Below are 57671 nucleotides of genomic sequence, written 5' to 3' on the forward strand. Positions count from 1 at the left end.
GGGGGGGGGTTGCATGTATTAGGCGTTTTCTTTGCCCTGCTGCGCCCAGAAGGCGTCCAGTCCATTGCGAACCTTCTCGACGTCCTCGTCGGTGCCGAGGAGCTCGAAACGGTAGAGCTCCGGTACTCCGCATTTGCGGGAGATTACAGGACCAGCGATGCAGTAATGCTCCCCAAAGTTGGTATTCCCACTGGTGATTACTCCCCTGATTAGGGCACGGTTTTCTGGGATGTTGAGGAACTGGATCACCTGCTTGGGTACGGCCCCATTGAGCGCTCCGCCGCCATAGGAAGGCAGCAGAAGAACGTAGGGGGCGTTGACTCGGATCATGCCTTCGAGCCTGGGTCTCAAGGGGATGCGCAGTGCGGGGCGTTCCAGGCGTTGAATGAAGCGGTGGGTGTTTTCGGAAGCGCTGGAAAAGTACAGAAGATCTGGGGTTTCTTCTTCTGCTCCAGGTGTGGACGTCGAAGTCATGGCCCCATAATACATGCCGACGTAACAAAAAGATACCACGCGACCAAGTTGTAACTACGGTGCGTCGAACTTATGCTTGTGTCGTGGAGATACCCCGTCGAAGGGGAGCACTTCGTTCAATCCTCACCCGGGGATTGCGGCACTCTGGAGTGGGGTTTCTACCGCATTTTCAGTGCCAGCACCGCCGAAAAAGAAGGTGAAACTAATGAGAGAACATCCATCTGTACAACGCCACGGTTCCTGGATTGAGAGCATCGCCGTCACAGAACTTCTTCACGACGGCAATCACGCTGAGGCCAAGGAGTTGATTGATAGCTCTGCCTCTCCCGATGAGGTGGTGGGAGATGTTCTGCATTTGTTCTCTCTCTTTTTAAGGCTGCAGAGTGGGGCTCACCCCGAGGAAGTTTCCAGCTTCTTCGAGGCCAGCATGGCTGTTGGTCCGCCACCGATCTTCGGTACCCGCCCCCGCCTGACCTAAGATCCCCGCGCGGTAGTTAGTTCCTGGTTGGGCGCAACACCCAAATTGCCCCCAGAGCGTCTTCGCCGAGGGGAAAGCTTTTTTTACCCGTCACCTGGACCAACACTGAGCCGCTAAAGGGGGCGCCCTGATCCCAGCTGACCTGCATTCCCACCCCCAGGTCCTGGGACTCAAAGAACCGCAGCAGTTCCGAGTTATCGTCGGCAATCCGCACCACCTGGCCCAGCTCGCCCGGAGCTAAGGCGGTCAACGGGGTGGCGTCCGGCATCGCGACCTGACCATCGGCGGAAGGAATCGGATCCCCGTGCGGATCGGTAGCTGGATTGCCCAGCACGTCAGCGAGGCGTTCCACCAGGAAATCGGAGACCGCGTGCTCGAGGTTCTCCGCCTCCGCGTGGACCTGATCCCAGCGGTAACCGAGCGTGTTGAACAGGAAGGTTTCCAGCAGGCGGTGGCGTCGCACCATTGTGAGAGCGACCCGGCGCCCCACGTCGGTGAGGGTAACCTCCCCGTAGGGGGCATGATCCACGAATCCCTGCTCGCGGAGCTTCTTGATTGCATCCGAGGCCGTGGACAGGCGCACCCCGACTTGGGAGGACAGGGCTTTGGCGGTCACGGGGTTCGCACTCCACTCCCGGAGATTCCAAATAGCTTTCAGATAGTCCTGGCTGCTCGTGGAGAGTGAGGCGATGATGGAGGCAAGTGCCTCCGGGTTTAGCGACTGGTTCTGAGTGAAGGGGTCAGCCTGATCAGGAAGGGGATTTTCGGCCTTCTGGCCTGCAGTATTCTCCGGGCGCATGGCCCTTAAGCCTAGCAGCCTGGTTCCCACTTAGCCGACGCCCACGAGGCCACCGCCGCCCAGGGCATAGCCCGCGAAAGCCACCGTGTCGAGGAGCCCATGGGCGATGACGAGAGGCCAGACCCGGCCGGTGCGGCGGAAATACTCGATGAAGACCAGCCCCATCACCGCATTACCCAGGCCCGCGGATAGGCCCTGATAGAGGTGGTAGCTGGCCCGCAGCAGGGCCGAGGCCGCGAAGATCGCGGGCCAGCGCACGTTCAGCTGCCGCAGCCGGGTTGCCAGCCAGGCGACGACGATCAGCTCCTCGGCCACCCCATTGGCCCAGGCGTTGAGCAGCAGGGAGGGCAGCGTCCACCAGTGCTCGCCCAACCCGGAGGGCACCACGACCTTTGAGGCGCCCAGGTGCACCGCCAGCGCATAGAACGCCAGGCCCGGCAGTCCGATGAGTGCGGCCAGCCCCGCCCCGTGGGGCCAATCCTTGGCGCGGATCCGCAGGCGCAGGCCAGCTCGGGACGTCAGGTGTTCAGCCGACTGGGGCGGCAGATGCCGCAACAGCAGGAAGGCCGCCAGCCCGCCCCACGCCAGGAGTACGCCGGAGGTGATCAGCTGAAAAGCCGGATCGAGCCACGCCAGGTGGGACTGGGATTGGTTGAGCAGGGCCTCCTGCTCATTGAGAGGGGTCGGGTCCGTGAGCGCCTCGACCAGCCGGAGTATCGCGCGCAGGCCGGAGGCGCCGAAGGTGACCGCCAGCAGGAGGGCGAGCTCGACGCGCAGGGCTCGCCGGTCGCGGGGGAGGAGCTCGGCGCTCATGGCTGCCCATGTCCACAGGACTCGTGGCTGTGCTCCGCTGTGCAGTCGCACCAAGCGCTGTGGTTGCCCGCGCCGGGGCGGGGCTCGTAGTTCAGGGAACCCAGGTCACCGGGCTCGGCCAGCGAGAGCCCGTCCACCGGCAGCACCGCCGCGGCGGCCTGCACCTGCTCGGCCAAGGCCAAAAGGTCTGAGGCGCTCACCCGGTCGCTCACCGCGCCGAGTTGCAGCGCGATCGGCCACCGGCCCGGTACCCGGGCCGGGTCCACCAGCGGCACCGTGACCGATGCCCAGCCGCAGAGGTTCCACAGCGTGCCCCACGGCGTCCAGGCCGTCTGCGCCCAGAAGTTCAGTCGCGGGCTCAGCCGCGAGAACGCGCCCGGTGCCGGGGGAGCGCACGCCAGCATCGGGGTGGCGACGACATCCAAGCCCGCTGCCGACCAACGGTGAAGCGCTGTCTCCTGCATCCGGTGGATGCTGCGCTCCATTTCCACACGGCGCCAGCGGGGCACACCCGCGCCCTGCCGCTTGAGCCAGCTCGTGAGCTCCGAGAGCGGCTCCGGCAGCTCCGCGCAGCGGGTGGAGAGGACGGTCGCGAAAAGCTCGAAATTCGCCGGGTCATAAGGCTGTGGTGCTTGGCGGACCTCCGCCACCGATTCCCCGTTGGTTAACAGCGCGGTGGCCCCTGCGGTGGCTGCGGCGATCGCGGGATCCACCCGGGAGTGGTGGTGGAAAGGCTGATTCGTATAGCCCACCCGTAGGCCCCACGGCTGGGTGCGGGGCAGCTGATAGGCCTTGCGCGTGTTCGCGAAGGAGTCCGCAAGGTAGCCGTGGGCGGAAGGATTGAATCCACCCACTGAGGTATCGTGCGCCGGCTTGAGCCCCACCAGCCCACAGCAGGCCGCTGGCACCCGGATGGAGCCACCCCCGTCCGTCGCGTGCGCGATCCGCGCCACCCCGTGGCCCACCGCCGCCGCAGCCCCGCCCGAGGAGCCACCAGTCATCATCGACGGGCTAATTGGGTTGACCGGGGCCTCCTGCCCGACGGGCTCGGTATAGGCGCTGGTGCCGTACTCCGCGCTCGCGCTCGCCCCAACCAGACGTGCACCCGTCGCGAGCAGGTTCTCCACCGCGGTATCGCTGTGCGCGGCGCGGAAGCCCTGACGCGCGTTGCCCATCGTCACCCACTCGCCCGCGACCTGCTGGGTGTCCTTGACCAGCAGCTCCTCCCCGTTGAGGTGGGAGGCGCTACGCGCTTCATCGACGTGCGGGCGGTCGTAGACCCGCGCCACCCCCAGCTGCGCGGGCGAAAGTCCGGTCTGCTGGCTCATTGCCGCGAGCCGCTGGGCGAAGGTATCGGGGGTGGGGCTGAGCTGTGTCACACCGGCTAGGTTACCCGCCGACCTCGCCCACCCCCGTGATGTAGCCCACTAGTATCGGAGGCCATGAGCAACACTCCCACCATCGCTTTCCTCGGCCCGCGGGGCACCTTCACCGAGCAGGCCGCGCTCGAGTTCCTGCGCGCAGGCCACGTGCCCGGCGTGCCCGCCAGCTCAGCTGGGTCCGACCCCGAGAACGCCGCCCAGCTGGAGCCCCGCACCAGCCCGGCCGATGCGCTCGGTGAGCTCCGTGAAGGCCGAGCCGACTACGCGGTCATCGCGCTGGAGAGCTCCGTGGACGGCCCCGTCGCCCAGGCCGAGGACGCGCTGGTCACCGGCGACCGCGTGCAGATCCTCGCCGAGCTGCTGGTTCCGATCCGCTTCGCGATCGGCGTGCGCGCCGGGGAGGCTGAGCGCTTCCGCAGTGCCGCCAGCGCCGAGGAGGGCGGGGTGGCCCCCGTGTTCAGCACCCACCCCGTTGCCGAGGCTCAGGTGCGCGACTGGGTGTCCGAAAACCTGCCTGAGGTGCAGTTCAGCCCGGCGCCCTCCAACGCCGCCGCGGCACAGGCCGTCGCCGAGGGGCGTGCCGATATCTGCGCGGCCCCGCTGCGCGCCCTCGAAATCTATGGGCTGGAAGCGATCGCCACGGACGTCGCCGACGTCGCCGAGGCCTTCACCCGCTTCGCCCTGGTCTCGCGCCCCGTCCCGCCCGCACCGCGCACCGGCCATGACCGCACCGGAGTGGCCTTCACCGCCCAGCACGACCGCCCCGGCAGCCTGATCTACGCCCTGCAGCAACTCTCCCTGCGCGGGGTGAATCTCACCCGAATCAGCTCCCGGCCCACCCGCGAGCTGCTGGGCACCTACGTATTCCACATCGAGATGATCGGCCATATCGAGGACTCCGCCGTCGCCGCCGCCCTGCAGGGGCTGCAGCGGGAGAGCTCCTGGATCCGCTACCTCGGCTCCTGGCCACTGGCCACCGCCCCGCGCGGCGTAGATGAGGCACACCTGGTGGAGATCCTCGGCAACGTCGCTGCCGAAACCCCGGACGACGGCCCCTCCGAGCGGTGGCTGGCCGATATGATGAACCCCGCAGAAGACCACCGGGCTTGAGGGAAGGAAGCGAGAACATGACCCGCTTGTTTCTGGTCCGCCACGGCCAGACCACGTCCAATGAAATCCACGCGCTAGATACCGCGCTGCCAGGCGCAAGCCTCACCGCGCTCGGCCGGGAGCAGGCCGGCGCCGCGGGCCGCTACCTGCGCAACGCCAGCGACCGCGTGCACGTCCTTTCCTCTCAGGCCGCACGTGCCCAACAGACCGCAGCAGGCCTGGCCACGGCCTTCGCCGCTGAGGGTGGGACCATCGCCGCGGCCGCGCCGGGCAGCAGCTTCGCCGAGGGCTTCCAGCGTTTCCGAGGCCGCGAACTCGCCGGGCTGGCCGACACCGCCGCCGTCGAGCTGGCGGGCGAGCACGCAGGCTCCCTGGCCTCCATCTATGGCGTTTCCGAGATCCCGGCCGGGGACATGGAGATGAAGAACGACGAGGACTCGCACGAGCTCTATCACCGACTGCTCGGGGACTGGCTGCATGGCCAGATCGACAAGGTCGTCCCGGGTGGGTCCTCCGGCGCCGAGGTGCTGACCAGCTACCTGCCGCAGGCGCTCGCCGTCGTCGCAGCGGCGCAGGCCGAAGACGCGGACGCCGTCCTGGTCAGCCACGGCGCCGTGATCCGCCTCGTCGCCACCTGGCTGGGCGCGGTCGATCCGGAGTTCGCATACCGCGCGTATCTGCCGAATGGGCAGGTGGTCTCCATCGCCCTGCCGGAGGACTTCGGCGAGCTGCTCGACCAGGTCGCGGAGGCTGTGGACGAGCAGTTCCGGGACGGGGTGCGCGGCCGCTTCCGCGTCACCGAGTGGGGTCCGTTCGGCGTCCCGGAGCTGGCCTAAACCCGGCTAAACCCGCTAGCCCCAGCCGAGCTCGTGGAGCCGGTCGTCGTCGATGCCGAAGTGGTGGCCGAGCTCGTGGATGACGGTGATCGCGACCTGCTCGACGAGCTCCTCCCGGGTATCGACGACATCCTGCAGCGCCAGCCGGTAGATCGTGATTTTGTCCGGCAGTGCGCTGGTGTATTCGCTGGTCCGCTCGGTGAGCGCGACCCCCTCGTAGAGGCCCAGGATGCTGGGGGAGTCGAGGTTATAGTCCTCGGTGACGATCGCGACGTTATCGACGTTGTCCAGTAGTTCCCGTGGGATGCGGCGCAGCCCCTGGTCGACGAGTTCCTCGAACTCCTCTTCGCTGACCTCGATGCTCAATGCTCAACCACCTTCGCTCGTGGTTCGCGCTTAAGGAGCCGGGTTGCCCTCGGCATTAGCGTCCTCCGGGGCCGGGGCCGGCGCCTCGCTGCGCTTCGGTAGACGCTTCGGCGGGGTCTTCGGCGGCTTGCCGTTGACCGTGAACTGCTGCCGGACGTCGCCCTTCAGCGTGGCGAAGCCATCGCCCTCCGTCGCGATCAGCGCGCAGTTCGCCTGGCGGGAGCCGGTGACCCAGGACTCCTCCGGCTGGGTGGTCCAGAACGGGGTCAGCGTGGATTGGTAGAGGTTCTCCTCGCCGCCCATGTAGTTCTCCGCCTGCTCGGTGCAGATCTTGTTCAGGGCGTCGTTTTGGCGCTTGATGTCGGGCCACTCGTCGCCGTTGAAGATCTTGCCCAGGTCCACCTGGTGGGTGACCTGCCAGGTGTGGTCCTCGCTGCACGGCACCACGCGGGTGGAGCGGCCCTGCACCTGCACGCAGGTATCCGGCTCGTAGACGCGCGACTGGTCCTGCTCGGCGGCCAGCCCGGTGGTTTCGACGGACTTACCCTCGGCATCCTGCACCATCACGCCGCACAGCATGGTGCGGTCGCCCTCCGCCCAGGAGGACTCCGGCGGCAGGATCGGGGAGATGGTGTAGCGCCCGTTCGGGTCCAGCTTGCCCTCCAGGTAGCGCATGGTGGGGCCGACGCAGAGCTCCTGGCTGAGCTCGGCCTGGCGCTTCACATCAGGCAGCGCGCCCTTCGCGCCGAATTCGCTGGAGGGGTAGGTGCGCAGGTCCTCGCGGGCGGAGACCTCGAAGCGGTGCGGCTTCTTGCAGTCAACGGTGAGGAAGTCGGTGTTCTGTCCGCTCGGGGTGCGGGTCCAGTTGACGCACTGGCCGGTGTCCGCGTTGGTAAACGCGGCGGCTCGAACCTCGGGGGCCTCGGCCTCGTTGGCTGGTGGCGCGATGGTCGGTCCGGCGTTGCTGTCGGCGGCGTAAGTGTAGGCGCCGGCGGCGACGCCACCGCACAGTGCTGCCAGGGTCATGACTGTCACGCTGCGCATCCGGCGAGTCCAGGTGGCGTGACTAATACTCATGTTTCACTTTCTTCGGCGACGGCGGTGCGGGAGGAAACTTTATCCCACCACTATAGCTAAGCTAGGAGCCATGATTGATCTCAAGCTCCTGCGCGAAAATCCAGACCTCGTTCGTGAATCTCAGCGTACCCGTGGGGAGGACCCAGCACTGGTTGACCAGCTGCTGGAGGCCGACCGCCAGCGCCGCGAGGCGATTTCCGCGGCCGATCAGGCCCGCGCGGAGCAGAAGGCGTTCTCCAAGGCGATGGGTCAGAAGATGGCCGCCGCCTCCGATGAGGAGAAGGCCCAGCTGCGCGAGGAAGGCAAGCAGAAGGCCCAGGCTGTCAAGGACCTGGAGGCCACCCAGGGCGACGCGGAGCAGGCACTGCACGATCTGCAGATGCAGATTTCCAACGTCGTCGAGGGCGCGCCCGCCGGTGGCGAGGAGGACTTCGTGGTCCTCGAGCACGTCGGCGAGCCCACCACCTTCGACTTCGAGCCGAAGGATCACCTGGAGCTCGGCGAGTCCCTCGGCTTGATCGACATGAAGCGCGGCACGAAGGTCTCCGGTTCCCGCTTCTACTTCCTCACCGGCGACGGTGCGCTGCTGCAGCTCGGCATGATGCAGCTGGCCGCCCGCAAGGCCACCGAGAAGGGATTCCAGCTGATGATCCCGCCGGTGCTTGTGCGCCCCGAGGTCATGGGCGGCACCGGTTTCCTGGGCGCCCACGCGGACGAGGTCTACCGCCTGGAGGAGGACGACCTATACCTCGTCGGCACCTCCGAGGTCGCCCTGGCCGGTTACCACTCCGATGAGATCATCGACCTGGACGAACCGAAGCGCTACGCCGGCTGGTCTTCCTGCTTCCGCCGCGAGGCCGGTTCCTATGGCAAGGACACCCGCGGCATCATCCGCGTGCACCAGTTCGACAAGCTCGAGATGTTCGTTTACTGCCGCCCGGAGCAGGCCACCGAGATCCACCAGGAGCTGCTGCAGCTGGAGAAGGATATGCTCGCGGCGATCGACGTCCCGTACCGCGTGATCGACACCGCCGGCGGCGACCTGGGCTCCTCGGCTGCCCGCAAGTTCGACACCGAGGCCTGGGTCCCGACGCAGAACACCTACCGCGAGCTGACCTCCACCTCGAACTGCACGACCTTCCAGGCCCGCCGCCTGCAGACCCGCTACCGGGACGCCGACGGTAAGACGCAGGTCGCCGCAACCCTGAACGGCACCCTGGCCACCACCCGCTGGCTCGTCGCCATCCTGGAGAACCACCAGCAGGCCGACGGCTCCGTCGTCGTCCCGGAGGCGCTGCGTCCGTTCGTGGGCAAGGATGTCCTGACCCCGAAGAATTAGGCCACCAGGCCCTGACCCTGTCACCCAAGGGTCCTGCCACTCAAGGGCCCGGAACCACGGCGCCCCGAACGACTGACTCGCACCACTTGAGCCCCACCACTTCAGCCCCGTTCTCCCCCGGCGGGGCACCCACACAGTAGAGGATCACGACCATGGCTAAGCTCCCGGCACTCCTATCCCGCGTGGGATCCATCTTCTCCATTGATCGGTGGACCGACTCGGCCTTCACCCTGACCAGCAAGGGGGTGGAGACCCCGAAGCACCCGGAATCCCAGGAGCTTGTGTACGGCCGGATCATCATTCGGGCGGCGAAGCTGCTGATGCGCTACATCCAGCGCCTCGAGGTGGTGGTCATGCACCACGAGCGGATCCCCGCTGAGGGCGGGGCGCTGCTCGCGGTGAACCACACCGGCTACTGGGACTTCGTCTACGGCGGCATCCCCGCCCACTTCCGCGGCGGGCGTCTGGTGCGATTCATGGCGAAGAAGGAGATCTGGGATAACAAGTTCGCCAAGCCGCCGATGGAGGCGTGCCGCCACATTCCGGTGGATCGTGCGGACGGCCAGGCTTCCGTCAACGAGGCCATCGAGCGGCTGAAGGTCGGCGAGCTGGTGGGGATCTTCCCCGAGGCGACGATCTCCCGCTCCTTCGAGGTCAAGGAGCTGCGCCAGGGGGCGGCAATCATCTCCCGCGACTCCGGTGCCCCGCTGATCCCCATGGCCATCTGGGGCTCCCAGCGGATCTGGACCAAGGGCGGCAAGAATAACCTCCGACCCAAGAACGCCAAGCTGGTCATCAGCGTCGGCGAGCCGGTGGAGGTTACCGAGGACTCCATCGAGACCACGGAGCGGCTCCACGAGGCCATGAAGGCTCAGCTGGACGAGGCCCAGCAGGAGTACGTGCGCCGCTACGGCCCGATGCCCAAGGGCGAGGCCTGGGTCCCGGCCCGCTTTGGCGGCACCGCCCCCACCCTGGAGGAAGCCACCGCCAAGGACCGCGCCGACCAGGCGGAACGCAAGCGCAAGCGCGAGCAGCAGGCCCAGCAGGACCGGAAGAACTAATGAGCCAGCCGCGGCTGATCGTCAGCGACATCGACGGCACCCTGCTCAACAGCAAGGAACGCGTCTCCCCGCAGCTACGGGACTCCGTCCGCAAGCTCACCGCCAGCGGCACGATCTTCACCCTGGCCTCCGGCCGACCCGCCCGCTGGATGCTGCCGGTGCTCGAGCAGCTTCCGATCCGCCCGCTGTGCATCTGCGCCAACGGTGCGGTGACCTACGATTCCGCCCGCGACGAGATCGTTCGCGCGAAAACCCTCTCGCCCGAGGACATGCGCAGCATCGTCGAGACCTCCCTGGAACACACCCGACACCTGCCGACCCACCTGCCGGAGTACCTCTTCGGCCGTCAGTCTGCCCCGCAGACCCCCACTGGCCCCGGCGTGGGCTTCGGGGTGGAGCGCGCCGGTGCCAGCGCCTTCGACCGCGCCGAGGAGCTCTACGTGGTGGAGCCGGACTTCACCCACGCCTGGGAGTCCGACGAACACCTCATCTGCCCTGTGGACGAGGTCATCTCCCAGCCAGCCGTGAAGTTGTTGGGCCGCAACCCGAATGTCACCTCCCGCCAGATCTACGACGCCCTCGTCGACCACATCGACCCCGAGCTGACCCACATGTCCTACAGCTGGGGCGGTGGGCTGGTGGAGTTCTCCGCGCCGGGCGTGACCAAGCGCAGCGCCATCGAGGAGCTGATAGCGCACCTCAACGAGCATGCGGCACCTGGGGCGGAGCCGATCCGCCGGGAGGACGTCGTCGTTTTCGGGGACATGCCCAATGACCTGGAGATGATCGAGTGGGCGGGGCTCGGGGTCGCGATGGGCAACGCGGAGGACCAGGTCAAAGCGGCTGCGGACGTGGTCACCACCAGCAATGACGACGATGGGGTCGCCGAGGTCCTGCAGCGCTGGCTCTAGGCTTTCGGTCCTTCCTTTAAGGGGCTCGTCCCACCCGCCGCCACGGCGTGAAAAGATGCGCGTGGTTATGGTGGGAGATATGACTGTCTTGGGTGCGCTGAAGAATATTGCCGTGGAGACCGTCGGAAAAACCACCGATGCGTTACGTATCGGCAACGGCCTCGATGCGCGCGAACTGCAACCGGTTGGTTGGTTCGCGCACGAGCAAGCGGTGGAGACACTGCGAGCTAGCTACGCGGCCATCCCGCCAGGGGAGAACGTCCGCCTGGCGAAGAAAACCTCCAACCTCTTCCGCGGCCGCAACCAGTCGACCGCGCCGGGCCTGGATGTCTCCGGCCTGAGCGGTGTGATCGCCGTCGACCCGGTGGCAGGAACCGCGGACGTGCAGGGAATGTGCACCTACGAGGATCTCGTGGATACCGTCCTGCCCTACGGTTACAGCCCGACTGTCGTCCCGCAGCTGAAGACGATCACGCTGGGCGGGGCCGTCACTGGCCTGGGCGTGGAGTCCGCGTGCTTCCGCAATGGGCTGCCGCACGAGGCCCTCATCGAGATGGACGTCCTCACCGGCACCGGTGAGGTGGTGACCTGCTCGCCGACGCAGAACGTCGACCTCTTCCGGGGTTTCCCGAACTCCTACGGCTCCCTGGGCTACGCGGTGCGCCTGAAGATCGAGCTGGAGAAGGTCAAGGACTACGTGGAGCTGCGCCACGTCCGCTTCCACGACGTCCACGCGCTCACCGAGACGATGGAGCAGATCATCGAGACCGGCGAGTACGACGGCGAGGCGGTGGACTACCTCGACGGCGCCGTGTTCAGCCTGGAGGAGTGCTACCTCATGCTCGGCCGACAGACCGACGAGATCGGCCCCACCAGCGATTACACCCGCGACCGCATTTACTACCGCTCGATTCAGCACCCCGAAGGCGTACTCCGCGACCGGCTGAGCATTCGCGACTACCTGTGGCGCTGGGACGTGGACTGGTTCTGGGCCAGCCGCGCCTTCGGAACCCAGAACCCGACGATCCGCCGCATGTGGCCCCGCGACCTGCTGCGCTCCAGCTTCTACTGGAAGATCATCGGCTGGGACCGCAAATACGACCTCGCCGACCGCATCGAGGCCGCCAACAATCGGCCTGCCCGCGAGCGCGTGGTCCAGGACATCGAGGTCACCCCGGAGCACCTGCCCGAGTTCCTCGAGTGGTTCTTCCATTCCTGCGAGATCGAGCCCGTGTGGCTCTGCCCAATCCGCATTCGGGGCACCGGCGCGGACGGCACCGAGCTGGTCGGTGAGGGCGAGACCCTGGGTGCAGACAAGGAGCACCCGTGGCCGCTCTACCCGCTGACGGTGGGGCAGACCTGGGTCAATGTCGGCTTCTGGTCCTCCGTCCCCGTCGACCTGCTGGGCAAGGACGCCCCCGCCGGCGCGTTCAACAAGGTGGTCGAGGAGAAGGTCAGTGACCTGGGCGGGCACAAGTCCCTCTACTCCGAAGCTTTCTACGACCGGGAGACCTTCGAGCAGCTCTACGGCGGCAGCTTCCCGGCCCAGCTCAAGGAAGTCTACGACCCGCAGGGGCGTTTCCCCGGGCTGTACGAAAAGACCGTGGACTGGGCCTAGCAGGGCGCCTGACATAGCGCTCGGCCAGGGCAAATGCGGGCGCGTTGACGTCAAAAATTAAAGGGACAACAGAAAAACAGCGAAGAAGAAAAGGCAAGAAAACATGAATTCGGGTTTCACTCCAATGACGGTGGCGGAGATCGTGGAGGCGATCACCGCGCCACCGCTGCCTTTCCACGTCACCGGCTTCGACGGCTCCGAGACCGGGCCGGCGGATGCGCGGCTCCGGTTGGATATCACCAGCTCCGATGCGCTGGCATATATCGTCACCGCGCCCGGCGATCTGGGGCTCGCGCGGGCCTATATCACCGGCGCACTGCAGGTGAGCGGCGAGAACCCCGGCCACCCTTATGGCATGTTCGACGCCCTGCAGACCTTCTACTACGAGTCCTTCCGCAAGCCATCGGCTGCCACCGGGGCGCGCATCGCTCGCTCCCTGAAGCACCTGGATGCGATCCGGCCAATGCCGATCCCGCCGCAGGAGGACCAGCCGGGGTGGAAGAAGGCCCTGTTCGAGGGGCTCTCCCGGCACTCCCGGGAGCGGGATAAGGAGGTCGTGCAGCGCCACTACGACGTGGGCAATGACCTCTACGAGCTCTTCCTCGGCGACTCCATGACCTATACCTGCGCCTATTACCCGGCTGATGAGTCGGATACCCCGGAGGGCTGGGATAAGAGCCAGTGGGCCAAGGGTACGGCCGTGAAGGAGCCGCTCGACCGGGCGCAGGAGAATAAATACCGCCTGGTCTTCGACAAGCTGCGGCTTGCTGAGGGCGACCGCCTACTGGACGTCGGCTGCGGCTGGGGCGGGATGGTGCGCTACGCCGCCGCCCGTGGCGTGAAGGCCATCGGCGTGACGCTATCCGAGGAGCAGGTCGCGTGGGGCAATGAGAAGATCCGCGAGCAGGGCCTGGAGGAGTTCGCGGAGATCCGGTTGATGGACTACCGCGACGTCCCCGAGACCGGCTTCGACGCCATTTCCGCCATCGGCGTGCTCGAGCACGTGGGGCGCCGCCAGTACGAGGAGTTCTTCGAGCTGATGTACGGCCGGCTGCGCGAGGGGGGTCGGATGCTGAACCACTGCATCACCCGACCCACCAACGAGCGCATCAACGCCGGGAAGTTCATCGGGCGCTATATCTTCCCTGACGGCGAGCTCACCGGTTCCGGCACGATCGTGACCCGCATGCAGGATGTGGGCTTCGACGTGCACCACGAGGAGAACCTGCGCTTCCACTACCAGCGCACCCTGCACGATTGGTGCGAGCTGCTCGCGGAGAACTGGGACGAGGCGGTGGCCGTCGTGGGTGAGGCCACCGCCCGGCTGTTCGGCCTGTACATGGCCGGTTCCGAGTGGGGTTTCGAGCACAATATCGTGCAGCTGCACCAGGTGCTGGCCGTGAAGCCCTACGCGGATGGTTCCACCGGCATGCCGGTTCGCCAGTGGTGGGAAAGCTAACGGGTTTTGCTCGGCTATGCGCCGTCGACCGCCAGCACGTACTCGGCGAAGCCGGGCGCGGTGAACTCGAGGAAGCCGTGTTCAGGAGAAGACACCAACCCCTTGTCGATGAGATTCGCCCGTGGCTGACTGAGGGTTTGGGTGGATACACCTAGTTCGTGTGCGATATCCGATCGGGAGACCCGGCCGCCACCGAGACGCGCCATGGCTCGAAGTACCTCTTGCTCCTTAGGTGTTGCTTTGGCCCACCGGGCTCTGAAGAAACTCTGCCTGATCTCATTGAATTCCAAAAGGCCATTCGAGACGTTTTCTTCGGTGATCTGGTATCCGGCGGAAGGATAGTTGGCGTCGGCCCAGGTTTCATCGCCAATCACTTGCAGGAAATAAGGGTAGCCCTGGACGCTAGATAGAGCGAGGGAAAGTGCGGTCTCTGACCATGTGACCTGCTGTGCCTTGGCAGGCTGCGTCAGCGCATTTTGGGCCGCAGGGCCGTCGAGATTGCTGAGATAGACGTAACGGAAGCGCTCAGCGAAACTCACCGCATCGGTGATGGCATCCTGGGCGTGGCTCAGCCCTGCTGCGATGGTCATTGCTGGCAGATCGGGGTTTTCAGCTTGCATGTGCTGCCAGGCATAGGCGAAAGCGCGCATTCCCTCGGGGTCAGCTGCCTGAATTTCATCGATGAGGATTAGGAGCCCTTTACCCTTCTTCGAAGAGTTGTCCCCGGCGTTAGAGAGCAGCTCCTGGAGCTGGCGACCTAAATTCCTTGAGGTTCCGTCGTTGGTTTGGGGCGCTTCGATCGAAAAGCCTCCCAGGGTGATCCGAAGGTTTTTTATCAGCCCTCGAAAATAGTCCTTGGCCTCGGTGTGCCACGTTTCAGATAGCTCTTCGAGAGCGAGCATGAGTTCTTGGACGAAGGGGCCGTCACCTGCGGTGACGAAAATGGTATTGATACCGATATTTTCGGCCTCGCGTTGTGCGGCGCGGAGTAAGGAGGTTTTTCCGACGCCACGAGGTCCAACGAAAACGCTCACCCGCCCCACAAGCTCCTGAAACTGAGCAAGGAAAGCGAGTTCGCGACGTAAGTTTTTCATATGCTTCTCGCGACCGTAGGTTTCTTTGGCCACTGAACCTGGTGTGTAGGGAGATGGCTGCATTTTGATACCTCCTGATATGTCAGCGATATATCAAAGAGTATCAAATGGCGCTGCTACGGGTTTTGCTCAACTAGTTTTCCCGGCCCACCCAGTACCCTGGGGCACATGAGCACAAACGGGAAATATGACCTCATTGTTGTCGGCTCCGGCTTCTTCGGCCTGACCGTCGCCGAGCGCGCCGCCTCGCAGCACGACGCGCGCGTCCTGATCGTCGAACGCCGCGACCACCTGGGTGGCAACGCCTACTCGGAGGCCGAGCCCACCACGGGCATCGAAGTCCACAAGTACGGCGCCCACCTCTTCCACACCTCCAACAAGCGGGTGTGGGACTACGTCAACCAGTTCACGGACTTCACCGACTACCAGCACCGCGTCTTCGCGATGCACAAGGGCACCGCCTACCAGTTCCCGATGGGCCTGGGCCTGATCAACCAGTTCTTCGGCAGGTACTACAGCCCGGACGAGGCCCGCCAGCTGATCAAGGACCAGACCGACGGCCTGGACCCACGGGATGCCAAGAACCTCGAGGAGAAGGGCATCGCGCTGATCGGGCGCCCGCTCTACGAGGCCTTCGTCCGCGACTACACCGCCAAGCAGTGGCAGACCGACCCGAAGGAACTGCCGGCGTCCAACATTTCCCGCCTGCCGGTGCGCTACACCTTCAACAACCGCTACTTCAACGACACCTACGAGGGCCTGCCGGTCGAGGGCTACGCCAAGTGGCTGGAGAACATGGCTGACCACGAGAACATCGAGGTACGCCTCAACACCGACTGGTTCGAGGTTCGCGACGAGCTGCGCGCCGAGTCCCCGGAGGCACCGGTGGTCTACACCGGCCCGCTGGACCGCTACTTCGACTACGCGGAGGGCCACCTGGGCTGGCGCACCCTCGACTTCGAGCAGGAGGTGCTGGACACCGGCGACTTCCAGGGCACCCCGGTGATGAACTACAACGACGCGGACGTCCCGTACACCCGCATCCACGAGTTCCGTCACTTCCACCCGGAGCGCGAGGACAAGTACCCGAAGGACAAGACGGTCATCGTCAAGGAGTACTCCCGCTTCGCGGAGGACAACGACGAGCCGTACTACCCGATCAACACCCCGGAGGACCGCGAGAAGCTGGAGGCCTACCGCAAGCTCGCGGCCGCGGAGTCCGAGAACAACAAGGTGCTTTTCGGCGGCCGCCTGGGCACCTACCAGTACCTGGACATGCACATGGCGATCGGTTCCGCGCTGTCCATGTACGACAACCAGCTGCAGCCCTTCTTCGAGTCGGGTCAGTCGCTGAGTCAGCCGCGCGGGCACTAGTAACCTGCTTCTCAGCGGTGCCATGCGCAGGGCTTCTTCATAGGAAGGGCAATATAGCATCATACTGCCTTTGAAAAAGCTTTTTGGGCACAGGCTTCCTAGCGGGATTTCTTAGAAGACGTCAATAGGCAAGGTGTTATGAAATTACCAATCAACTGGGACGCTCAGCTACGTTAGCCTCCCGGCGAAAGTCGGAGACTGCGTGCACCGCTCGTACTGTAATCTAAGGCCAAGTTTCCTGAAAGGAAAGACAATAGTGAGCTGGGTTGGGAAAATGATGGTGTATCACTTGAGTTGCTTCGCTGTTGCGGTAACCGCTTTGGATAATGGGGCCTAAAAGTTTGTGTGAGCCTTCATCGAAAAAAGAGATATTTCGGCACCAAATCGAATCTGTGGGTCGGGATGCTGACAAATTCATTACAGAATACTTATTCGACGGTAACTGCTCCGCTATAGAAGAAAGTGCAACTTATACAGAGTTTCGTCACTGTGCTGCTACGGCATTAAGCCCGGAGGGCTCGGATACGACACTTTCTCCAGACGACATCAAGATTGTTGGGAGTAGTAAACTTGGATACTCGTTGAATCCGAGTAAAGATTTCCGTGAATTTAAAATCGAACAAGGGTCGGATATTGATGTTGCGGTTTTCTCCGACGATCTTTTTCAACGCTCATTAGCGGATCTTCGAGAGCTGAGGTTCTACGACAGGCTCAACCGAAAGCTTATCGGACAAGAGTTAGATGAAGATCACTATCGTGAGATTTACATCTTACGATCTATTTTATATGGATTTATTCCACTTGATTCTATTCTTACAAGAATGAGCTACGGGCAACAATGGTCTAAAGCTAGAGATGAGTTAGTAAGTGTTTTGGGGCCCAAATTAAAAAGCGCTGATATTAATTTTAGGCTCTACCGTAGCTCGGAATTTCTACGTTCTTATCAATTAAGAGCAGTTAAGAAAGCAATTACTCGACTTGACAGTGAGGCTTAATATGGACGCTTTTAGTATCGAATCTAAGACGGTTGCAGACTTCTGGGGGATGCACAACCGGGATGAGCTAGTGCTTCAGCCGGACTACCAGCGCAAGGTTGTCTGGCCGCAAGAGGCCAAAGACTCACTTATGGAATCAATCCTACTCGGGTATCCGATTCCTGAAATTTACCTGGAGTATGCAACCGATGCCATGGGCAATCAAACAGTTTCTGTGGTTGATGGCCAGCAGAGGTTGAGCGCTCTAATTGAATATCTATCGAATGAGTACAGCTTGGATTCACTAAGCGACGAGCGAACGGTTGAATTTCACGGTAAATTCTTCCAAGACCTGCCCGAGGAAACTCGAACTGCTTTCTTTCAGTACACGTTTCCGGTGCGAAAGCTCTTAAACCTGAAGGAGGAGTCAATTCGGGAAATATTCGCGCGAGTGAATCGCGTCAACATGACATTAACCGGGCAAGAGATTCGGAACGCGCTATTGCCAGGCCCGTTTATGGAATTCCTCCGCGACTGCGCCAGCCATTCTTTAAATCAAACCGCTGGCTTGTTTAGCGTTACGCGACAAATGCGCGGGGGCGATATAGAGTTCTATGCTGATGTTTTTGGGTCGTCGATATTTGGAATCTCTAATAAGAAAAAAGGTTTTGACGAGCGATACGATACTTTGTCGGCTGATTTCGAGAGTTATTCTGTCTCGGCCGATAGGTTTTCAGGCTTGCTATGTCTGATTGAAAAGACAGTGCGCTGGGCGGGTCGTACACGGTGGTCAAACATCGTAGACATGTACACACTCCTGATTGTTTCTTATGAGCATCTAAAGGAGCTGGAAGATTTGGATCACAACGGTCAGCTAAATCTAATGACTAGGGCCTTAGACCATTTTCAAAAAGCTGTAAATGAGAAAAAGCGAGGTGACGATGAAATCTCCGAATTAGAAGCATTTACACAAACTATCGGGGTGGATCTGGAGACGGCTTCAGGGGTCGTTGAAAAATACGAGAGTGGTATTCGAAATTCCTCTGATTTAGGCGCCCGTCGAAACCGTAGCGAATCGTTGACTTTTGTGATGAAAGAGGTGTTTAACCAGTCTTCGGAAAGTTAGGCTGGTTATTTGCGAACTTGTTTTCGGTCCAAAGCTAGCTCTCTACAACTTATGGAGTTCACCGTATTTGCGCTTTGGTTGAAGTCGACACTAGGGAACCATGCCGTGCTTTGAGAGCAGGCCAGTTTCATTTCGCTCGTCGATTATTTCGGAATAACCGGCTTTCTGGTTTGGCCTAACTGGGTTTAAGGGCTTTTGTGTTTTTATTTTCGTTGGCGAGACTCCGGGCGCTTTTTCGGGACACGTCGGCGCATGATCGGATTTTCCCGCTGTGTTTGGTCTACTTTACGATGTGCGAGCAAGAGCTTTGCTTACGCCGCCTCCGACCAGCGAGGCGCAAAGCGCTCCATCTGCTCCAGAACGAGAACCACGGCATCGCTGCGCTTCTCCGCCGGATACTTGTGCTTGCGCAGCAGGGTTTTAATCGATCGGCGCAGCTTGGCGCGTACATCATCGCGCACGGTCCAGTCGGTCTTCGCGTCTCGGCGGAGAGTATCGACGAGGTCGCGTGCGATCTGGGCCAGCACGTCGTCCTCCAGGACTCCATTGGTGGAACCGTTATCCGCGATGACGTCGTAGAACGCTAGCTCATCGTTGCTGAGCGCAGGGTTGAAGGATTCCCCGCGTTTGCTTTCCGCAACGATCTCCTTCGATAGCTCGATGAGCTCGGCGATGACTTCGGCGGAGGTGAGCTGCTGGTTGGTGTAGCGGTTCATCAGTTCGCGGATGCGCTCGGAGAATTGCTTCGCCCGGACCTCGTTGTTGCCGGTGGCTACCCGGGATTCTTGGAGGAGGGAGCGCCGCAGCGCGTCGATTAGCAGCGCGGTCTCTGAGGCGGTCTTGTCCTTGACTTTCAAGGCATCGATGTTCAGGTCCTGCAGGTTCGGCAGGTCGCGGCCGATTTCCTCATAGACGTCGATGACGGTGGACGAGGCACTTGAGTCGACGACGAGCTGGCTGAGCAGCGTGAGGACCTCGTCGCTCAGTGGCTCGCCGTTGGCCCGGCGGTCGGCGGCGTCCATCTTTACCAGCTGGTTGCGCGCGTCGGAGTAGAAGCGGACGTCCTCGCGGTACTGGGCAGCGTCAGGACTACCGGAGGCCAGCGCCCATGCCCGTGCGAGCTTGCCGGCATTCTCGGTGAACTGCTTGGCGAGTGGGTAGCGGCCCTCCTCATCGGCGGTCTGTGGGTCGCGGAGCTTGGCCAGGACTTGCAGGCGGGCCTTGCGTTGCTCGCCGTTGGCTTCCAGCTCGCGCCAGTCTTCGCCCACGAGGGTGTGGAGCTTGCCTAGGAAGCCGCGGACGATGCCGAGGGCTTCCTCGATGTTCTGGCCGATCACCTTCTCGTCCTCATCGGGGGCGCTCTTGGTGAATTCGGCGATGGCCTCCTGCAGGTTGTCGATGAGCGGGGCGTAGGCCACCAGCAGCCCGCTTTCCTTGTGTCGGAACTTGCGGTTCACGCGGGCCAGCGTCTGCATGAGCAGAGCGCTCTTCAGTGGCCGGTCGAGGTAGAGGGTGTGCAGCGGGGGAGCGTCGAAACCGGTGAGCATCATTCCCTGCACGATGGCGATCTCTAGACCGTCGTCTGCGCCCTTCATGCGGTCCTTGATTGCATCCATCCGGGCTTGGTTGCGGATGTGTTTCTGCAGGTGCGCGGGGTCGGAAGCTGCACCGGAGTAAATCACCTTGACCTTGCCGGCGAGGTCATCCTCACTGTGCCAGTCGGGGCGCAGTTCGATGATTTTCTCGTACAGGTTGGCTGCGATGTCGCGGGTCTGCACCACGATCATGGCCTTACCTGGCCCGCCGATGAACTGCCGCATGTTTTCACGGCGGTCCTCCCAGTGGCGGATGAAGTCCTGGGCAAGGGTGCTGAGGCGCTGATCGGAGCCGTACACGGTGTTTAGCACGGCGACGGAGCGCTGCGCCTTCTCCCGGTCTTCGTCCTCGAAGTCGGCGAGGATCTCTGCTGCCGCGTCGTCGATGTCCTCGTCGGTGATCCCCTGGATACGCTCCAGCGGGATGAGCCGCGGCTCGAAGTACACGGGTACCACCGCACCGTCGGCCACCGCGCGGTTCATGTCGTAAACATCGATCTCCCCACCGAAGACCTCGCGGGTGTTGCGGTCCCACTCGTCGATCGGGGTGCCGGTGAAGGCGATCATCGTGGCGTTGGGCAGGGCGGTGCGGAGGTGGTGCGCGTAGCCTTCGGCGTTCGTGTCGCCGAAGCCGTAGTGGGAGCGGTGAGCCTCGTCGGAGATCACGATGATGTTGTCGCGCTCCGAAAGTACCGGGTGCTCCAGCTCGCGGTCGTCCTTGGTGCCCTGCAGGCCGAATTTCTGCAGGGTGGCGAAGTAGATCCCGCCGGATTGGCGCTGGCTGAGCTGTTCGCGCAGGTCCTCCCGGCTCGAAATGTGGGTCGGGGGTTCGGGCAGGAGGGTGGAGGCGGCGAAGGTGTCGTGGAGCTGTTTATCCAGCTCGTTGCGGTCGTTCAGGACGACCACGGTGGGGGAGTCCAGCCGCGCGTCGCGCATGATCTTCGCGGTGTACATCTCCATTTCCATGGACTTGCCGGACCCGGTGGTGTGCCACACCACGCCCGCCTTCTTGTCGCTGCGGGCGGCCTGAATGGTCCTGCCCGCGGCCTTGGAGACTGCGAAGTATTGGTGCGGTTTAGCTACGCGCATGCGCAGCCCGCCGTCGAACTCGTCAAATGCGGTGAAGTCGATGAAGATCTGGCCGAAGCGTTCGATGTTGAACAGCCCCCACATGAGCATGTCGAACTCGGTCATCTGTTCGCCGCCCACGACGACGAGTGGTCCCTGTGCGTAGGGTTCGCCGTCGTCGTCGACACGCCAGCTGCTCATATGCTCCCGCGGGGTGAAAGGGGTGCCGTAGATCGCTTCGAGGCCATCGGAGGTGACGACGACGGTGGCGAAGCGGAAGGCCATCGGGAATTCTTCGACGTAGGTGCGCAGCTGGTTGTAGCCGTCTTCCGCCGTTGCGGTGGACCCGGATTGTTTCAGCTCCATGATGGCCAGGGGCATGCCGTTGACGTAGAGCACCACGTCGAAGCGGCGTTCTTTGTCCAGGTTCCGGATGGTGATCTGGTTCGCCGCGATGTAGGAGTTCTTGTTCGGGTCGCGGGAGAAGAACGTGATGGTGGGGTTCTGGCGCTTGCCTTCGGCATCGGTGTATTCGATGCCGCGGTAGCCCTCCACGAGGATTTCGTGGAGACGGTGATTCTCCGCGATCGCGCTTTGGGATTGCGGGGTGAGGACCTCTGCCATCGCCTGGCGGAGGTACTCGTCCGGAACCCCAGGGTTGAGGTTGCGCAGGGCGTTGAGGAGGCGACCTCGGAGCACGATGTCGCTCCAGTTCTCCCTCTCCCCGCTGCCGGGGGCGAGTTCTTTACCCTCGGTCGGGTTCCAGTCGAGCTCGCCGAGTAGCTCGAGCGCGTCAACTTCGAGCATCGCCTCGCTGTACGCCATGGTTATACCTCGTCCTCCTCACTCGGGGTCGGTGCCCCGGCAGCCGCTGCTTCTTGGCTTGCTTCCCTCACCGTGATCTTCCCACTCATGAGCAAGGGAAGCAGCTCATCGCGGGTTTTAGCGAGGGCGATGTTTTCTGCCTGCTTTGCCTTACTCATATCAAGAAGAGGCTTGGCTTTTTCATTGAATTCAGCGAGATCCTGAGGTTCAGCGCGGTAAAACGGCAGTTTTTTGAAGTTTCCACGCGAGATCTCGAGGAACGTAGCGCCGTTCGACCAGGCTTCGAATTCACGGACTCGATCCTGCAGTTGGCAAAAAATCCAGGGGGTCAGTTTCTCGCTAGCTCGAATAACGATGAAACCTTGGTTGGTGGTTACCGGGGTAGCAGCAACTGCAACATGTCCAATCGTCGCTCTTGACGTCATGAGAATAGATCCGGGCGGGTGAAGAGTAGAAGACATGGACTCTAGCCCTGCTTCGGTGATCTTACGTTCGGTTTCGCTAAGCCACGGGCCTCGGAGGGCCGTGAGATCTGTTGGAGTGGCCCAGTTGATGTTGCCGCCCCAATACTCGCCAACCTTGGTCGAAGGTGTGGAGCCTCCGAAAACATCGCAGACCCGGCCGAAAGGCTCTGCAGAGTGCTTTTGTACTCTGCGGTACAGCGACATAAGCAATTCTGTACCAGTGCTCACAGCGGTCTGGTTCGCGGCGATCTTGTCGTCGAGGGAACCGAGGATCGAGGAGATCGCACGCTGAGTCTCAAGATTGGGGATTCGGACCTCAGTTTCGGCGAACGCTCTGACATCCACGCGCTGGCGTCCAGATGTTCCAGTCATAAGGGAGACCGCTAGATCATGAATCGCGGGATCAATCGCGAAGTAGTACGCGAACTCGGTCTTAGTTATCCCAGGGTGACCCCGCAGCACCATGAATTCGGTCGAGCCAGCGGCTGGCATGGGCTCACCCTTGGGTAGGTAGCGAGCGATTTTCCCGTTTTCTAGGCACGGGGTGATTCGCGCCATAAGCGTATCGCCCGGCTTGAATTTCGAGCCACTGGAATACGTGCGGGTCTCTACTGCGTTGACATCTCGACGGCCCGGTTCGAGGCGGTCCATAGAAATGAAGGGGACTTCTGTGCCTCGTTTGATTGAAACTTTTGGATTGATTTCAAAAGCTTCCCCGATTGGCATTGCTAGCAATTCTCTAATCTCCCCAGCTGCTCGCGGACCACGGCGTCGAGGCGCGCGGACTCATCCAGGGCCGCGGTGAGCTCCGCGGTGAGGCGTGCGATCTTCTCGTCGATCGGCTCGCCGTCCTCTTCCTCCTCCACGAAACCGACATAGCGGCCCGGCGTGAGCGCGTAGTCAGCCTCGCGGATCTCGTCCAGCGAAACGGACTTGCAGTAGCCAGGGACGTCCTCGTACTCGCCCTCAGCGGACGAGCGACCACGCCAGGTGCGGAAGGTGTTCGCGATTTTCTGGATGTCCTCGTCCGAGAAGGTGCGCTCGGTGCGGTCGACCATGTGTCCGAGCTCGCGGGCGTCGATCAGCAGGAACTCGCCACGACGATCCACGGAGCCCTTGGAACCAGCACCCTTGTCCTTAGCGAAGAACCAGACGCACACCGGGATCTGCGTGCCCCGGAACAGCTGGGCAGGCAGCGTGATCACGCAGGAGACGATGTCGTCCTCAAGCATGTTCTTGCGGATCTCACCCTCGCCGGAAGTATTCGAGGTCATGGTGCCATTCGCCATCACCACACCAGCCTCGCCCTGGGAGCTGAGCTTGGAGATGATGTGCTGCATCCACCCGAAGTTCGCGTTCTTCGCAGGCGGCACGCCGTAGCTCCACCGCTTGTCATCGGTGTTGCGCACCCAGTCCTTGATATTGAACGGCGGGTTGGCCAGCACGTAATCCATCTCCACGCCGGGGTGGATGTCCCGGGCGAAAGTATCGCCCCAGCGCTCGCCCAGGCCCTTCGAATTCAACGCGTGAATAGCGAGGTTCATCCGCGCCAAGCGCCACGTGCGCTCGTTGAGCTCCTGGCCATAGATAGCAATCGCAGACGGGTCCTTATCGTGGGCGTCCAGGAACTTCTCCGCCTGGACGAACATGCCACCAGAACCACAGCACGGGTCGTAAACACGGCCCTCGGTCGGCTCGAGAATCTCCACCAGCGTGCGCACCACCGAGCGCGGGGTGTAGAACTCGCCGCCGCGCTTACCCTCCGCCGAAGCGAAGCGCGCGAGGAAGTATTCGTACACCTCACCCAGCAGGTCACGTGCCCGCTCTGGGCCTTCCGCGGTGAAGCGAGTGGTGCTGAACAAGTCCACCAGCTCGCCCAGGCGGCGCTGGTCCACGCTATCGCTGTTGTAATTGTGCGGCAGCGTGCCCTCCAGGGAGAGGTTATCGGCCATCAAGGCCTCCGCGGCCTCGTCGATCAGCTTGCCGATGGACTTGAACTCACCGCCGGCGTCATCCGTCTTGCCCTTGGAATGGCGCTGCAGGTAGTCCCAGCGGGCCTCCTTAGCGACCCAGAAAACGTTCTTCTCCAGGTAGGCGTCGCGGTCCTCCAGCTCCTCCGCGATCTCCTCCGCGGTGGTGCCTTCCTCCTCCAGCTCCGCCAGGAGTTCGAGACGGCGAGCGTCGAAAGCATCGGTCACATATTTGAGGAACACTAGGCCGAGAACGATGTCCTTGTACTGAGAGGCATCCATGGAGCCGCGCAGCTTGTCAGCTGCCTTCCAGAGGGTGTCCTGGAATTCCTTGATTGGGGTGGGAGTCATATCTGGGAGCCTACTTTCCTGCGAAGACGAGGTTGACCAGGGGCCCATCAGCGTGTTCGATTCTGCAGGAGAGTTGGCGGGGTAGCATGCTGATCGCCTTCGCTGGCGCTCTCATCACCTGGTGTGGTTCCCAGGAGTCGAGAACGCTTGCCGCAGTCCGACCAAGGATCGCAGCCGCGCCGGGGGTGGATCGTGGCGCTAAACCAGCGCCGCGGCCATCGCGTACAGCGTCTGACGTGCGTGGTCGAAGGCCTCCGGGTTATCGACCATCTCGGCCGCCCGCCCGATCGCCGCATTCAGCAGAGCAATGTCCACCGGAGCTACACCGGGGCAGAAGTCCGCGACGATGGTCTGGAAACCGGCGTGCGAGCGCTGCACCTCTTCATCGGCGAAGGCCGCCGGGAAGCTCTGCGCCGCGGCCACCAGCGGGCCGTGGGCGCCGTGGGCGAAGAGATCCAGTGTGGCGTCCACATAAGCGCGAATCCGCTGGTGCGCCTCTGGGGGAGCGTCCGCGATCTTGGCCTCCAGCTCCGCGTTCCACTCCTGGGTGGACTGGATCAACAGCTGGACCAGAAGATCGTGCTGGGAGGAGACGTAGCGGTACACGCTAGGGCGGGCTAGCCCGACCTCAGCGGCGACCTCCGCGAGGGTGGGGACCTTGCCGCGGTGCTCCACGATCAGCCTTTCGGCGGCTTCCAGCACCGCGCGGTGCTGGACCGCGCGGTGCTCGGCGACCGTCTCCTCCGTAATCTTGGGCATACTCCCGAGTCTACGTCGGACCTAGTCGGACACAGTCAGGCGACCGTCCACCATCTCGTAGACCTTGTCGCAGTGGCCAAGGACCTCGTAATCATGGGTGACCATCACGCCGGCCACGTTGAACTCGTGGCACTCGCGGGCGAGCAGCTCCACGATCTCCTGGGAGCGGCTGCGGTCCAGGGCCGCGGTCGGCTCATCGACCAGCAGCACCTGCGGGTTTCCGACCAGCGCCCGGGCGATACCCACCCGCTGGCGTTCACCGCCGGAGAGGCTGCCCGGGCGGTGCTGGGCGCGTCGGGTCATCCCAACCTTCTCCAGCAGTTCAGCATTGGAGTAGCGGCCTCGCGTGCCGATCACGCGCGCGGCCAGCTCCAGCTGCTCCTCCGCGGTCAGGGCGGAGGGCAGGCTGCCGGAGGACTGGAAGACGAAACCGATATTTTCGCGGCGGACCTTCGCCAGGCCTGCATCGTCGAGGCCGGTGATGTCCTGGCCCGCGACCTCCACGCGGCCAGAATCCGGGCTGGTCAGCGCGCCTGCCACGGCGAGCAGCGTGGACTTACCGGACCCCGAAGGCCCGACGATGGCCACGAACTCGCCCGGTGACACGGCAAGGTTCACGTGGTCGAGCGCGGTGACCTGGGAATCACCGTCGCTGTAATGGATGGTGATGTCGCTGAGGTTCAGTGCGTGGCTCATCGGTTCTCTCCTAGGGCTGCGAGCGGATTGGTGCGGGTGACGCGGTAGACGGCAACGACCGCGCCGATCAGGCCCGCGAAAAACAGGATCAGGCTGCCGCCGATGACGGAGCCGAACTCGGTGGCATAAGGCATGGCGGTGCGCTCCAGCAGGCTGCCCAGCCCGACGGCGATCAGCGCGCCGGCAATGATGGACAGCGCGAGGATGCTCACGGCCTGGCCCAGGCTGTCGCGCAGCAGGAAGCCCTTGGTCGCACCCATGGCGCGCAGCGTGGCGATATTGCCCGCCCGCTGGATCGTCCAGACCAGGAAGAACGCGCCGGTGACCAGTGCTGCGATGACGAAGAGGAACCACTTGATCATCGTCAACGTCATCATCTCCGCCGTGTAGCCGGGGGAGGAGTCGAAGCTCTCCTTGAGGGTGTGGACGTCCAGTCCGGCGGCCTGCGACAGCACTGCGGTGTCTGCCTTGTCCGCGGTCTTCGCGACGACGACGGAGGCCTCCTCGTAGGCTTCCGGTTTCACTGTCTCGCCGTGGCGAGCGCCCGCGTGGATCTCTTGCCACACGTCCAGCGGCAGGTAGGCGACGTCCACGTGGCCGAAGGTGCGCTGCCCGTCGGCGAAGCCGGTGACCTTGAGCGGGGTGTCCAGCCGGTCGATGGTGATCGTGTCCCCGACCTCGATGCCCTCCTCCGCCAGGGTGGCGGAGAGGATGACCTCGTGCGGGGTGCTGGTCTGGTCACCGCGGTCGGTGGCCGGGCTCATCGCGGGCAGGCCGGGTGGGGCGATGAAGGAGTCGGGACGTACGCCGAGCAGGGTCAGGTCCACGGCGGTGCCGTCTTGGTTGTGGGCGTTGGCGATGGTCAGCCCGAGTGGGGAGGTGTCGGTGACGCCGTCGATCTCGGCCATCTTTTCGGCGTCGTCGACGTCGACGATGGAGCGGGTGAACGCGGAGTCCGTTTGGGTGCCGCGTTCGAAGGCGATGACGTCCGCGTCCAAGGCCTTGAGGCCGGAGACGCCGTCGTTGACGAGGCCGGCGGTGAGGCCGGAGATGATGACGACGAGCAGGGACATCAGCCCGAGGACGACGCCCATCAGTAGGAATCGGGTCCGCGCGAACAGCATTTCGCGCCAGGCTAGGAACATGGGAAAACCTTCTGCGTATTTGGAAACTAGTGCGCGGCGGTAAACCGCGAAGAAATTAAGCGAAAAAGCCGCTGGAAGCTAACTTAGCAACACAGTGTTGCCAACATGAAAACAAGGCGTTGCCAAGATGGGGAAAGGGGCAGGTCAGTGGCGATTTCGAAGGGGTGGGGGCGTCGGCGAGGATGGTGCCAAAGTGACGGCAGTGACCCGCCGTGCCATCGCTGTGTCTCAGCTAGGAGTTGGCTGGCAATTGGATCTACGCGCCAGATGTACGACAATGAAAAACCGCGAAGCGGCACGAAGCTGCGAGAAGTGCAGAACAATAGAGTTTCCAACGCAAAACCAAGGGATGGGTAGATGCTGAAGAAGAAGATGTCGAAAATGCTCGCGGGGCTCGCCGCAGTCGTGATGGCCGGCAGCGCAGTCACCGCAACGGCCCCAGCCGCCGACGCCGCGCCGCGCAACGTCGTCCTCTTCGGCGACTCCATGTGGTCCAACGGCACCGGCACCTTCCCATCCCAGATGGCGGAGTTCTGGCAGGGCCCGGGCAAGGTCACCGGCAACGCCCCGGCGGAGGGGCGCTGCAAGCGCGGCCAGGTCCGCGTCGCCGCGAGCCTGCAGCGCCAGACCGGCGTGAAGGTCGAGGACTACGCCTGCAACGGCGCGGTCGCCTACGCCCCATCCAACGGGGATAACAACCTCAAGCGCCAGGTCGACCAGGCCATCGCCCACGGCAATCTCAACCGCTCCACCCGCGCGGTGTTTATGAACATCGGCATCCTGGACAACATCAAGGCCCCGGGCCACATCAACGTCCAGACCCGCAACTTCGTCGCCGGCGTGCGCCCGCAGGTCGAGCGCATCAAGCGCGCCGCCCCGAACGCCAAGGTCGCCTTCGTGGGCTACCCGCACATCGTCGATAAGTACGGCACCGGCTGCTGGATCCAGACCCACGCCCTGCAGCGCGTCGCGCTGACCATCCCGCCGGTGCGCATGGCCCAGGACGCCGCCCAGCACTGGCAGCGTGAAGCCGCGAAGGCCACCGGCGTGGGCTGGATCGACATGGAAGGCCCGACCCGCGCCAACGGCACCTGCGCGCCAGCGAACCAGCGCTACGTCTCCGGCCTGGTCGACAACACCTCGACGCCCTACAACATGACCACCCACCTCACCAAGGTTGGTAACGAGGGCGTGGCGCGCATCCTCTCCCGCCACATCTAAGGCATCACCGATAGCTCGCTGGGGCTCGCCCGCAAGGCACGGCCCCAAGCGGCTCACACAACGCGCGAGCCCGCGCACATACGCCACGGCCCGCACCGGATCTCCACAGCGAGAAAGCCGGTGCGGGCCGTGGCGTACTGCCATCAGGGGCGGGTCGTGGGGGATAATAGGGGCGATTACCCATCACTATTGTCTGATCTGAAGGTTTGACCTGCTCATATGACTGGACACTCCAGCAAAAACTTTGACGATACTCGCCTCGCCCGCATCATCCTGCCGAAGCGGGGCGAGCCGCGCGACGTCCGCAGCCTCTACATCGTGGAGAACGAGTCCACGACCACCGGCCGCGTCACCGCGCTGTCCCGCACCGAGTGCCGCATCCCGGCCGGCGCGGAGATCTCCTTCGAGACATACTTCAACGCCTTCCCCGCCTCCTACTGGCGCCGTTGGTCCCAGCTGGACGAGGTTCAGCTGCGCATCGAGCTGACCGGCGAGGCCCGCGTGGACATCTACCGCTCCAAGATCGACGGTTCCCGCATCGCCGTGACCGGCGCGGACGTCGACGTCGACGAGAAGGGGCGCGGCACCGCGGAGTTCACCGTCTCCCTGGCCCCCTTCGAGGACGGCGGCTGGATCTGGTTCGACCTGACCTGCGAGTCCGAGACCACCGTCCACTCCGCCGGCTGGTACGCCACCAAGCCCGCCGAGGGGCAGATCCTGCAGTCCCCGGCCGTCGTGCGCGACGCCGACACCGCAGCCGAAACCCACCTGAACCCGGGTGACAAGCTGCCCGCCGCCGAGCCACGCGTCACCATCGGCATCCCGACGTTCAACCGCCCGGCCGATGCGGTCGCCGCCCTCGAGGCGTTGGCCTCCGACCCGGAGGTCGGCAAGGTCATCGACGCGGTCATCATGCCAGATCAGGGTGATAAGCACCCGGCCGACGAGCCCGGTTTCCAGGCCGTCAGCGAGCACTTCGGTGAGAAGCTGCGCATCGTGCAGCAGGGCAACCTCGGTGGCTCCGGCGGCTACTCCCGCATCATGTACGAGGCCCGCCACGCCGAGCGCGGCACCACCAGCCCGTTCATCCTCTACATGGACGACGACATCCAGATCGAGCCGGACTCCGTCCTGCGTTCCCTGGCGGCTGCCCGCTACGCGCGTTCCCCGATGCTGATCGGCGGCCAGATGCTGAACCTGCAGGAGCGCAGCCACCTGCACACCATGGGTGAGGTCATCGACCGCGGCTCCTTCATGTGGACCGCCGCACCCCACACCCACTACGACCACGACTTCTACAAGCACCCGCTGCGCGACCGCGGCTCCTACGGCAAGAACGCCTCCGGCGAGGAGATCGACTCCCGGGACCTGCACCGCCGCATCGACGTCGACTACAACGGCTGGTGGATGTGCATGATCCCGCGCGTCGTCGCGGACACGATCGGCCAGCCGCTCCCACTGTTCATCAAGTGGGACGACGGCGAGTTCGGCCTGCGTGCCAAGGACGCCGGCTTCCCGACCGCCTCCTGGCCAGGCATCGCGATCTGGCACATGGCCTGGTCCGATAAGGACGACGCCATCGACTGGCAGGCCTACTTCCACCTGCGCAACCGCCTCATCGTCGCCGCCATCCAGCACGAGGGCAGCCCGCGCGGCATCATTACCTCGATGGCGAAGGCCACCGCCAAGCACCTGCTGTGCCTGGAGTACTCCACCGTCGCCATCCAGAATGAGGCGATGAAGGACTTCCTGGCCGGCCCGGAGCAGCTGTTCAGCATCCTGGACACCTCCCTGCCGCGCATCAACGCGCTGCGCAAGAGCTACCCGGATGCCGTGGTGATCCCGTCGGCTTCCGAGCTGCCTCACCCATCCGGCGGGCCGCGCAACCTCACCCGCATCCCGCTGAGCATCCCGGCAAAGGTCAAGACGCTGGCTCAGGCTGTGATCAACAACGCTAAGCCGGCGGACGAGCGCCACCACGAGGTGCCGCAGGTCAGCCTGCCGCCGATCGAGGCCCGGTGGTTCAGCCTCTCCCGTGTGGACGGGGCGACCGTGACCACCGCCGACGGTCGGGGAGTGGTCTACCGCAAGCGCGACCGCGCCAAAATGCTGGAACTGGCCCGCGAGTCCATGCGCCTGCAGAAGCAGGTCGCGGAGCGCTTCGATGAGCTGCGCACCCGCTACCGCGAGGCGCACCCGTACCTGACGAGCCTCGAGGGCTGGGCGCAGATCTTCGAGCCGGACTCCGAGCTGGCCAAGGCCGGCCAGGACTCCGATCTGGCGCCGAAGAAGGAGCGTGCCTAATGGTCACGCAGGATTCTCAGACCGCCGGTCGCGTCGTGGGGGATCCGTTCGGTGAGACCCGCGCGCTGGTCGCGATCCAGAACGCGATCGGCGAGCCGGGGAGCGGCTCCAGCTTGGCCTCGGTGCAGCGCATCTCGCGCGGTATGAGCCACTTCGGGGAGCACGCACTCGGCTGGTTCGCAGTCTCCGCAGCGGGTGCCACGGCGGATAAGCCGCGCCGGGCCGAGTGGCTGGGCGTGGGTGTCTCCGCCTTCATCGCGCACGCTGCGAGCGTGATCATCAAGCGCATCGTGCGCCGACCCCGCCCGCACGACCCGGCGATTCGCATCGGCGTGGGCACCCCGTCCAAGCTGAGTTTCCCCTCCTCGCACGCCACCAGCTCCACCGCGGCGCTGGTGAGCATGGCGGACCTGACCGGGAAGAAGGCGCCCCTAGCGGGCGTTCCCGCGATGGGCTTTTCCCGCCTAGTCTTGGGCGTGCACTACCCGAGCGACGTGATCGTCGGTACGCTTATCGGGTTGACGACCAGCAAGGCGGTTCAGAAGACGATCGTCCCCCGCTTGAAGCAGCGGCTGAGCGGCCGCGGTGCCTAGCGGGTTGAAAAGACACTTGTTTTCCACAGGGAGTGACGCGTAACAGTGAGCAATCGGGATCCAGAATCCTTCTTCGGCGGCGAGCCCCACACCTCCGGCATTGAGTCGGCGGATGCGACGGCGCGCCGCTACGAGGGCACGGAATATGACGCGTCGAAGACGAGCACCTCGGTGGAGGCGGAGAAGCTGCAGCCACCGAAGAACCTGCTCGACGGGATGATCAAGGCGCTGCGTCCGAAGCAGTGGGTGAAGAACGTCCTGGTCGTCGCCGCGCCCGTCGCGGCCGGTGGGGACGTCATCTTCCAGGGCCGCGTGCTGCTGGACATCCTCATCGCCTTCGTGGCCTTCTGCCTCGCCGCGTCCTCCATCTACCTCATCAACGACGCCCGCGACGTCGAGGCCGACCGCCAGCACCCGACGAAGCGCTTCCGGCCGATCGCTGCTGGTGTGCTGCCGGTCTCGCTGGCCTACATCATGTCGGTGGTGCTCATCGCCCTCGCGGTGGGCGGGTCCTTCCTGGCTAGCTCCGGGCCTGGGCTGGCCATCGTCGTGGCCGTGTACATCGCGCTGCAGCTGGGTTACTGCTTCGGCTGGAAGCACCAGCCGGTGATCGATATCGCCCTGGTCAGCTCCGGCTTCATGCTGCGCGCGATGGCCGGTGGCGTGGCGGCCGGGGTGATCCTGTCCCAGTGGTTCCTGCTGGTCGCGGCCTTCGGTTCCCTGTTCATGGCGGCTGGTAAGCGCTACGCGGAGCTGAAGCTCTCCCTGCGTTCGGGAGCGAAGATCCGCAAGTCTCTGGAAAGCTACACCCCGACCTACCTGCGTTTCGTGTGGACGCTGGCCGCAACAGCCGTGGTGCTGAGCTACGCGCTCTGGGGCTTTGATCTCTCCCAGCAGGTCAGCGGTGCGGCCGCGGTGTGGTACCAGATCTCGATGGTTCCATTCACGGTGGCGATCCTGCGCTACGCGGCTGATGTGGACCGCGGCGACGGCGGGGCGCCGGATGAAATCGCGCTCAACGACCGCGCTCTGCAGGTGTTGGCGCTGGCCTGGCTGGTGACGATCGGCATCGCGGTTTACGTGGTCCCGGCCCTCTAGTATCCAAGAGAGTTTTCAAAGCAAAAGTTTTCATACGAACGGCATGGCGTTTCAGATAAAGATTTGATAACGTCATGCCGTTAACTATTCGTCGTTGAGGGATTTTTCATGAACCTTAAAATGAGCTCCATGGTTATGGGCAAGCGCCTCACAGCAGTGCTGGTGGCCATCGCTACTGCGCTCGGCATGGCGACCGTCGTTGCTCCGCAGGCATCGGCCGATACCCGTGGCGTGCTGCGCCCGGGCTGCACCTGGTCCCCGTACAAGTACTACGTGCAGGACTGCTGGGTCAGTTCGCCGTCGATGGGCCAGAAGATCAAGGTCCAGATCCAGGCTGCCTCCCGTGGCGGCAGTGCCGGTGTCTACTTCCTGGACGGTCTGCGTGCTCCAGAGCACTACAGCGACTGGGTGGAGCTGGGGCATGCTCCGCGCAAGTTCGTCAACGACAACGTCACCCTGGCTATGCCGGTCGGTGGCAAGGGTCAGTTCTACACCGACTGGCAAGGCCACTGGGGTGGCAACAATGGCCCGCGTAAGCCGCGCTGGGAGACCTTCCTGACCCGTGAGCTGCCGAATTACCTGGCCCGCGAGTTTGGCGTCTCCCGCACCAATAACTCCGTGGTTGGCCTGTCTATGGGTGCGATGGCCGCGATGAATCTTGCCGCGTGGCACCGCAACCAGTTCAAGCAGGTGACCTCCATGTCTGGTTACCTGAACCCGACCTTCCCGGGCATGTACTTCGCGATGGACTACTCGATGAAGGATTCTTCCGGTCCGGGTGCTCGCGTTGAAAACATGTGGGGTCCGCCGGCGAGCCCGGGTCGCTTCCGTAACGACCCGACCCTGAATGTCGGCCGTCTGCAGGGGATGCCGATGTACCTCTCGGCTTCCCTTGGTGGCCCGACGCCGGATATCGACTTCGTGAACAACCCTGTTGTCGGAGCTAGCGCGGTCATGCTGGAGTTCTTCTCCCGCACCTCGACCGGAAAGTTTGAGCTGGCTGCGCGCGGCGCTGGCATTAACCCGGTCGTCAGCTACAGCCCTGTCGGTGTTCACAACTGGAATAACTGGGGCGCCGAGCTCAGCAAGGCTCGCCCGCACATCCTGCGCGCACTGGGTGCTTAGTCCGGTTCGAGCCTGATGGGATCGTGTTCTCCCGTGAATGGTTGAACACCCTGGCTCTATAGAAAAGGGGCGCTTCCTCTCCATCGAGGAAGCGCCCCTTTCTTTGCGTCTCGGAAACTTTTCTGCGAGTTGCCGTCGAGTGTGCTTTACAAGCCCTAACGAAACAGTAAGCTTAAGCCTTAAGTGAAGCTTTAGGCTTTGTGGCTATTGAGGCTGGCGAGAAACCCAGGCCGAAGCGGGAGGGGAACCCGCTTCGACCGGGAGCTACCAGCCTGGATCTCGGCTGTTTTATTGACGTTCATAAGGACACAAGGAAGAAAACACATGCGCATTGCTGCGAAACTCCCCCGCCCGTCCCGTCTGGGGAAGGCGACGCTTGCCCTGCCGCTGGCCGCGGCTCTCGCCCTGCCGCTGATGCCAGCTGCCAACGCGCAGAGCCCTGCCGGTAGCCTGGCTGGCTCCAGCGGCCCTGGCTCCGGCACTGGCTACCTTGAGCCCGACAACGTTCCGGCACGCGAGCCGGTGCGCGTGACCGAGCAGAACCTCCCGGGCCTGCCGGAGGGCGTGTCCGTGGACAAGGTCGAGTGGATCACCGACCGCTGGGCGAATGTCTACATCAACTCTGCCGCCATGCCGGGCAAGCCGGTGAAGGTCCAGATCCTGCTGGCCCGCGATTGGTACTCCAAGCCGAACCAGAAGTTCCCGACCGTCTGGGCCCTCGACGGCCTGCGCGCCCGCGAGGATGAGTCCGGCTGGACCCTGTCCACGAATATCGCGAACTTCTACGCGGACAAGAACGTCAACGTCGTCCTCCCGGTCGGCGGCGAGTCCTCCTTCTACACCGACTGGCAGCAGCCGGACAAGGGCAAGCACTACAAGTGGGAGAGCTTCCTCGTCAACGAGCTCCCGGCTGTCCTGCGCGAGGGCTGGCGCAGCACCGAGGACCGCGCGATCGTCGGCCTGTCCATGGGTGGCACCGCGGCGATGAACCTCGCGCAGCGCTTCCCGAAGATGTGGAAGTTCGTCGGTTCCTTCTCCGGCTACCTGGACACCACCTCCCCGGGCATGCCGCAGGGCATCGCCTACGCCACGCAGGACGGCGGCGGCTACGACGCGCAGAAGATGTGGGGTCCGTTCGGCTCCAAGGACTGGTACGAGCACGACCCGAAGCTGGGTGTTGGCCTGCTGAAGGACATGTCCGTGTATGTCTCCGCCGGTAACGGCACACCGGGCAACCCGGGGGAGAACAGCCCGGCCGGTATCGGCCTGGAGGTCATGTCCCGCCTGACCACCCAGACCTTCCTCAAGGAGGCCAAGAAGAAGGGCGTGAAGGTTACAGCCCACTTCCGCAACTCCGGCATCCACAACTGGCCGTACTGGCAGTTCGAGATGACCCAGGCGTGGCCACAGATCGCTAATGCACTCTCCCTCTCCGAGGATGACCGTGGCGCCCAGTGCGCTGCTGGCGGTGCGATCGGCGATGCGCTGAAGGCTAACCCGCAGATCGGCGCCCAGGTCGGCGCCTGCGTCTCCGGCGAATACGACGCCGCCCGCGGCGGCAAGGTCCAGGACTACCGCTCCGGCCGCGCTTACTGGCACCCGGACACCGGCGCCCACTTCCTGTGGGGCCGCATCGGTGCCCGCTACGTGGAAATGGGCGCAACCCACTCCTGGCTCGGCTACCCGAAGAGCGAAGAACACGAGATCTCCAACGGCCGCGGCCGCTTCGTTGAGTTCGAACACGGCAACATCTACTGGACCCACGAGACCGGCGCCTATGCGGTGAAGAAGGACATCATGCGCACCTGGGGCGAGAAGGGCTACGAGAACGGCCCGCTCGGCTACCCAGTGGCGAACGCCGAGAAGGTCGGGGACGGCTGGGTGCAGCGCTTCCAGAACGGCGTCATCACCCGCGACAAGGACGGCAAGACCCAGTACGTCCAGGGCGAGATCGCCAAGAAGTACATGGCTGCCAAGGGTCCGGAGTCCAAGCTGGGCTTCCCGGTTACCGGAGAGATGGACCTGCCGAACAAGAAGGGCAAGTTCTCCGAGTTCACCGGCGGCTACATCTACTGGTCCCCGAAGACCGGCGCCCACATCATCTACAAGGGCGCGATCTTCGACGCCTGGGGCGAGGAGAAGCACGAGCAGGGCAAGTACGGCCTGCCGATCGCTGACCAGACCGCGATCCCAGCGGGCGGCGAGGTCGTGCGCTTCCAGAATGGCGAGATCCAGCACGTTAACGGCAGGATCGTCAAGAAGTAACACTCGCCCATAGGGCGGGGCCGGGATAATGAACCCCGGCAGACCGGGCACCGGGAGGGGCGGCGCGTGCGCCAGCGCTCTCCCCGGTGCCCGGTATCGTTTTAACTAGTCAATCCGTTCACCGCGCCTGGCTACTAGCCCCAGCCCCGGCGGGGTCGTAATATGGCTGACCCGCCGAATTCCGGCGCCAATGGAAAGGAAGCGCACTGTGCGAAAGACCAGCCTCCCAACGATGCGGCGGCCGCTGGCCATCCTGGCGAGCCTGACCCTCCTCGGCGCGGCCAGCGCATGTGGCACGGGCAGCACCGTCGACAACTCGGAGCAGGCCGATAACACCGCCGTGCCGAGCGTCTCCGCGTCCGCGAAGCCGGACAAGGGCGACGATAAGAGCAAGGACAAGGACGACTCCAAGGATGAGGACGCGTCCTCCGGCGACCACGGTGCGACCGGCAAGGGTGCGCAGGACGGCGCCGTCGAGGAAGTGGAGGACGTCCCCGAGGGCGACGACCGCAGCGAGGAGGAGGAGAGCTTCCTGGCGGCTCTGGAGAAGTCCGGCGTGCACTTCGACAAGGTGGACGAGGCGAGCCGCAATGCAGTCGAGTCGCAGATCATCGCTGCCGGCTACCATCACTGCCGCGAATCGGATACCCCGCTGATCGGGGTCGCGGCCGGTCAGATGCTCGCCCAGGGGCTCGTCGACCCACCCAAGGGGGACGACGCCCTCACCCAGAAGTTCGAATCCATGATGAAGGATCTGCGCACCGCCGCGGATGAAAACCTCTGCCGCTAAGCGCGGCCGGGAGGAAAGAAGAATAATGCGCAAGCCAATCGGCAAAACCGTGACGATCATCGGCCTGGTGGTGCTCCTGGTGCTCATCATCGCCGGCATCGGCTCCTGGCTGGGTACCGATGGGAAGGGTGGCTTCGGCGGACCCGGCTCCCACGAGGGCTCTGGGAAGCCGGGCCGCGAGGCGAGCCCGAACCCGCCGGGGTGTGTGGACTACGAGGTCGTCGCCCTGCCCGGTACCTGGGAGTCCAAGGCGGACGACGACCCGGTACATCCGACTGCCAATCCCCGCTCCCTGCTGCTGCACGTCACCCAACCGCTGCAGGAGCAGACCGACCCGGAGCGCGTGAAGATCCACACGGTGCCCTATACCGCGCAGTTCCGGAACTTCAACGCACAGCACGAGATGAGCTACGACGACTCCCGCAAGCAGGGCCTGGGGCGCGCCGTCGGGGAGATTCAGGCGACGCACGAGAAGTGCCCGGCCACGAAGTTCATCCTCGTCGGGTTCAGCCAGGGCGCGGTCATTGCCGGCGACCTGGCGTCGAATATCGGCAACCACCGCGGGCCGGTGGATCCCTCCCTGATCGCCGGTGTCGCGCTGATCGCGGATGGTCGACAGGAGCCACAGCACGGCGAACTGGTGGGTAATAAGGAAAACACTGGCATCGGCGCTGAGGTTGCGCTGCACGCGGTGAACGCGCTCGTGCAGCCCATCGTGCCGGGGGCGACGATGCGCGGCGGGCGCCCGGATGGCTTCGGCGAGCTCAATGACCGCGTGAAGAACTTCTGTGCTGCCGGGGATACGGTCTGCGACGCGCCACCGACGATCGGCAACGCAGTGTCCCGGGCCAAGGAGCTGGTGGGATCCAACGGTATCCATGCCCATTACGACACCAACCGCGACGTCGTCGACGGAATGACCGCGCCAGAGTGGATCACTAACTGGGTGCGCGACCTTGTGGCGCAGCCCATCTAAAAAACTTCAGACACGAACCCTCAAGTGGTGCATCGCACACCTAAATAGTTTAGGGTACAAAACAGCTATTCGTGACTCTAGAGAAGGGACTAGGTGGTCCACCGATGGATATCAATGCAGCCATGGGGCAGTTCTTTGACGAGAACGGCAATATCGCCGTGCCCGATGCACTGACGCTCTCCGGGATGAACGAGATGCTCTTCGGCGCCGCTAAGGCGCAGGGAGAAGCCGACAAGGTCCTGTACCGCTACTGGGACTACAACGACTCCGCCGAGGGCGTGCTCCGCGAGTACACCCGCGAGGAGATCAACACCCGCATCAAGGCCGTGTGCGTGCGCCTGCAGCAGGTCACCAAGCGCGGCGACCGCGTGGCCATCCTCGCCAATAACTCGCCCGAGTACGTCTACAGCTTCCTCGGCATCATGTACGCCGGCCTGGTGCCGGTGCCGCTCTACGACCCGACCGAGCCGGGCCACGCGGACCACCTCACCGCGGTGCTGGATTCCTCCACCCCGGTGGCCGTCATGACCAACAAGCGCTCCGCCACCGCGGTCCGCGAGTTCTTCGCCGACCGCCCGGCCCCGGAGCGCCCGCGCGTGCTTGTCGCCGACGCCCTGCCGGACAGCCTCGCTGAGCAGTGGCAGAACCCGGCCGAGCTGCTGGCCAAGCACCCGGAGCTCGCGCCGAAGAGCTCCGACGAGGCGTTCCTGCAGTACACCTCCGGCTCCACCCGCACCCCAGCGGGCGTGGTCCTGACGCACAAGTCCATCGTCACCAACGTGCTGCAGATCTTCATCGCCGTGAAGCTGCAGCCGCCGGTGCGCATCGTCAGCTGGCTGCCACTGCACCACGACATGGGCCTGATCCTCGCGGCTTTTGCCTCCATCTTGGGCATCCCGTTCGACCTCATGAGCCCCCGGGACTTCCTGCAGAACCCAGCCCGCTGGATCAAGCAGCTCGACAAGCGCGACGACGAGGAGAACATCTACACCGTCGTCCCGAACTTCGCCCTCGAGCTGGCGACCCGCTACGCCAACCCCGCCGACGAGGCGAACGCGGAGCTGCTCGCGGGACTGGATCTCTCCCGCGTCGACGGCCTGGTCAACGGCTCCGAGCCGGTCACCCACGCCTCCGTGGAGCGCTTCCTCGACCTCTTCGCCAACTACCAGCTGCGCCGTGAGACGATGCGTCCGTCCTACGGACTGGCCGAGGCCTCCCTGCTGGTTACCACCCCACAGACCGGAAAGCGGCCGTGGACCCAGTGGTTCGACCGCGAGCAGCTCGCGGGCGGCACCGCGGTGGCGCTGCCGGAGGGTGATGAGGCAGCCATGCCGCTGACCTCCGTCGGTCAGGTCTGCCCCTGGCAGAGCCTCTGCATCGTGGACCCGGAGACCGGCAAGGAGCTCGCGGACGGCCAGGTCGGTGAGCTGTGGACTAACGGTGAGAACACCGCCGCCGGCTACCTCAACCGCGAGGAAGAGACCACCTACACCTTCCGCAACCACCTCCCCGCGGACCACCGCCTGCCCGAGAACTCCCGGGCGGGTAACGCGCCGGAGGATAACTGGATGCGCACCGGCGACCTCGGCGTCATCGTTGACGATCAGGTCTTCATCACCGGCCGCCTGAAGGACCTCGTCATCGTCGCGGGCCGCAACCACTACCCGCAGGACATCGAGGAGACGGCCGCCGCGGCGACGTCTCACGTCAGCCACGGCGCAATCGCAGCCTTCGCGGTATCGGGCACCGAGCTGGGCCAGGACGTCGAGGGGCTGGTCATCCTCGCGGAGCGCACTCCGGAGGCCTCCCCCGTGGAGGATGGCATTGCGGCCAACGACATCCGCGCGGCCGTGTCCAAGATCCACGGCCTGAAGCCGGCGGATATCCGCATCGTGGACGCCGGAAACATCCCGCGCTCCAGCGCAAACAAGATCGCCCGCCGTGTTGCGGCGAAGGCCTACTCGCAGGGCCAGTTCAACTAGAGTTAGGCGGCTCGTCCGTTAGGATGAAAGATTCACTAGGACGCGCCGCATTGCAACGAGAGGAATCACCCGGTCACCATGGCAGAAGATAACGTGGGTCGCGCTCAGCAGGACCACCCCCGGAGCGAAGCAGAGCTCCGGCAGTGGCTGCGTAACTGGGTATCGGAGACCACCGACACCCCGGAGGCGGAGATCCGCGACGATCAGCCACTGGAGGAATTCGGGCTTTCATCCCGCGACGTGGTGATCCTCTCGGGGGAGTTGCAGCGCATGACGGGCCTGTCGGTGGACGCCACCGTGGCCTATGAGCACAACTCCATCGGGGCGCTCGTCGACTACTTGAGTTCCCAAGGTCAGGCGAACGCCCCGGCGGCAGCGTCCGCAAAGAGGCGCGCCGTGGGCGGCGAGCAGGCGCCGGGGGAGCGGGACATTGCCGTCGTCGGCATGGCCGGCAGCTACCCGGGTGCCCCGACCACCGACGAGTTCTGGGACCTGCTGATCAGCTACCAGGACGGTATCGGTGAGCTGCCGGAGGGCCGCTGGTCCGAGTGGGCAGAGAACCCGGAGATGGTTCGTCGCATGGCGGACGCGCAGCTCACGGGCGGTTACCTGCCGGACCTGGCGTCCTTCGATGCGGAATTCTTCGGGCTCTCCCCGCTGGAGGCCGCGAACATGGACCCGCAGCAGCGCATCCTGTTGAAGCTGACCTGGGAGGCCCTTGAGGACGCACTGATCCCAGCGAACTCGCTGCGAGGAGACAACGTGGGCGTGTTCATGGGAACCACGAACAACGACTACGCGAACCTCATCATCGCCGACCCGAAGGTCGCCCACCCCTATGCCCTGATCGGCAACTCCAGCTCCATCGTTGCCAACCGCATTTCTTATGCTTTTGACTTCCGGGGGCCGTCGGTTGCGATGGACACCGCCTGTTCCTCCTCGCTGGTGGCGATCCACCAGGCGGTTGGTTCCCTGCGCGACGGCAGCTCCGAGGTTGCGATCGCCGGTGGCGTGAATCTGCTGGCCAACCCCTTCGCTACCGTTGCCTTCTCCGAGACCGGGGTGCTGTCCCCGACCGGCAAGATCCACGCCTTCTCTGAGGACGCCGACGGCATCGTGCGCTCCGACGGCGCCGGCGTGATCGTGCTCAAGCGCCTCTCCGATGCAGTGGCAGCCGGGGATAACATCCTCGGCGTCATCAAGGGGTCGGCGGTGAACTCGGACGGCCGGTCCAACGGCATCACCGCGCCGAACCCGGAGGCACAGTCCGCAGTGCTGCGCGCCGCCTACGAGGACGCGGGAATCGACCCGACGACCGTGGACTACGTGGAGGCCCACGGCACCGGCACCATCCTCGGCGACCCGATCGAGGCCCGCGCGCTTGGCGAGGTGCTGGGCGCGGGGCGCGATGCGGATCACCCGACCCTGCTGGGGTCGGCCAAGACGAACTTCGGCCACACCGAGGCCGCGGCGGGCGTGGCCGGCGTGATGAAGGTCCTGATGGCGATGCGCGAGGGCGTGCTGCCACCGAGCCTGAACTACGTGGGCCCGAACCCGCACATCGACTTCGACGCCCAGCGCCTCGAGGTGGTTGAGGATCCGCGCGAATGGCCGGAGTACTCCGGCCGCCCGGTGGCCGGTGTGTCCGGTTTCGGCTTCGGCGGCACGAATGCGCACGTGGTGATCGCAGCACCGACCGAGGAAGAGCTGCGCGACGCTGCCGCACTGAATGAGGAACGGGCCGCTGGCAAGGCAGACGCCGGCTCGGACGCCGCCGCGGGCACGGACCCGGCCCACCCGCTGATCGACTGGGAGGCATGCGAGACCCCAGCCGCTCTGCTGCCGGTCTCCGGATTCCTGCCCTCCCGCCGCCGCCTGGCCGCAGGCGACCTGCGCGACTGGTTGGCCTCGCACGAGTCCGCCGACCTGCTGGACGTCGCCGGAGCACTCGCTGGCCGCAACCACGGCCGCTCCCGCGGCATCATCCGAGCCACCAACACCACCGAAGCCATCGAGGGGCTGGAGCGCCTCGCCGAGGGCAAGAAGGGCTCATCCGTCTTCACCGCGGACTCTCCGGCTGCCACCGGCCCGGTCTGGGTCTACTCCGGCTTCGGCTCCCAGCACCGGAAGATGGGCAAGGAGCTCGCTGCAATCTCCAGCTTCTTCGCTGAGCGTCTCGCCGCGATCGACGAGATCGTGCAGCGCGAATCCGGCTGGTCGCTGGTGGAGAAGATCAACGACGACGAGCAGAACTTCGACCTGGAATCCGCCCAGGTCGCCATCACCGCCGTCCAGATCGCGCTGACCGACCTGCTGCGGGAGTTCGGGCTGCGCCCGGCCGCGGTCGTCGGCCAGTCCCTGGGCGAGATCGGTGCCGCCTACGGCTCCGGCGGGCTGTCCCTGGAGGACGCCATGATCGTGGCCTGCCACCGCTCCCGCCTCATGGGCGAGGGCGAGAGTCAGCTCACCGGCGATCAGGCCGGGGCGATGGCCGTCATCGAACTGGGCCCGGAGGCGCTGGGGACCTTCCGCGCCGAGCACCCGGAGTTCGCCAAGGTGGAGCCCGCGGTCTACGCCGCGCCGGGCATGACCACCGTCGGCGGCCCGCAGGCAGCCGTCGCCGCGCTCGTTGAGTACCTGGACGGCGAGGGCAAGTTCGCCCGCATGCTGGATGTCAAGGGCGCGGGGCACACCTCGATGCTCGACCCGATCCTCTCCGAGCTGCTCTACGAGATCGGCGGCATCACCGCCCGCCCGATCCACACGCCGCTGTACTCCACCGTCCACCGCGGCGAGGTCTACCAGCCGGGCGAGGCTGTGCACGACGCGGATTACTTCGTCCACTGCACCCGCCACCCGGTCTGGTTCTCGGACGCCACCGGCCAGCAGTTCAAGGACGGCTACCGCACCTTCGTGGAGCTCTCCGCCCACCCGGTCGCGCTCATGCCGATCATGAACATCGCCTTCGCCCACGACGCGGGTGACGCCAAGACCCTCTACGCGCTCAAGCGCAAGGAGCCGGCCGCGGAGACGCTGCTGAATCTCCTGGCCGAGCTCTACGCCGAGGGCGCCGATCTGGACTTTGGCCGCCTGTACCCGCGCAACTTCGCGCTGCAGCTGCCGGGCCAGCACTGGGTGGAACAGCCGCACTGGACCGACGCCCACCCGTCCGGCCCAGGCGCGCAGGGCCTGCCGGGCAGCCGCGTGGACCTGCCGGACGGCCGGGTGGCCTTCGCGACACAGGCGGATCGCATCGCCTCCCTGGAAGTGCTTGCCGAGGCGCTGGCCGACGAGCTCGCGCCGGGGCATGCCGTCAGCGCGGCACAGTCCCACGGGGTGCTGCCCGCAGCCGGCGAGATCACGACCATCGCCACCCGCACCTTGGGCGGCTGGTCCCTCCAGGTTTTCGACGTTGCTGGCACCGGCCAGGTGCTGGGCGAGGCCTTCGTCAGCACGCTGGATGGGGCCGCAAGCGCTGGCGCGGCAGCTGCTGCACCAGCCGCTGTGGCTGCCAACGCCACCGAGGACGCAGGGCAGAAGCTGGGCGCGGTGACACAGTCCGCGCACGCCCTGCCGGAAGTCCAGGAGGGCGAGGCCCGCTGGGCCCCGGACAGTGGGGTGAGCGTGGCCCAGCGGCTGCGGGAGATCGTCTCGGAATCCATGGGCTACGACGTTGAGGACCTGCCGGGCGAGCTGCCGCTCATCGACCTGGGCCTGGACTCCCTGATGGGGATGCGCATCAAGAACCGGGTGGAGTACGAGTTCGACCTGCCGCCGCTGCAGGTTCAGCAGCTCCGCGACGGCTCCGTGGACACCGTCATCGCCATGGTCGAGGCGGAGATCGCCTCCCGCACCAGTGAATCGGGAGCTGCGGAGCAGGCGCCGGAGCAGACCGACGCTCAGCCAGCAGGTGACGCAGCGGACGACGCCGAGGGCGCTACCGACTACACCGTCAATACCGGGGGAGTCGCCCCGCGCGACGCCTCCGAGCGCCTCGTCTTCGCCACCTGGGCGAAGATCAACGGCAAGGCGGCAGCCGGTGTCACCAGCCCGCTGCCGAAGATCAGCGCCGAGACCGCCCAGCAGGTCGCCGAGCGACTGAGCGAACGCTCCGGTGCTGAGGTCACCGCCGAGCAGGTCGCCGAAGCCACGGACCTCGCCGCCCTGGCGGATACCGTCCGCGCCAGCCTGGAGACCGCCGTCGAAGGCAACATCCGCGTGCTGCGCGCCCGCCCGGCTGGCTCCGAAAAGCCGAGCCTGTTCCTCTTCCACCCAGCCGGTGGCTCCTCGGTGGTCTACCAGCCGCTGACCCGCCGCCTGCCGGAAGGCGTCCCCGTCTACGGCGTCGAACGCCTCGAGGGCAGCCTGAAGGACCGCGCCGCGGCCTACCTGGACGAGATCATCGCCCTGGCCGATGGCCGCCCGGTCGTGCTCGGTGGTTGGAGCTTCGGCGGGGCCCTGGCCTATGAGGTCGCGTTCCAGCTCGCCCAGCGCGCCGCGGCGGGCGAGCCTAGCGCCGAGGTGCAGCGCATCGTCCTGCTGGACACCGTGCAGCCGGCCAACCCGGCGCCGGATACGAAGGAGGAGATGCACGCCCGCTGGGACCGCTACGCCGCCTTCGTCAACAAGACCTACGGCTTCGAGATGGAGGTTCCGCACGAGCTGCTGGATCTGCAGGGCGAGGACGTCATGCTCGCGATGTTCCAGGAGATGTTGCAGTCCCCGGAGGCCGCCAGCCTCGGGCTGCCCGCGGGCGTGCTGGAGCACCAGCGGGCCAGCTTCGTGGACAACCGCATCCTCGAGTCCCTGGACTTCCACGCCTGGGCGGCCGTCGATGTACCGGTCACCCTCTTCCGCGCCGAGCGGATGCACGATGGTGCAATCGAGCTGGAACCGGCTTATCGTGATATTGCGCCGGACGGCGGCTGGGGCGAGATCGTCACCGAGCTGGATGTCATCCAGCTGCAGGGCGACCACCTCGCCATCGTCGACGAGCCCGAGATCTCGAAGGTGGGCCGCGCGCTCACCGAGGTGATCAAGGACACCCCGGCCACGGACGAAGAACCACAGGATGAGGAGTAGCCCCGACGTGTCTGAAGACTCTGCTGACCAGGCCAACCCGCAGGGTGAAGATACTGCTCCAGCGGACAGCAGCGTGTCCGCGAAGCTGAAGGATCTGCAGCGCCGGCTCGAGCTGGCGCAGGACCCGGGCTCCGAGTCGGCGAAGGCCAAGCGCGACGCCGCTGGGCTCACCACCCCGCGCCAGCGCATCGACGCCCTCCTCGACGAGGGTTCCTTCACCGAGATCGGTGCCCTCGGCCAGGCCCCGGGCGACCCGAGTGCCCCCTACGGCGACGGTGTGGTCACCGGCTACGGCCGCATCGGCGGCCGCCCCGTCGCGATCTATGCCCACGACAAGTCCGTTTTCGGCGGCTCCGTGGGCGAGACCTTCGGCAAGAAGGTCACCGAGGTCATGGACATGGCCACCCGCGTCGGTATCCCGGTCATCGGTATCAACGACTCCGGCGGCGCCCGCATTCAGGACGCCGTGACCTCCCTGGCCATGTACTCCGAGATCGCACGCCGCCAGGTTCCGCTCTCCGGCCAGAGCCCGCAGATCTCCATCCTCCTGGGCCCCTCCGCAGGTGGAGCGGTCTACGCCCCCGTGACGACGGACTTCCTCATCGCCGTGGACGGCCGCACCCAGATGTTCGTCACCGGCCCGGCCGTCATCGAGTCCGTGACCGGCGAGAAGGTCTCCATGGAGGAGCTGGGCGGGGCGCGCCAGCAGGCCCGCAACGGCAACATCAGCTACGTCGCCGCCACCGAGGAGGAGGCCTTCAACTACGTCAAGGACCTGCTGGACTTCCTGCCCTCCTCGGCCTTCGACGAACTGCCACAGTACTGGGCGCCGAACGACTCCCTGACGGAGCGGGATAAGGAACTGAACTCCATCATCCCGGACGACCCGAACGCCGGTTACGACATGATGGATGTGCTGACCCGCATCTTCGACGACGAGAACGTCCTCGAGGTGCAGGGCGACTACGGCGCCAACGTCATCACCGCCTACGCGCGCATCGACGGGCAGACGGTCGGCGTGATCGCGAACCAGCCGATGGTGCTGGCCGGCTGCCTGGATGCTGAGGCCGCGGACAAGGCCTCCCGCTTCATCCGCATCAACAATGCCTACAACATCCCGCTCGTCTTCGTCGTGGACACCCCCGGCTACCTGCCGGGCGCGGAGCAGGAGAAGGTCGGCCTGATCCACCGTGGTGCGCACCTGGGCTTCGCCCTGGCCGACGCGACGGTGCCGAAGGTCACCGTGGTGGTGCGCAAGGCGTTCGGCGGCGGTTACGCCGTCATGGGTTCGAAGAACCTCACGGCGGATGTGAACCTCGCGTGGCCGACCGCGCAGATCGCGGTGATGGGCGCGGAGGCCGCCGTCGTCATGATGAAGGGCAAGGAACTGGCCGCGATGCCGCCGGAAAAGCGGGTGGTGGCGAAGAAGATGTTCATGGACTTCTACAACGCCAACATGACCAGCCCCTATGTATCCGCGGAGCGGGGCTACGTGGACGCGATCATCTCCCCAGAGGACACCCGCGTGCAGCTGCGTCAGGCGCTGCGCCAGCTGGCGCACAAGCGCACTCCGAGGGAAAAGAAGAAGCACACGATTCTGCCGATGTAGCCGCATCGGTGAGCACACACAGCGTGGCGGATTCTCTCGAGTTCCGCCGCGCTCGTGTTGTTTTCGGCGTAATATCCATAGTAATTTTTGGGTCCAAACAACCGGCCAACAAGATGGGAAGTATATGACGACGCAGTCGCCGCTGAGCCAGATCAAGAAGCTCGCCAATAGCCTCAAGTACTCGGCAGAGGGCCTCGCCACCGAGGTCTCCGCCGTGGGGCGCGGGCTGATCCCGGTGCTGCGCTCCGACATCGTCGCCAAGGGAGGCGGCGTGCGTGGCCAGCTCGCCTTCCTGGAGGGCATCGCCCGCTACGGCTTCAGCACCGCCCGCCAGATGCGCTACGCGGCCTTCCACGCCCCAGATCAGCTGGCCTTCATCGACGACATGGGGCAGCGCACCTACCGTGAGATGCTGGATGACGTCCAGGCCCTGGCCCGCTCCCTGCAGCGCCGCGGCGTGAGCTCCGGTGCCCGGGTCGGCGTGATGTGCCGCAATAGCCGCGCGATCATCTACGCCATCGGCGCCAAGGGCTTCATCGGCACCAAGATCTTCCTGCTGAATATCGGCAGCTCCCCGGAACAGCTAGCTAAGTCCCTGGTGGAACACGACCTGGACCTGCTGTACATCGACGAGGAATTCGCCGAGCGCCTGCCGGAGGACCTCGGCGGCTGCGAGATCATCATCGGGCACGCCGAGGACCTCGGCAACCCGAAGGTGCGCGACGCCTCCTGGCCGACCTTCCAGCAACTCATCGATACCGCTCCGAGCGCGGAAGCAGAGAAGCTGCCGCTGTTCCCGAAGCGCGACCACATCATCATCATGTCCTCCGGCACCTCCGGCACGCCGAAGGGCGTGGCCATCCGGGAGCCGCTGATCCCGACCCCGCTGCGCGCGCTGGTCACCCGCGTGCCGTGGCGCAAGAACATGATGCTGCAGATGTCCGCCTCCATGTTCCACTCCTGGGGCTGGGCGAACATCAACCTCATCATCGCCCACCGCGCGACCGTGGTGCTGCGCCGTATCTTCGACCCGAAGCAGGCGATGGAGGACCTGGTGAACTACCAGGTCGAGGGCATCATCACCTCGCCGATCTTCCTCAAGGAACAGCTGCGGGTCGCCGAGGAGGGGGACTACGACGTCTCCCGCGTGAAGATGATCATCTCCTCCGGCCACGCGATGACCCCGGACTTCATCCGCGCGGTCCAGGCGAAGTTCGGGCCGGTGCTGGCGAACTTCTACGGCTCCACCGAGGCCTCCTCCTGCGTGATGACCACCCCGGAGGAGCTGGCAGAGGACCCGAAGCTCGCGGGCCGCGCCGTCACCGGCGTGCGCATCAAGATTTTGGACGAGGACGGCAACGAGCTGCCCCCGGGCCAGGTCGGCCGCATCTTCTGCCGCGGCGCGATGACGATGAAGCAGTACACCAACGCCCGCGACAAGATGGTGATCGAAAAGGGCCTGCTGGAGATCGGCGACAAGGGCTACCTCACCGAGGACGGCCGCCTCTACGTCCTGGGCCGCAACGACGACATGATCATCGTCGGCGGCGAGAACGTCTACCCGAAGTCCGTCACCGAGGTGCTGGAGCCCATGCCGGGAATCCGCGACCTCTTCGTCAAGGGTGTGGAGGACGAGGACACCTTCGCACGCCTGGCTGTGTGGATTGTTCGGGAGGACGACGAGACCGGCCGGCGCCTCACGAAGAAGGCCGTTCAGGACTGGGTCCTGGAGAAGCTCGCCGAGCACTCCGTGCCCCGGGATGTCGTCTTCGTCGACGAGCTGCCGTACAACCCGACCGGCAAGGTCATGCCGCGCCAACTTCCGGATTCCCGCATTCACGGCGAGCCCTAGCTCGCGCTAGCGGCCCAGGTGCGCTGGGGTGCGCTTCCTGGGGGCGCGTCGGCGTGGGCCTGTGCGGGGGGCGTGCGTGAGGCGTGTGCGCCTGGGGCGTGCGTGATCCGCGCCCGTGCGGGGGCGTTCCCGGGGTTAGCCCTGCTGCTTGGCCTTGCGGTGCACGAAGAGCGTGATGAGCAGTGCCAGCACATAGAGCCCGGTGAGCCAGGCGAGCAGCGCCGCCCAGCTGATGTCGAAGAACTGGCCCGAGAGCGCGCCCAGCAGGGAGGAACCCAGGTAGTAGCTCAGCACATAGGTGCTGGAGGCCTCGGCGCGGTCCTTCTTTGCCGCCGCGCTCACCCAGCCGCTGGCCACGGAGTGGCAGGCGAAAAATGCGGCGGTGAACAGCAGCGCGCCGGTGACGGTGAGCCAGACCGTCGGGATAAACATCAGCAACAAACCGGCCAGTGCCAGCACCATCGCGACGGTGAGCACCCGGCCCTGGCCGTAGGCCTGCACGGCCCGACCCGCCCGGGCGGAGGACCAGGTGCCGGAAAGGTAGATGACGAAGACCGCGGCGGCCAGTGATTCTGGTAGCCCGTACTCGCCGATCAGGTGGAAGCCCAGGTAGTTGTACAGGGAGACGAAGGCGCCCATCAGCAGGAAGGGCAGCACGAACAGCCCGAGCAGCACCGGCGAGCGGAAGTGGCCCGCGAAGGCGGCGAGCTCGTGGGAGACGGTGATCTTCTTTGGCCGGAAGTTCTGCGAGGGAGGCAGCAGCACCAGCATCGCCAGGCCGATGAGGACGGAGACCCCACCCGAGGTCAGCACCGCGACGCGCCAGTCCGCGAATTCCAGCACCGCGCCGGGAATGAGGCGGCCGAAGAGGCCGCCGATGCTCGTGCCGGAAATATAGAAGCCCATCACCCGCGGCAGGTGTTGGGCGTCGATCTCCTCGGCGAGGTAGGTCATGATCACCGCGGGCACGCCGGCCACCGCCACGCCCTGCAGGGCGCGCATGAGCAGCAGCGAGCCGACCCCTGGCGCGATGGCCACCAGCAGGCTCAGGAAGGTGGCGGCCATGACGCTGATCTGCAGGATGCGGTAGCGCCCCAGCCGCTCGGAGAGGATGCCGACGGGGATGACGGACAGCGCGAGCGCGCCCGTCGTCGCCGAGACGGAGAGCGCGGCGACGGTGGGGCTGATGCCAAAGTCCGCGGTGATGCTCGGCAGCACCGCCTGGGTGACGTACATGGCGTTGAAGGACGCCAGACCGGCGAAAAGCGCGCCGATCAGTGCCCTCTTGTAGCCCGGATCGGTTGGTGTGAGCCCCCTAGATACGCCAGCGGCGCCGGCCGTCCCCTCCCGGGCGGCCGACGCCGTCGTTTCTGGCTCCACGTCCTCCGCTGCGTGATTCTCTGTGTGGCTCATGCCACTAATTATGCACTTAGGGGGCTAGCGACGTGCCCTTGGGTAGGTCGATGCGGTCCGAGGAGACCACGTAGGCCTCCATGGTGCCGTCCAGCATCCGCAGCTTCTCGGAGAGCGCGTCGGGCTGGCCGAGCCCCATCTTCGCGGCTTCCTTCTTGATCTCTTCCGGCGCCCAGGAGGCGTCGATGGTGATCGGGATTGTCTTCACCCCGGCGATCTCCGGGGTGATGGTCAGCTTGCTCACGATGATGTGGAAGTTGCCGCTCAGCACGCTGGTCTTGCCGGGGCCGGTGCGCTGCCAGATCGGGCCAGCGGTCTGGCCGGGCATCTCCATGGCCAGGTTCTGCAGGACGGCCTTGTCCGCGTCGATGCGTAGTGCCGGCTTCGGCCCCTGCTGGGTCTCCAGCGTGATCAGGGAGAGCTTCATGTTGCCCAGCAGCGAGGTGGAGTCGGTCGTGATTTGGAAGGTGTTCCCCGGGATTCCCCGCAGTCCCTCGATGGGGGCTGGGGGAGTGAGATCCATCTCGTATTCCTCCGGGATCTCCGGGAGCTTGGGCGCCTCTCCCAGCTTCGGGAGGTCAGGCAGCTTCGGGGGATCAGGGAGTTTTGGGGTTTCCGGCAGCTTGGGCGCGGCAGGCCGTTGCTGTGCCGGGGGCTTCGCCGCCCCCGGGGCCTTGGGCGTGCCCGGCAGATCCGGGAACTTCGGCAGCTCCAGCTGCGCCTGCGCCGGTGGCGCTCCCGCCGTGGCAGTCAGACCCGCGGCCAGTCCGGTCGCGGTGACGGCTGCGAGAACCGCAACAGCGGTGGAATTGCTGGCCCCGGAGGTCTTGCTCGACTCGGTGGTGGCCCGATCCGTCTTCTGCTGCTTCTTGGCCTCCCGCTGCGCGGCGAGTTCCTCCTTGGAGGATTCCGTCCAGGACAGTGCCAGGGCGCCGCCCACCAGGGCCAGCAGGGTGCCGAGCACGAAGCCACCGAAGTTGGACGTCGGCAGCGCGACGATGCCCAGGATGATGCCAGCCACGCCGGTAAGGATGCGGCTGCCGCCCCCGAACCACGTCATCAGGCCGCAGGCGATCAGCAGGGCACCGATGATGAAGGTGGACACCCCGGAGATTGTCGAGACCTGGATGATGATGTTCGAGACCTCCAGTGAGAGGTACGCCGGGGTGAGGATCACGACCCCACCCAGCAGCATCAGCAGCCCGGCGAAGAAGGGGTGGCTGCGCCGCCACTGAGTGAAAGAGGGGCGGCTGCCCCGCCCCTGGGCGAAACCGGAACGGCGCTGGGCATCCGTGGTTTCGTTTCTATCATCGCCAGCAGCGGCGTCTGTATCCGCGTCTGGAGTGGTCGACAGCTCTTGGGTATCCGCGTTCTCGGCTGCGGGGGTGCCACCGGTGCTCGTCGCGTCGGTGGCTGCCGCCTCCGCCGCCGCACCGTTAGCACTCTGCGTCATCTGGATTCACCAGTGTGATCTCGCTACCCGCCGCGGTCAGCTGATCTGCGGACAGCGAGGATGCGTGCATGGTCTGCCCATCGGAGATGAGCTTCTCGGCCGCGATACCCCACGCACCGGGGGCAGCGTTTTTGTCGACCTGGTTCGCATCGATGCCGATCTGTGGCTTGACCAGAGTCATGCCACCGCTCAGATCAGGGGCGCCGATGATCATGTTCTCGGCTTCCATGTTCTGGCCCGGCACGAGCATCTGGAACTTTTTCTCCCCAATACCCGGCACCTTGATCGGTGCGGACATGCACACGTCGGACACGCGGGCCTTGGTCATCTTGATGCGGGAGACCGTCTCCTCGCCATTGGCCAGCTTGTCGGAATCGACGAAGAGGGAGAAGCCGTCCGCGTCCAGACCGCCGACGTCCATGTTGAAGATCGTGTTGGACAGCGCCAAGTTGGCGGAGATCCCGCCTTCGGCCATGGCGACGCCCATTCCCCCGGATGCCAGCAGGCCGACACCCAGAATTCCTGCGAATCGAAGTTTCCTTGTGTGTCCCATGTCACAGAACACTAGGCGCGCAAAACTAAGTTTCGTGCAAACTTCGTGAAAAATTCTTCAAAAAAGTGTCAGGCGGCTGGGGAGGTTTAGCTCTTTCGCGTCCGGAGCTGGGCGATTCCGCGCCAACCGAAGAGCAGCAGCGCGGACATCACTGTGGCCACCAGGATGAAGGACCAGTGCGGGATCGCCGAGTTGCGGATACCCCAAATACCCAACCCGACGATGAGGCTGCCCAGCCACACGAATACCCCGGTGCGCAGTGCCCGGCCGGCGGCGCGGGCACCCGTGGCAAGTAGGATGCCCCAGACGATCGCCGCCCCCAGCATGAAGGGCCAGGCGGTGTCCAGCCAGCGCAGGACGCTGAAGCCCGAGCCGTCGTCGTGGGCCAGGCGCGCGAGCAGCGCGAAGATCAGCAGCGCCAGAAGATCCAGTACGGGCGCGAGAGCGCCGGAGGTTGGCGCGGTGGTGGTGGGGGCAGCAGCGTTGTGGGGGGCAGTAGACATGCCCTCAGCTTAGCCGGAGGTGGGACCGGGGTTCTTGGGCGCTTCGGGGGAGGTCTTCGAGCCTGTACTCGGGGCGGCCTCAGCGGCTGCCTTCGAGGCGTCGGCCTCAGAACCCGGTGCCAGCTCGCGGGGGTTGGGCAGCTTCGCCACGAGGAAGGTGAACCAGCCCAAACCCACGAGGCCGACGAAGCTGAACATGCGGAAGACAATCACGGCGGCGAAGGCCTGCCCGGAGGTCAGCCCCGCAACCCCCACGAGGGTCGTGGTCAGCATGATGTCCACCGGACCCAGCCCGCCCGGGGTGATCTGCGCCTGCCCGACCAACTTGGCGGAGATGAAGCTCAGCACCACCCCGGCGATCGGCGCCTTCGCCCCCACCGCGTAGGTGCAGGCCAACAGGCAAATGATCTCCAGGATCCAGTTCAGCAGGGACCAGTTAATCGCCAGCGCGAGCTTCGGCAGCGGCAGCTCCACCGTCGCAAGCTGCTCGGAGAAGCCCGCGAGCTGCTCCACGTGCCGATCTTCCGGCTTCTTGCGCCAGCGGTTGAAAGCCCGCAGTCGGGCGATCAGCCAGTCCTCCACCTTCTTGGGGTTGCGAGCGGCCCAATTCGTTAAGGACGCCAACACCACCAACACCACAAGCGAGACAGCCAACGTGAGTGGGTTGACCTTCAGCCCGAGGAAGAAGACCGAGCCGATCCCCAGCAAAGCCATGCCCGCGCCCGCGAGCAGGCCGGAGAAGACCATGTACCAGCTGGCGATCACCGGGGTCGCACCCCACTTCAGCTGCTCCCGGAAGATCATCGCCACAGAGATGGCGGGCCCGCCGGGGAGGGATGCGGACCAGGCATTCGCGACCAGCCCCAGCACGTTGGCTGAGAGGCGCCGGACCTTGATACCCGCCGAGCGCAGCAGCACGACCATGACCTCGGCCTGTGCGAACATCGACAGCAGGACGGTCACGGCGGCGAGTAGCAGCCAGCGGTTATCGGCAGCCTTCAGCTCCTCCCACCCGTTTTCCAGGAAGCCGAAGTGGCGGTGCGCCATGAACGCGATGGCGGCGAGCACCGCCAGCGAGAGGGCGATCCGGGTGAGGGGGGAGCGGAAGAAAGCGGAGGTCTTGGCGAGCACTAGTCCTGGCGCCCCTCCTCGCGGCGCCCCTCTTCACGGTGCCCCTCTTCACGACGTCTCAGCTCCGCCATGAGTTTCTCGAAGGGTACGGTGCGCCCACGCTGCCCGGCATCCTCAGCCTCCGGTGCAATAGTCGGCTCAGCAGCTGCCTCGTTGTCTGTGTCGACGTCGCCCTCGTCGTCTGTCTCAACGTCTGCGAGCGGCTCCGGCAGGGGCTCCCGCTGGCCGGCGTGCTCCGGGGCGGTCTCGGTGGCGGCCCCACCGGTCGTGGCAGTGGCGCCGACCGCCGCCGGTGCGCCAGCACCCACCAGGGCCGGCTCGGCGGCGCCCACGGCGACCGGGGAATCAGCCAGCTGCTCGTTGTGGCCAACCTTCTCGGACAGCCGCTGTACCCAGCGGGGTGCCCACCAGTTGTCCTCGCGCAGCATGTGCATCACGGCCGGGACCAGCAACAGGCGGATGACGGTGGCGTCCAAAATGAGGGCCGTGATCATGCCGTAGGCGATGTACTTCATCATCACGATGTCCGAGAAGCCGAAGGCGCCCGCGACCACGATCATGATCAGGGCGGCGGCGGTGATGATGCCGCCGGTATTCGCCACGCCGAAGCGGATCGAACGGTCGGTGCTCTCCCCGTGGGAGCGGGCCTCCACCATGCGGGAGACCAGGAAGACCTCGTAGTCCGTGGACAAGCCAAAGAGGATTGCCACGATGAGCACCAGGATCGGGCTCATCAGTGGGCCCGGGGTGAAGTTGAACAGGTCCGCGCCCACACCGTCGACGAAGAGCAGGGTCAGCACGCCCAGGGTCGCGCCGATGCCCAGCACGTTCATGATCACGGCCTTCGCCGGGATGATCAGCGAGCCGAAGACCAGCGCCATGAGCACGAAACTGACCACCACAATGTAGAGCATCATCCACGGCAGCTTGTCGAAGAGCGCCTGGATGGACTCCTGCTCCATGGCCGGGGTGCCGGCGACCAGAACCTCGGCGCCCTCGGCATTCAGGTCCTCCAGTTCCTCGACGATGCGCTTGTAGTCATCGCGGTCGGCGATGCCGGTGGACAGTACCGTCGTGTCGTCCTTCGTCGGCTGCGTGACGCGGAACGGACCAGTCAGCCCGGTGATGTCGTTGGCCTCCCGGTAGACCTGGGCCACCGCCTGCTGATCGCCCTGAATGACGAGCTTGATCGGGTCGGTGCGGAAGGCCGGGAACTTCTCGTCGAAGTTATTCTGCGCCACACGAGTGGTCTCGTTCGGCGGCAGGTAGGTCTCGTTGATTCCGCCGAACTTGATGCCAGCCATCGGGGCGGTCAGGGCCAGCAGCAGCGCGACCAGCAGGAAGGTCACGGCCTTGGAGTGGCGCATCGCGAAGGCCGGGATGCGACCCCAGATGGTGTTGATCTGCTCGTCGCGGGTGCGGGTCTTGTGCTTGCGCACCGCCCACTTATCGATGTTGTGACCCAGCATGCCGAAGATGCTCGGCAGCACCATCACGGAGAGCAGCGCAGCCAGGCCGACCGCGCTCATCGCGCCGAAGGCCACGGACTTCAGGAAGGCCTGCGGGAAGATCAGCAGGCCGGAGAGCGCGACGGCCACCATCGCCGCGGAGAAGACCACCGTCTTGCCGGCCGTCGCGGTGGTGTTTCGCACCGCGGTGGGAACGTCGCTGCCCTCGGCGAGCTCCTCGCGGAAGCGGGAGACCATGAACAGGCCGTAGTCGATCGCCAGGCCCAGGCCCAGCAGGGTGACGACGGAGATCGCGAAGACGTTGATCTGCGTGGTCGCCGCAAGCAGTGAGAGCACGCCCAGGGAACCGAGGATGGAGAGTACGCCCACCAGCAGCGGCATCAGCGCGGCGATCACGCCACCGAAGACGATGAGCAGCAGCACGCCGACCGCCGGCAGGGCGTAGATCTCGGCGCGGGAGATGTCCCGGGACATGCCGGAGTCCAGCGCCCCGGCCACCGCGGTCTGACCCGCGATCTCCGTCTTCAGTCCCGGCACCTCGATCTTGGCCAGGTCATCCTCGATGGCGCGCAGGTTGTTCAGGACGTCCTCGTCCTCACCCTTCATCGCCAGGGAAGCGAAGGCGGCGTCGCCCTCCGGGGTGGCCATTTGGCGTGGCCCGTTGGCCCAGTAGGAGTTGATCGTGCGGATGTTATCCGGGTACTTCTCCTCCAGGGCGGTCAGCTGCTTCGTTAGCGATTCCTTGACCTCCGGGGTGGTCACCGACTGCGGCTTGTCGCCCGTGACCAGCAGAATCACGTCGCCCGAGTCATCGCGACCGAAGATCTCCTCCTCGATCTCCTTCGCCCGGGTGGACTGCGAGCCGGGGTCGTCCCAACCCTCCTGGCTCAGCCGGTCGTCCAGCTGCGTGCCCACGGTCGCGAAGAGCGCGAGCACCGCCGCGATGATGACCAGCGGGATGACCCGGCGGAAACGGTAGGCGAAATTTCCCCAAGCGCTAAACATGGAAGTTGTTCTCCGAAGGGTTGTGGTGGTTGTTGTCCCTGCGCTCGGCAAGCGCAGTCAGCGGGCGGAAAGGCTGCAGCCAAGCGCCCTCGTCCGGCAGGTTGTCCAGGCTCACGCGCGGCAGCGGTTCGCGGAAGACCCCGGGGATATCCTCCAGATCCACGAAACGCAGCTTCTCGTTGCCCAGCACCCAGGCGACATGCTCCCGGAAGCCGATGACGGTGACGGGGATGTCCTCGGAGAGCTCCTCCAGGGTCTCCCGGAAGTTCTGGCCATCCGCGCTGGCGACGATCAGTCCGTCGAGAACGCCCTCCGAGTGACGGCGACGGATGAGGTCCAGCATGTCGGCGTCGACATCCGAATCCTCGGTGATCTTGGGCTTGGCGAAGACCGCGAAGCCCACGTTGCGCAGGGCTTCCACCCAGGGGCGGACGACGTCAGCGCCACCGGGGGTGATGTTCGTGAAGACGGTCGCTTCGGGCTCGATCAGTTCCTCACCGCTGAGCCCGAAGTCCTCGTTGAGCTGCTCGGTTTCGTCGATAACCCAGCGGCCTACCGCGTCGAAGCGGGGACGGTGGGCGGCGGTGGGGCGAGCCCCCAGGATCGCGCCCAGCCCCATGTCGATATTCGGGGCATCCCACACCAACAGGAGGGTGGGGCGGGTCTCGGTGGCGGCACCGTAGGAGCGATGCTGCTCCCCGACGGTGGTGCCGGCACCGGAAGAAGAAGGACTAGTCATATGCGGGATAAATTGTGATGAAACGTTGTCAGCGGTGAGAAAACCACTTAAGGAAAATCTGGAATAGGGATCAATCCAAACTACCACCGGTTACCCCGCGTCCCTAGGAGCTATTTCCCAGGGAAGACTAACGAGCGGCTACTTCTTCGTCCACAGGTATTCCTTAATAGTGTGCTCCTTGCGCAGGCCCTTGTCCTCGAACTTCGTGAGCAGCTGGCGGTCCACCAACTGGCCGAGGTGGCCGCGCCCATCGTCTGCTCCGCTGGCGAGCTCCTCGGGCCAACCGATGTATTCGAGCTGCGGCTCTGCGTTCACGAGCTCGTCGATCCACTCGGCGTACTCCGCGTGATCGGTGGCGATGTGCAGGATGCCGCCCGGGCGCAGCCGGCTGGCGATGAGGTGCAGCGTGCCGGTCTGCACGATGCGGCGCTTGTGGTGGCGGGCCTTGGGCCACGGGTCCGGGAAGAAGATACGCACCCCGGCCAGGGACTCGGGCCGGAACATGCGCTGCAGCACCTCCACGCCGTCGCCCTTGATCATGCGGATGTTCTCGATCCCTTCGCGGCTGACCGCACCGACGAGCTTGGCCAGGCCGGGGCGGTAGAGCTCGACGGCGACGATGTTCTTATCGGTCTCCAGCGGGGCCATTGCGGCGGTGGAGGTACCGGTGCCGGAACCGATCTCCACGATCGTGTCCGCATGGCGGCCGAACCATTCATCCAGGTCGATGTACTGCTCGTTGACCTGCTCGTCGAGCTCCTTGCCAAGGCGCGGCCAGTTGGCTTCCCAGGTGGCCTCCTGGTTATCGGTGAGCGTGCCGCGGCGGAAGGCGAAGCTGGATAGCCGTGGGTAGTCGCGGCCGTCGTTGAACACCGTCTGAAGTGGGCGCCTGCCGGTGCCTCCGGTAACTTCCGGCGCCGGTGCGGAGTTTTCTTCTGAAAGGGCTTGCTGGTGGTCGTCCTGTGGGGAATTATTGGAGCTAGTCATCGTCATCATTCTTGCAGATGGTCTGGTTTTCCGGGAGTTTCGGCGTGGGGTACGCCGCCCGGGGCCTAAGGCGATGGGGGAGAGCCCGGGACAAGCCCGGGGAAATGGGGGAAAGATGAAGACTATTGCCGTGATCGGCCCGGACGAGGCCGAGGCGAAGAAGGTCGCCGAGCAGCTCACCGGGGTGCGGGCGGTGCCGGGGGCGGGGCCTGGGAAGGACATCGACGGGGTCGTCGCTGTCGCGGGGGGACCCACCGAGGAGGCCGTGGAGATCGTCCAGGCGGTCGCCCGCAACATCGGGGTGGTCGCGGTGCTCAGCGACCACCGCTGGCCCAACATCCCAGGGGTCCATGTTCT

The 57671-nt window shown here is 64.9% G+C and carries 45 protein-coding genes (1 of these 45 cut by a window edge); 24 read left to right on the top strand and 21 right to left on the bottom strand.

The genetic code is table 11. The features are described 5' to 3' along the window. Positions 1-18: 18 nt before the first annotated feature. The gene (gene nrdI / locus HMPREF3088_RS03655) at positions 19-489 is read right to left on the bottom strand and encodes a class Ib ribonucleoside-diphosphate reductase assembly flavoprotein NrdI (protein ID WP_012359395.1); all 471 of its coding nucleotides are present in this window, start codon (positions 487-489) and stop codon (positions 19-21) included. Positions 490-679: 190 nt separating this feature from the next. Here nrdI and HMPREF3088_RS03660 point away from each other — a divergent pair, with 190 nt between their 5' ends. Beyond that, positions 680-952, top strand: coding sequence for a hypothetical protein (locus tag HMPREF3088_RS03660; protein WP_012359396.1), 273 nt, complete (start codon positions 680-682; stop codon positions 950-952). A 16-nt stretch (positions 953-968) separates the two neighbouring features. Here HMPREF3088_RS03660 and HMPREF3088_RS03665 read toward each other — a convergent pair whose 3' ends face one another. From HMPREF3088_RS03665 to HMPREF3088_RS03675, 3 genes are read right to left on the bottom strand one after another with little or no spacing between them, the layout of a single operon-like run. Next, the gene (locus tag HMPREF3088_RS03665) at positions 969-1751 is read right to left on the bottom strand and encodes a metal-dependent transcriptional regulator (protein WP_070758484.1); all 783 of its coding nucleotides are present in this window, start codon (positions 1749-1751) and stop codon (positions 969-971) included. Positions 1752-1781: 30 nt separating this feature from the next. Next, entirely contained in the window at positions 1782-2564 is a 783-nt protein-coding gene (locus HMPREF3088_RS03670; RefSeq protein WP_070758485.1) for a CPBP family intramembrane glutamic endopeptidase, read from the bottom strand. Beyond that, a complete protein-coding gene (locus tag HMPREF3088_RS03675; RefSeq protein ID WP_070758575.1) occupies positions 2561-3943 on the bottom strand; it encodes an amidase family protein in 1383 nt (460 codons plus the stop codon). Before HMPREF3088_RS03675 ends, HMPREF3088_RS03670 begins: the two co-directional genes overlap by 4 nt. A gap of 63 nt (positions 3944-4006) precedes the next feature. Here HMPREF3088_RS03675 and pheA point away from each other — a divergent pair, with 63 nt between their 5' ends. Both pheA and HMPREF3088_RS03685 read left to right on the top strand, forming a co-directional pair. Beyond that, positions 4007-5056, top strand: coding sequence for a prephenate dehydratase (gene pheA / locus HMPREF3088_RS03680; protein ID WP_246818033.1), 1050 nt, complete (start codon positions 4007-4009; stop codon positions 5054-5056). 17 nt (positions 5057-5073) lie between these two features. Continuing rightward, positions 5074-5892, top strand: coding sequence for a histidine phosphatase family protein (locus HMPREF3088_RS03685; RefSeq protein WP_070758486.1), 819 nt, complete (start codon positions 5074-5076; stop codon positions 5890-5892). A gap of 15 nt (positions 5893-5907) precedes the next feature. Here the strand turns inward: HMPREF3088_RS03685 and HMPREF3088_RS03690 are convergent, their stop codons facing one another. Both HMPREF3088_RS03690 and HMPREF3088_RS03695 read right to left on the bottom strand, forming a co-directional pair. Then, positions 5908-6258 (bottom strand): metallopeptidase family protein, encoded by a 351-nt coding sequence (locus tag HMPREF3088_RS03690; protein WP_015381123.1) that lies wholly within the window; start codon positions 6256-6258, stop codon positions 5908-5910. Positions 6259-6288: 30 nt separating this feature from the next. Next, on the bottom strand, positions 6289-7335 hold the full coding sequence (locus HMPREF3088_RS03695; protein WP_070758487.1) for a septum formation family protein: 1047 nt from the start codon (positions 7333-7335) through the stop codon (positions 6289-6291). 70 nt (positions 7336-7405) lie between these two features. On the opposite strand from HMPREF3088_RS03695, the gene serS reads away from it, so the two are divergent. From serS to HMPREF3088_RS03720, 5 genes are all read left to right on the top strand, one after another. After that, positions 7406-8674: a serine--tRNA ligase gene (gene serS, locus HMPREF3088_RS03700; protein WP_070758488.1), complete on the top strand. Its 1269-nt coding sequence runs from the start codon at positions 7406-7408 to the stop codon at positions 8672-8674. Positions 8675-8826: 152 nt separating this feature from the next. Then, positions 8827-9735 carry a lysophospholipid acyltransferase family protein gene (locus HMPREF3088_RS03705; RefSeq protein WP_070758489.1) on the top strand — a complete coding sequence of 303 codons (909 nt, stop codon included), beginning with the start codon at positions 8827-8829 and terminating at the stop codon, positions 9733-9735. Beyond that, complete coding sequence (locus tag HMPREF3088_RS03710; protein WP_070758490.1) at positions 9735-10646, top strand: HAD family hydrolase; 912 nt, start codon at positions 9735-9737, stop codon at positions 10644-10646. The genes HMPREF3088_RS03705 and HMPREF3088_RS03710 overlap by 1 nt, the downstream gene beginning before the upstream one ends. A 79-nt stretch (positions 10647-10725) precedes the next feature. After that, entirely contained in the window at positions 10726-12264 is a 1539-nt protein-coding gene (locus tag HMPREF3088_RS03715) for an FAD-binding oxidoreductase (protein ID WP_371441293.1), read from the top strand. A gap of 103 nt (positions 12265-12367) precedes the next feature. Continuing rightward, positions 12368-13723 carry an SAM-dependent methyltransferase gene (locus HMPREF3088_RS03720; protein ID WP_246818034.1) on the top strand — a complete coding sequence of 452 codons (1356 nt, stop codon included), beginning with the start codon at positions 12368-12370 and terminating at the stop codon, positions 13721-13723. A gap of 14 nt (positions 13724-13737) precedes the next feature. Here the strand turns inward: HMPREF3088_RS03720 and HMPREF3088_RS03725 are convergent, their stop codons facing one another. After that, a complete protein-coding gene (locus tag HMPREF3088_RS03725) occupies positions 13738-14850 on the bottom strand; it encodes an AAA family ATPase (protein ID WP_168167039.1) in 1113 nt (370 codons plus the stop codon). Positions 14851-14985: 135 nt separating this feature from the next. Here HMPREF3088_RS03725 and glf point away from each other — a divergent pair, with 135 nt between their 5' ends. The 3 genes from glf (at position 14986) to HMPREF3088_RS03735 (ending at position 18291) form a co-directional block, all read left to right on the top strand. Further along, positions 14986-16191, top strand: a complete 1206-nt coding sequence (glf, locus tag HMPREF3088_RS03730) for a UDP-galactopyranose mutase (protein ID WP_070758494.1) — start codon at positions 14986-14988, stop codon at positions 16189-16191. 392 nt (positions 16192-16583) lie between these two features. Continuing rightward, the gene (locus HMPREF3088_RS10350; RefSeq protein ID WP_141759427.1) at positions 16584-17186 is read left to right on the top strand and encodes a hypothetical protein; all 603 of its coding nucleotides are present in this window, start codon (positions 16584-16586) and stop codon (positions 17184-17186) included. 1 nt (position 17187) lies between these two features. Continuing rightward, on the top strand, positions 17188-18291 hold the full coding sequence (locus HMPREF3088_RS03735; RefSeq protein WP_070758495.1) for a DUF262 domain-containing protein: 1104 nt from the start codon (positions 17188-17190) through the stop codon (positions 18289-18291). 311 nt (positions 18292-18602) lie between these two features. Here the strand turns inward: HMPREF3088_RS03735 and HMPREF3088_RS03740 are convergent, their stop codons facing one another. The 6 genes from HMPREF3088_RS03740 to HMPREF3088_RS03765 form a co-directional block, all read right to left on the bottom strand. Then, positions 18603-21779: a type I restriction endonuclease subunit R gene (locus tag HMPREF3088_RS03740; RefSeq protein ID WP_070758496.1), complete on the bottom strand. Its 3177-nt coding sequence runs from the start codon at positions 21777-21779 to the stop codon at positions 18603-18605. Positions 21780-21781: 2 nt separating this feature from the next. After that, positions 21782-22969, bottom strand: coding sequence for a restriction endonuclease subunit S (locus HMPREF3088_RS03745; RefSeq protein WP_083317317.1), 1188 nt, complete (start codon positions 22967-22969; stop codon positions 21782-21784). A gap of 2 nt (positions 22970-22971) precedes the next feature. Continuing rightward, entirely contained in the window at positions 22972-24564 is a 1593-nt protein-coding gene (locus HMPREF3088_RS03750; RefSeq protein WP_070758498.1) for a class I SAM-dependent DNA methyltransferase, read from the bottom strand. A 198-nt stretch (positions 24565-24762) separates the two neighbouring features. Further along, positions 24763-25323 (bottom strand): TetR/AcrR family transcriptional regulator, encoded by a 561-nt coding sequence (locus HMPREF3088_RS03755; protein WP_070758499.1) that lies wholly within the window; start codon positions 25321-25323, stop codon positions 24763-24765. Positions 25324-25344: 21 nt separating this feature from the next. Next, on the bottom strand, positions 25345-26019 hold the full coding sequence (locus tag HMPREF3088_RS03760; protein WP_070758500.1) for an ABC transporter ATP-binding protein: 675 nt from the start codon (positions 26017-26019) through the stop codon (positions 25345-25347). After that, a complete protein-coding gene (locus tag HMPREF3088_RS03765; protein WP_070758501.1) occupies positions 26016-27164 on the bottom strand; it encodes an ABC transporter permease in 1149 nt (382 codons plus the stop codon). Before HMPREF3088_RS03765 ends, HMPREF3088_RS03760 begins: the two co-directional genes overlap by 4 nt. A gap of 357 nt (positions 27165-27521) precedes the next feature. Between HMPREF3088_RS03765 and HMPREF3088_RS03770 the strand changes: the two genes are divergently transcribed. The 12 genes from HMPREF3088_RS03770 (at position 27522) to HMPREF3088_RS03825 (ending at position 48061) form a co-directional block, all read left to right on the top strand. Then, a complete protein-coding gene (locus HMPREF3088_RS03770) occupies positions 27522-28385 on the top strand; it encodes a GDSL-type esterase/lipase family protein (RefSeq protein ID WP_070758502.1) in 864 nt (287 codons plus the stop codon). Between the two features lie 219 nt (positions 28386-28604). Beyond that, the gene (locus tag HMPREF3088_RS03775) at positions 28605-30689 is read left to right on the top strand and encodes a glycosyltransferase (RefSeq protein ID WP_070758503.1); all 2085 of its coding nucleotides are present in this window, start codon (positions 28605-28607) and stop codon (positions 30687-30689) included. After that, complete coding sequence (locus HMPREF3088_RS03780) at positions 30689-31282, top strand: phosphatase PAP2 family protein (protein WP_070758504.1); 594 nt, start codon at positions 30689-30691, stop codon at positions 31280-31282. The genes HMPREF3088_RS03775 and HMPREF3088_RS03780 overlap by 1 nt, the downstream gene beginning before the upstream one ends. Before the next feature lie 45 nt (positions 31283-31327). Beyond that, positions 31328-32380, top strand: a complete 1053-nt coding sequence (locus HMPREF3088_RS03785) for a decaprenyl-phosphate phosphoribosyltransferase (RefSeq protein WP_070758505.1) — start codon at positions 31328-31330, stop codon at positions 32378-32380. Positions 32381-32488: 108 nt separating this feature from the next. Next, complete coding sequence (locus HMPREF3088_RS03790; RefSeq protein ID WP_070758506.1) at positions 32489-33505, top strand: alpha/beta hydrolase; 1017 nt, start codon at positions 32489-32491, stop codon at positions 33503-33505. Positions 33506-33829: 324 nt separating this feature from the next. Continuing rightward, the gene (locus HMPREF3088_RS03795) at positions 33830-35770 is read left to right on the top strand and encodes an alpha/beta hydrolase-fold protein (RefSeq protein WP_070758507.1); all 1941 of its coding nucleotides are present in this window, start codon (positions 33830-33832) and stop codon (positions 35768-35770) included. 208 nt (positions 35771-35978) lie between these two features. Then, positions 35979-36560 carry a hypothetical protein gene (locus HMPREF3088_RS03800; protein ID WP_070758508.1) on the top strand — a complete coding sequence of 194 codons (582 nt, stop codon included), beginning with the start codon at positions 35979-35981 and terminating at the stop codon, positions 36558-36560. Between the two features lie 25 nt (positions 36561-36585). After that, positions 36586-37536, top strand: a complete 951-nt coding sequence (locus tag HMPREF3088_RS03805) for a cutinase family protein (protein WP_070758509.1) — start codon at positions 36586-36588, stop codon at positions 37534-37536. A gap of 104 nt (positions 37537-37640) precedes the next feature. Next, positions 37641-39518 (top strand): FadD32-like long-chain-fatty-acid--AMP ligase, encoded by a 1878-nt coding sequence (locus HMPREF3088_RS03810; RefSeq protein ID WP_070758510.1) that lies wholly within the window; start codon positions 37641-37643, stop codon positions 39516-39518. Between the two features lie 78 nt (positions 39519-39596). After that, the gene (gene pks13 / locus HMPREF3088_RS03815) at positions 39597-44600 is read left to right on the top strand and encodes a polyketide synthase Pks13 (protein ID WP_070758511.1); all 5004 of its coding nucleotides are present in this window, start codon (positions 39597-39599) and stop codon (positions 44598-44600) included. 7 nt (positions 44601-44607) lie between these two features. Beyond that, on the top strand, positions 44608-46209 hold the full coding sequence (locus HMPREF3088_RS03820; protein WP_070758512.1) for an acyl-CoA carboxylase subunit beta: 1602 nt from the start codon (positions 44608-44610) through the stop codon (positions 46207-46209). A gap of 124 nt (positions 46210-46333) precedes the next feature. Further along, the gene (locus HMPREF3088_RS03825) at positions 46334-48061 is read left to right on the top strand and encodes an acyl-CoA synthetase (protein ID WP_070758513.1); all 1728 of its coding nucleotides are present in this window, start codon (positions 46334-46336) and stop codon (positions 48059-48061) included. 135 nt (positions 48062-48196) lie between these two features. Here the strand turns inward: HMPREF3088_RS03825 and HMPREF3088_RS03830 are convergent, their stop codons facing one another. From HMPREF3088_RS03830 to trmB, 8 genes are all read right to left on the bottom strand, one after another. Next, positions 48197-49474, bottom strand: coding sequence for an MFS transporter (locus HMPREF3088_RS03830; RefSeq protein WP_070758514.1), 1278 nt, complete (start codon positions 49472-49474; stop codon positions 48197-48199). A gap of 16 nt (positions 49475-49490) precedes the next feature. Beyond that, positions 49491-50927, bottom strand: a complete 1437-nt coding sequence (locus tag HMPREF3088_RS03835; protein WP_070758515.1) for a DUF6114 domain-containing protein — start codon at positions 50925-50927, stop codon at positions 49491-49493. Next, a complete protein-coding gene (locus HMPREF3088_RS03840) occupies positions 50911-51480 on the bottom strand; it encodes a DUF6230 family protein (RefSeq protein WP_070758516.1) in 570 nt (189 codons plus the stop codon). The genes HMPREF3088_RS03835 and HMPREF3088_RS03840 overlap by 17 nt, the downstream gene beginning before the upstream one ends. Before the next feature lie 86 nt (positions 51481-51566). Further along, positions 51567-51983 (bottom strand): DUF3054 domain-containing protein, encoded by a 417-nt coding sequence (locus HMPREF3088_RS03845; protein WP_070758517.1) that lies wholly within the window; start codon positions 51981-51983, stop codon positions 51567-51569. A gap of 9 nt (positions 51984-51992) precedes the next feature. After that, positions 51993-53114 carry a lysylphosphatidylglycerol synthase transmembrane domain-containing protein gene (locus HMPREF3088_RS03850; RefSeq protein ID WP_070758518.1) on the bottom strand — a complete coding sequence of 374 codons (1122 nt, stop codon included), beginning with the start codon at positions 53112-53114 and terminating at the stop codon, positions 51993-51995. After that, positions 53114-55588, bottom strand: coding sequence for an MMPL family transporter (locus HMPREF3088_RS03855; protein ID WP_070758519.1), 2475 nt, complete (start codon positions 55586-55588; stop codon positions 53114-53116). The genes HMPREF3088_RS03850 and HMPREF3088_RS03855 overlap by 1 nt, the downstream gene beginning before the upstream one ends. Next, positions 55581-56327, bottom strand: coding sequence for an NYN domain-containing protein (locus HMPREF3088_RS03860; protein WP_371441295.1), 747 nt, complete (start codon positions 56325-56327; stop codon positions 55581-55583). Before HMPREF3088_RS03860 ends, HMPREF3088_RS03855 begins: the two co-directional genes overlap by 8 nt. Positions 56328-56465: 138 nt before the next feature. Continuing rightward, positions 56466-57314 (bottom strand): tRNA (guanosine(46)-N7)-methyltransferase TrmB, encoded by an 849-nt coding sequence (gene trmB, locus HMPREF3088_RS03865; protein WP_070758521.1) that lies wholly within the window; start codon positions 57312-57314, stop codon positions 56466-56468. Positions 57315-57429: 115 nt separating this feature from the next. On the opposite strand from trmB, the gene HMPREF3088_RS03870 reads away from it, so the two are divergent. After that, on the top strand, positions 57430-57671 hold the 5' portion of the coding sequence (locus HMPREF3088_RS03870; RefSeq protein ID WP_070758522.1) for a hypothetical protein. Its footprint extends 613 nt past the window's final position; 242 of the gene's 855 nt are visible here — the first part of the coding sequence; its start codon is at positions 57430-57432; its stop codon lies off the right edge, out of view.

Source organism: Corynebacterium sp. HMSC22B11, from assembly GCF_001815965.1.
Lineage (GTDB): Bacteria > Actinomycetota > Actinomycetes > Mycobacteriales > Mycobacteriaceae > Corynebacterium.

Excerpts from the sequence above, each read along its gene's own strand:
- HMPREF3088_RS03790 (WP_070758506.1), top strand. The coding sequence starts at position 32,489 with ATGAACCTTAAAATGAGCTCCATGGTTATGGGCAAGCGCCTCACAGCA.
- HMPREF3088_RS03685 (WP_070758486.1), top strand. The coding sequence starts at position 5,074 with ATGACCCGCTTGTTTCTGGTCCGCCACGGCCAGACCACGTCCAATGAA.
- pheA (WP_246818033.1), top strand. The coding sequence starts at position 4,007 with ATGAGCAACACTCCCACCATCGCTTTCCTCGGCCCGCGGGGCACCTTC.
- HMPREF3088_RS03665 (WP_070758484.1), bottom strand. The coding sequence starts at position 1,751 with ATGCGCCCGGAGAATACTGCAGGCCAGAAGGCCGAAAATCCCCTTCCT.
- HMPREF3088_RS03795 (WP_070758507.1), top strand. The coding sequence starts at position 33,830 with ATGCGCATTGCTGCGAAACTCCCCCGCCCGTCCCGTCTGGGGAAGGCG.
- HMPREF3088_RS03855 (WP_070758519.1), bottom strand. The coding sequence starts at position 55,588 with ATGTTTAGCGCTTGGGGAAATTTCGCCTACCGTTTCCGCCGGGTCATC.
- HMPREF3088_RS03755 (WP_070758499.1), bottom strand. The coding sequence starts at position 25,323 with ATGCCCAAGATTACGGAGGAGACGGTCGCCGAGCACCGCGCGGTCCAG.
- HMPREF3088_RS03765 (WP_070758501.1), bottom strand. The coding sequence starts at position 27,164 with ATGTTCCTAGCCTGGCGCGAAATGCTGTTCGCGCGGACCCGATTCCTA.
- HMPREF3088_RS03670 (WP_070758485.1), bottom strand. The coding sequence starts at position 2,564 with ATGAGCGCCGAGCTCCTCCCCCGCGACCGGCGAGCCCTGCGCGTCGAG.
- HMPREF3088_RS03840 (WP_070758516.1), bottom strand. The coding sequence starts at position 51,480 with ATGGGACACACAAGGAAACTTCGATTCGCAGGAATTCTGGGTGTCGGC.
- glf (WP_070758494.1), top strand. The coding sequence starts at position 14,986 with ATGAGCACAAACGGGAAATATGACCTCATTGTTGTCGGCTCCGGCTTC.
- HMPREF3088_RS03830 (WP_070758514.1), bottom strand. The coding sequence starts at position 49,474 with ATGAGCCACACAGAGAATCACGCAGCGGAGGACGTGGAGCCAGAAACG.
- HMPREF3088_RS03710 (WP_070758490.1), top strand. The coding sequence starts at position 9,735 with ATGAGCCAGCCGCGGCTGATCGTCAGCGACATCGACGGCACCCTGCTC.
- HMPREF3088_RS03845 (WP_070758517.1), bottom strand. The coding sequence starts at position 51,983 with ATGTCTACTGCCCCCCACAACGCTGCTGCCCCCACCACCACCGCGCCA.
- pks13 (WP_070758511.1), top strand. The coding sequence starts at position 39,597 with ATGGCAGAAGATAACGTGGGTCGCGCTCAGCAGGACCACCCCCGGAGC.
- HMPREF3088_RS03735 (WP_070758495.1), top strand. The coding sequence starts at position 17,188 with ATGGACGCTTTTAGTATCGAATCTAAGACGGTTGCAGACTTCTGGGGG.
- HMPREF3088_RS03705 (WP_070758489.1), top strand. The coding sequence starts at position 8,827 with ATGGCTAAGCTCCCGGCACTCCTATCCCGCGTGGGATCCATCTTCTCC.
- HMPREF3088_RS03770 (WP_070758502.1), top strand. The coding sequence starts at position 27,522 with ATGCTGAAGAAGAAGATGTCGAAAATGCTCGCGGGGCTCGCCGCAGTC.
- HMPREF3088_RS03775 (WP_070758503.1), top strand. The coding sequence starts at position 28,605 with ATGACTGGACACTCCAGCAAAAACTTTGACGATACTCGCCTCGCCCGC.
- HMPREF3088_RS03715 (WP_371441293.1), top strand. The coding sequence starts at position 10,726 with ATGACTGTCTTGGGTGCGCTGAAGAATATTGCCGTGGAGACCGTCGGA.
- HMPREF3088_RS03720 (WP_246818034.1), top strand. The coding sequence starts at position 12,368 with ATGAATTCGGGTTTCACTCCAATGACGGTGGCGGAGATCGTGGAGGCG.
- HMPREF3088_RS03745 (WP_083317317.1), bottom strand. The coding sequence starts at position 22,969 with ATGCCAATCGGGGAAGCTTTTGAAATCAATCCAAAAGTTTCAATCAAA.
- HMPREF3088_RS03860 (WP_371441295.1), bottom strand. The coding sequence starts at position 56,327 with ATGACTAGTCCTTCTTCTTCCGGTGCCGGCACCACCGTCGGGGAGCAG.
- serS (WP_070758488.1), top strand. The coding sequence starts at position 7,406 with ATGATTGATCTCAAGCTCCTGCGCGAAAATCCAGACCTCGTTCGTGAA.
- nrdI (WP_012359395.1), bottom strand. The coding sequence starts at position 489 with ATGTATTATGGGGCCATGACTTCGACGTCCACACCTGGAGCAGAAGAA.
- HMPREF3088_RS03695 (WP_070758487.1), bottom strand. The coding sequence starts at position 7,335 with ATGAGTATTAGTCACGCCACCTGGACTCGCCGGATGCGCAGCGTGACA.
- HMPREF3088_RS03825 (WP_070758513.1), top strand. The coding sequence starts at position 46,334 with ATGACGACGCAGTCGCCGCTGAGCCAGATCAAGAAGCTCGCCAATAGC.
- HMPREF3088_RS03780 (WP_070758504.1), top strand. The coding sequence starts at position 30,689 with ATGGTCACGCAGGATTCTCAGACCGCCGGTCGCGTCGTGGGGGATCCG.
- trmB (WP_070758521.1), bottom strand. The coding sequence starts at position 57,314 with ATGACTAGCTCCAATAATTCCCCACAGGACGACCACCAGCAAGCCCTT.
- HMPREF3088_RS03810 (WP_070758510.1), top strand. The coding sequence starts at position 37,641 with ATGGATATCAATGCAGCCATGGGGCAGTTCTTTGACGAGAACGGCAAT.
- HMPREF3088_RS03805 (WP_070758509.1), top strand. The coding sequence starts at position 36,586 with ATGCGCAAGCCAATCGGCAAAACCGTGACGATCATCGGCCTGGTGGTG.
- HMPREF3088_RS03740 (WP_070758496.1), bottom strand. The coding sequence starts at position 21,779 with ATGGCGTACAGCGAGGCGATGCTCGAAGTTGACGCGCTCGAGCTACTC.
- HMPREF3088_RS03835 (WP_070758515.1), bottom strand. The coding sequence starts at position 50,927 with ATGACGCAGAGTGCTAACGGTGCGGCGGCGGAGGCGGCAGCCACCGAC.
- HMPREF3088_RS03660 (WP_012359396.1), top strand. The coding sequence starts at position 680 with ATGAGAGAACATCCATCTGTACAACGCCACGGTTCCTGGATTGAGAGC.
- HMPREF3088_RS03760 (WP_070758500.1), bottom strand. The coding sequence starts at position 26,019 with ATGAGCCACGCACTGAACCTCAGCGACATCACCATCCATTACAGCGAC.
- HMPREF3088_RS03750 (WP_070758498.1), bottom strand. The coding sequence starts at position 24,564 with ATGACTCCCACCCCAATCAAGGAATTCCAGGACACCCTCTGGAAGGCA.